The sequence below is a fragment of the Cytobacillus massiliigabonensis genome (assembly GCF_900199725.1).
GTDB classification, from domain to species: Bacteria; Bacillota; Bacilli; order Bacillales; family Cytobacillaceae; genus Cytobacillus; species Cytobacillus massiliigabonensis.
Genome location: NZ_LT904904.1, coordinates 467476 through 525146, shown reverse-complemented (window position 1 = coordinate 525146; position 57671 = coordinate 467476). Strand labels below are relative to the sequence as shown.

38 protein-coding genes and 4 pseudogenes are annotated in these 57671 nt (G+C 35.6%); 16 read left to right on the top strand and 26 right to left on the bottom strand.

Annotation, left to right across the window (positions count from 1 at the left end; translation table 11 throughout):
* Positions 1-1191: 1191 nt before the first annotated feature.
* From C1726_RS13765 to C1726_RS26595, 3 genes and pseudogenes are all read right to left on the bottom strand, one after another.
* Positions 1192-1479 carry a hypothetical protein gene (locus C1726_RS13765; RefSeq protein ID WP_102273679.1) on the bottom strand — a complete coding sequence of 96 codons (288 nt, stop codon included), beginning with the start codon at positions 1477-1479 and terminating at the stop codon, positions 1192-1194.
* Between the two features lie 46 nt (positions 1480-1525).
* Complete coding sequence (locus C1726_RS13760) at positions 1526-2137, bottom strand: hypothetical protein (RefSeq protein ID WP_102273678.1); 612 nt, start codon at positions 2135-2137, stop codon at positions 1526-1528.
* A 339-nt stretch (positions 2138-2476) separates the two neighbouring features.
* Positions 2477-3449 (bottom strand): annotated as a pseudogene (locus C1726_RS26595) (IS3 family transposase); the annotation flags it as partial.
* Positions 3450-3512: 63 nt separating this feature from the next.
* Between C1726_RS26595 and C1726_RS13750 the strand changes: the two are divergent.
* Positions 3513-4747 (top strand): annotated as a pseudogene (locus C1726_RS13750) (IS110 family RNA-guided transposase).
* Positions 4748-5182: 435 nt separating this feature from the next.
* Here C1726_RS13750 and C1726_RS13745 read toward each other — a convergent pair.
* The 11 genes and pseudogenes from C1726_RS13745 to C1726_RS13695 all read right to left on the bottom strand — a co-directional run bounded on the left by C1726_RS13745 (position 5183) and on the right by C1726_RS13695 (position 20112).
* Positions 5183-5539 (bottom strand): histidine kinase, encoded by a 357-nt coding sequence (locus C1726_RS13745; RefSeq protein WP_102273676.1) that lies wholly within the window; start codon positions 5537-5539, stop codon positions 5183-5185.
* An 11-nt stretch (positions 5540-5550) separates the two neighbouring features.
* Positions 5551-9486 (bottom strand): RHS repeat-associated core domain-containing protein, encoded by a 3936-nt coding sequence (locus C1726_RS13740; RefSeq protein WP_102273675.1) that lies wholly within the window; start codon positions 9484-9486, stop codon positions 5551-5553.
* A 60-nt stretch (positions 9487-9546) separates the two neighbouring features.
* Positions 9547-9744: pseudogene (locus C1726_RS26950) on the bottom strand (DUF6531 domain-containing protein); the annotation flags it as partial.
* Between the two features lie 114 nt (positions 9745-9858).
* Positions 9859-11601, bottom strand: a complete 1743-nt coding sequence (locus C1726_RS13735) for a hypothetical protein (protein ID WP_102273674.1) — start codon at positions 11599-11601, stop codon at positions 9859-9861.
* A 587-nt stretch (positions 11602-12188) separates the two neighbouring features.
* Positions 12189-12605, bottom strand: coding sequence for a hypothetical protein (locus C1726_RS13730; RefSeq protein ID WP_216629068.1), 417 nt, complete (start codon positions 12603-12605; stop codon positions 12189-12191).
* Positions 12606-14348: 1743 nt separating this feature from the next.
* Entirely contained in the window at positions 14349-14765 is a 417-nt protein-coding gene (locus C1726_RS13720) for a hypothetical protein (RefSeq protein ID WP_216629068.1), read from the bottom strand.
* Between the two features lie 1087 nt (positions 14766-15852).
* Entirely contained in the window at positions 15853-16254 is a 402-nt protein-coding gene (locus C1726_RS13715; protein ID WP_235822778.1) for a DUF3888 domain-containing protein, read from the bottom strand.
* A gap of 561 nt (positions 16255-16815) precedes the next feature.
* Positions 16816-17145: a hypothetical protein gene (locus C1726_RS13710; RefSeq protein WP_102273671.1), complete on the bottom strand. Its 330-nt coding sequence runs from the start codon at positions 17143-17145 to the stop codon at positions 16816-16818.
* Positions 17146-17212: 67 nt separating this feature from the next.
* Positions 17213-18127, bottom strand: a complete 915-nt coding sequence (locus C1726_RS13705; protein WP_102273670.1) for a tyrosine-type recombinase/integrase — start codon at positions 18125-18127, stop codon at positions 17213-17215.
* Positions 18128-18407: 280 nt separating this feature from the next.
* Positions 18408-18470 (bottom strand): annotated as a pseudogene (locus tag C1726_RS26945) (hypothetical protein); the annotation flags it as partial.
* Positions 18471-18714: 244 nt separating this feature from the next.
* Positions 18715-20112: an S-layer homology domain-containing protein gene (locus tag C1726_RS13695; protein ID WP_180968191.1), complete on the bottom strand. Its 1398-nt coding sequence runs from the start codon at positions 20110-20112 to the stop codon at positions 18715-18717.
* A 567-nt stretch (positions 20113-20679) separates the two neighbouring features.
* Between C1726_RS13695 and C1726_RS13690 the strand changes: the two genes are divergently transcribed.
* The 6 genes from C1726_RS13690 to istB all read left to right on the top strand — a co-directional run bounded on the left by C1726_RS13690 (position 20680) and on the right by istB (position 26916).
* A complete protein-coding gene (locus C1726_RS13690; RefSeq protein ID WP_102273668.1) occupies positions 20680-21345 on the top strand; it encodes an HNH endonuclease signature motif containing protein in 666 nt (221 codons plus the stop codon).
* 609 nt (positions 21346-21954) lie between these two features.
* The gene (locus tag C1726_RS13680; protein ID WP_102273666.1) at positions 21955-22503 is read left to right on the top strand and encodes a VanZ family protein; all 549 of its coding nucleotides are present in this window, start codon (positions 21955-21957) and stop codon (positions 22501-22503) included.
* Positions 22504-23059: 556 nt separating this feature from the next.
* Positions 23060-23650 carry a TetR/AcrR family transcriptional regulator gene (locus C1726_RS13675; RefSeq protein WP_102273665.1) on the top strand — a complete coding sequence of 197 codons (591 nt, stop codon included), beginning with the start codon at positions 23060-23062 and terminating at the stop codon, positions 23648-23650.
* Complete coding sequence (locus C1726_RS13670) at positions 23643-24737, top strand: DUF418 domain-containing protein (protein WP_102273664.1); 1095 nt, start codon at positions 23643-23645, stop codon at positions 24735-24737. Before C1726_RS13675 ends, C1726_RS13670 begins: the two co-directional genes overlap by 8 nt.
* A 144-nt stretch (positions 24738-24881) precedes the next feature.
* On the top strand, positions 24882-26171 hold the full coding sequence (istA, locus tag C1726_RS13665; RefSeq protein WP_102271267.1) for an IS21 family transposase: 1290 nt from the start codon (positions 24882-24884) through the stop codon (positions 26169-26171).
* Complete coding sequence (gene istB / locus C1726_RS13660; protein ID WP_102271268.1) at positions 26164-26916, top strand: IS21-like element helper ATPase IstB; 753 nt, start codon at positions 26164-26166, stop codon at positions 26914-26916. The genes istA and istB overlap by 8 nt, the downstream gene beginning before the upstream one ends.
* A 156-nt stretch (positions 26917-27072) precedes the next feature.
* On the opposite strand, the gene C1726_RS26180 is transcribed toward istB, so the two are convergent.
* Complete coding sequence (locus C1726_RS26180) at positions 27073-27381, bottom strand: hypothetical protein (RefSeq protein WP_180968190.1); 309 nt, start codon at positions 27379-27381, stop codon at positions 27073-27075.
* A 364-nt stretch (positions 27382-27745) separates the two neighbouring features.
* Between C1726_RS26180 and C1726_RS13650 the strand changes: the two genes are divergently transcribed.
* The gene (locus tag C1726_RS13650; RefSeq protein WP_102273663.1) at positions 27746-27949 is read left to right on the top strand and encodes a hypothetical protein; all 204 of its coding nucleotides are present in this window, start codon (positions 27746-27748) and stop codon (positions 27947-27949) included.
* Between the two features lie 449 nt (positions 27950-28398).
* On the opposite strand, the gene C1726_RS13645 is transcribed toward C1726_RS13650, so the two are convergent.
* A complete protein-coding gene (locus C1726_RS13645) occupies positions 28399-28830 on the bottom strand; it encodes a hypothetical protein (RefSeq protein WP_142385090.1) in 432 nt (143 codons plus the stop codon).
* 593 nt (positions 28831-29423) lie between these two features.
* Positions 29424-33092 carry an S-layer homology domain-containing protein gene (locus C1726_RS13640; protein WP_180968189.1) on the bottom strand — a complete coding sequence of 1223 codons (3669 nt, stop codon included), beginning with the start codon at positions 33090-33092 and terminating at the stop codon, positions 29424-29426.
* A 712-nt stretch (positions 33093-33804) separates the two neighbouring features.
* Here C1726_RS13640 and C1726_RS13635 point away from each other — a divergent pair.
* Positions 33805-34794 carry a C40 family peptidase gene (locus tag C1726_RS13635; RefSeq protein WP_102273660.1) on the top strand — a complete coding sequence of 330 codons (990 nt, stop codon included), beginning with the start codon at positions 33805-33807 and terminating at the stop codon, positions 34792-34794.
* Positions 34795-35282: 488 nt separating this feature from the next.
* On the opposite strand, the gene C1726_RS13630 is transcribed toward C1726_RS13635, so the two are convergent.
* A complete protein-coding gene (locus C1726_RS13630) occupies positions 35283-37757 on the bottom strand; it encodes an S-layer homology domain-containing protein (protein ID WP_180968188.1) in 2475 nt (824 codons plus the stop codon).
* Positions 37758-38162: 405 nt separating this feature from the next.
* On the bottom strand, positions 38163-41717 hold the full coding sequence (locus C1726_RS13625) for a S8 family serine peptidase (protein ID WP_102273658.1): 3555 nt from the start codon (positions 41715-41717) through the stop codon (positions 38163-38165).
* Between the two features lie 654 nt (positions 41718-42371).
* Here C1726_RS13625 and secA2 point away from each other — a divergent pair.
* Positions 42372-44753 carry an accessory Sec system translocase SecA2 gene (secA2, locus tag C1726_RS13620; protein WP_102273657.1) on the top strand — a complete coding sequence of 794 codons (2382 nt, stop codon included), beginning with the start codon at positions 42372-42374 and terminating at the stop codon, positions 44751-44753.
* The gene (locus C1726_RS13615; protein ID WP_102273656.1) at positions 44753-45652 is read left to right on the top strand and encodes an accessory Sec system S-layer assembly protein; all 900 of its coding nucleotides are present in this window, start codon (positions 44753-44755) and stop codon (positions 45650-45652) included. Before secA2 ends, C1726_RS13615 begins: the two co-directional genes overlap by 1 nt.
* 415 nt (positions 45653-46067) lie before the next feature.
* Here C1726_RS13615 and C1726_RS13610 read toward each other — a convergent pair whose 3' ends face one another.
* Together C1726_RS13610 and C1726_RS13605 are read right to left on the bottom strand one after the other, a co-directional pair.
* Complete coding sequence (locus tag C1726_RS13610; protein WP_102273655.1) at positions 46068-46787, bottom strand: WecB/TagA/CpsF family glycosyltransferase; 720 nt, start codon at positions 46785-46787, stop codon at positions 46068-46070.
* 13 nt (positions 46788-46800) lie between these two features.
* Positions 46801-48090 carry a nucleotide sugar dehydrogenase gene (locus C1726_RS13605; protein WP_102273654.1) on the bottom strand — a complete coding sequence of 430 codons (1290 nt, stop codon included), beginning with the start codon at positions 48088-48090 and terminating at the stop codon, positions 46801-46803.
* A 370-nt stretch (positions 48091-48460) separates the two neighbouring features.
* On the opposite strand from C1726_RS13605, the gene C1726_RS13600 reads away from it, so the two are divergent.
* Complete coding sequence (locus C1726_RS13600) at positions 48461-48691, top strand: hypothetical protein (RefSeq protein ID WP_102273653.1); 231 nt, start codon at positions 48461-48463, stop codon at positions 48689-48691.
* A 45-nt stretch (positions 48692-48736) separates the two neighbouring features.
* Here C1726_RS13600 and C1726_RS26175 read toward each other — a convergent pair whose 3' ends face one another.
* Positions 48737-49780 carry a hypothetical protein gene (locus C1726_RS26175; protein ID WP_180968187.1) on the bottom strand — a complete coding sequence of 348 codons (1044 nt, stop codon included), beginning with the start codon at positions 49778-49780 and terminating at the stop codon, positions 48737-48739.
* A gap of 560 nt (positions 49781-50340) precedes the next feature.
* Here C1726_RS26175 and C1726_RS13585 point away from each other — a divergent pair.
* Together C1726_RS13585 and C1726_RS13580 are read left to right on the top strand one after the other, a co-directional pair.
* Positions 50341-51957 carry an SWIM zinc finger family protein gene (locus C1726_RS13585; protein WP_102273650.1) on the top strand — a complete coding sequence of 539 codons (1617 nt, stop codon included), beginning with the start codon at positions 50341-50343 and terminating at the stop codon, positions 51955-51957.
* Entirely contained in the window at positions 51950-54769 is a 2820-nt protein-coding gene (locus C1726_RS13580; protein WP_102275806.1) for a DEAD/DEAH box helicase, read from the top strand. The genes C1726_RS13585 and C1726_RS13580 overlap by 8 nt, the downstream gene beginning before the upstream one ends.
* Positions 54770-55043: 274 nt before the next feature.
* On the opposite strand, the gene C1726_RS13575 is transcribed toward C1726_RS13580, so the two are convergent.
* Both C1726_RS13575 and ssb read right to left on the bottom strand, forming a co-directional pair.
* The gene (locus C1726_RS13575; protein WP_102273649.1) at positions 55044-55223 is read right to left on the bottom strand and encodes a hypothetical protein; all 180 of its coding nucleotides are present in this window, start codon (positions 55221-55223) and stop codon (positions 55044-55046) included.
* Between the two features lie 3 nt (positions 55224-55226).
* Positions 55227-55586 carry a single-stranded DNA-binding protein gene (gene ssb / locus C1726_RS13570; RefSeq protein WP_102273648.1) on the bottom strand — a complete coding sequence of 120 codons (360 nt, stop codon included), beginning with the start codon at positions 55584-55586 and terminating at the stop codon, positions 55227-55229.
* Between the two features lie 282 nt (positions 55587-55868).
* On the opposite strand from ssb, the gene C1726_RS13565 reads away from it, so the two are divergent.
* Positions 55869-56300 (top strand): YwpF family protein, encoded by a 432-nt coding sequence (locus C1726_RS13565; RefSeq protein WP_102273647.1) that lies wholly within the window; start codon positions 55869-55871, stop codon positions 56298-56300.
* A 131-nt stretch (positions 56301-56431) separates the two neighbouring features.
* Here C1726_RS13565 and C1726_RS26170 read toward each other — a convergent pair whose 3' ends face one another.
* Positions 56432-56605 (bottom strand): hypothetical protein, encoded by a 174-nt coding sequence (locus tag C1726_RS26170; protein ID WP_180968186.1) that lies wholly within the window; start codon positions 56603-56605, stop codon positions 56432-56434.
* Positions 56605-57006: a hypothetical protein gene (locus tag C1726_RS13560; RefSeq protein ID WP_235822777.1), complete on the bottom strand. Its 402-nt coding sequence runs from the start codon at positions 57004-57006 to the stop codon at positions 56605-56607. Before C1726_RS13560 ends, C1726_RS26170 begins: the two co-directional genes overlap by 1 nt.
* Positions 57007-57252: 246 nt before the next feature.
* On the opposite strand from C1726_RS13560, the gene C1726_RS26165 reads away from it, so the two are divergent.
* Positions 57253-57671: helix-turn-helix domain-containing protein (locus C1726_RS26165; RefSeq protein ID WP_180968133.1), on the top strand; the 419-nt coding region annotated here is incomplete at its 3' end.

The window sequence follows — 57671 nt, the reverse complement described above, 5'->3', positions numbered from 1 at the left end:
CGGCTGTAGAGCCCTCCTTATTTAATTGAACATAATATAATTACTCGCTTTATCCATACACGTATAAGGTTACAATTGGGGAAGTGAGGATTCTTAAAGAAGAAATTAAATTGATACTACTTCTAACGTTTTCGCATTATTTTTATCATTTTGTAATTATACCCTATACAATAATATTAAAAGAGAAAGACAATCAGGAGAACCGTATTTTGTTTTCTTATCTAACATAAATACTTAGTAAACTAGAAAGAGGCTAACTATTATCTCACGATATCGCTTTGAATAGTAGAAAAAAAAGATATTTTAATACTCTATATTATTTTAAATAACTAAAAGAATCACACGAACAGTCCCTATATTTCACTTTTCGGACCATTAACTTCCATTTTTTGATTTACATTCTTATTAACCATAAGTTTAAACAGTCCTTCCAAATAAGTTCAATTAGAATTAACTTACCACCGTTATTATTCTTTCTTGCGTGTATCTGACCGATATGATCATTTTCCAAAAATGAAAGGAAAAACGATATGCTAATCTCTGCTGATCATAAAGCACTGCGTGTGTTTGTAATCTACCCATCATTTAAACGTACCATGCAAGATAGAACCCTAGTCCTGGCTTAAATCCCTTTACTGCATTATCCTTATTTGCATATGAACGTAATGATACAATAACATGAAAAATATCCTTAAAGCTATAATTGCCTTTCCCTTAAAAACTCCTTCTCATTAATAATTGATTTGACATAAACAAAGATCAAGAAAAGTCTATTTTTCACACGAAGTAATATTACCATTTCTATCCTATTTGGAAAACAAAAAATAGTGCAAATTAGCACAATAAAAAAAGTGTTTGGTATCTACTCCAAGTGTTTGGTATCTACTCCTTTTTGTTATTTTAATGCCCTCTTACTGAATTTCTTCACAAAACGCTATAATAATGAAGTTGTTTTATATGGCAGAATGAAGAAAGACGACCACCTAATAGTGACCGCCTCTCTATGTTTCATCTATTTAATAGTATCGTTGTACTATACAGCAAACCAATGTCTATTTTATCAACTTGTTTCAGGAAAACTCCCTATTGTTGAACAATTATTCGATACCTCACTTGTGATACTGTTCACCGGAACGGTTAAACAACAAAAAATGCTATCGATATAATTGCCCTTATAAATTGCTAAATTGACTAACTACTAATCCAGTTATTATTAAAACGCTCTCTAAATTCATCAATTACCTCTTCAAACCTTATAAATCCATTTTCTTTCATATGTTTTGCAAATTTTGTGCTTTTTTCAGTACCAACTACAGCTGACCAAAAATAGGCAATCATTCCCACAGCATTTCTTTCTTTTAACCTCATGATTGTATAGCGAATACCTTTTTTTAAAATTTCTGATGCATTGTTGGATTGAAGTAATGGATCAAAAACCTTTCTATTTAAAAACTCTAGAATTTCTTCTTCTTTGGTCATTACTACACCACCTCTTAACAAACTATATTATCTTGAAAAGAAACAACTACATATTCTTTAATACATCCCAATTATTTAAATGGTTAGTTACATCTACGGTATTTTCTCTTACCTCTTTTGCTTTTCCATCCTTAACAATGAAGTAAAGGTGAAGAATATTATTACTACTACTTGGTCGGTGATCATCATAATACATGCCTATCTCTTCTTGATTATATAAGAAGTAATTCCAATCCCCTTTCGAATCAACAAATGAAAGTAAACAATAATCAATAGGAGTCGCAATCACATCATCTAAACGAACTACATGCCATCCATGTTGACCGTGCCGTGAACGATGTTCCTTACTATGGTAAAATTTAATAAATGTTGGTTTTTTAGAACCAGATTTGGGAGATATTATTTTTATTCCACTCCCCTCTTTCCGGGAAGCCTTTTCCACTATATACTCAGGAAATTTTTCTTTAATTATATTAATCGCCATATCTCGAGCTTCTGACCGGGTTACTTCATCTTGTTCACCAACTTCATCATCTTCATCAAAATCAACTTCAAAATCAGTTTCTAAAATTGATACTTTTTCATTTAACAATGACACTTGCTCTTCCATAAATTGAATGCGATTCATTAACTCTAAGATAATTTTATCATAGTTCAAATTAAACACCCCTTTTTCATCTTAATTTTATCATAAACAATTACCCGTATTTTGTAAATGATAAAATTTGATAAAATAGATAAATTTAAGATAAAAAGGATAAAACGGCGAGGATAAGAGATGTAATTTGGAATAATACCATAAAGGGTGTAATATGTCCCATATAACTACTTGTAAGTTTAAATGCATTATGTCACCTGATCCTCTAAAAATGAAGACCTTATTGCTCAGTAAGAGCTACTACGTAATATAAAGTTGCTCCACTCTCTGACCCTTTTCTTGAAGAAAGACACTTTGCTTATTTTGAAGTGACCCCGAAAAGTTAGACATACTATTAAATTAAGCTGCTATGGAGGATTGAATTCGATACTGTACCTGACTCAATCCTCTTAATTTTCCTTTGATACGTTTGTGATTGTAATACTCGATATACAAGTTCAAGCTCATGCTTAAAGTGAACCGTACTCTCAAATTCTTGTATATATAATAGATCAGATTTTAATAGACCAAAAGTGTTCTCAATTACTGCATTATCTAAACAGTTGCCTTTACGGGACATGCCTCGGCTAACACCCTGTTGTTTTAAGGCGTAAAAGTATTGTTTCATTTGATAATGCCAACCTTGATCCGAATGTAAGACAGGGGCATCTCCTGCGGATAAGCAGTTAAAAGCTTTATCTAACATTTTCGAAACCAGTTCATATGTAGGACGGCTTTGAATATTAAAGGTAATAATTTCACCGTTAAATAAATCTAGTATAGGGGAAAGATATAACTTCTCACCAAATAAATGAAATTCAGTTACGTCCGTTACCCACTTTTCATTTGGTTTTGTCGCTACAAAATCACGTTTAAGAATGTTTGGCGCAATTTTACCTACTTTGCCTTTATAAGAACGGTATTTTTTCATGCGTACAAGCGATTTTAAACCTAATTCCTTCATAAGGCCGTTGGACGGTTTTATGATTAATCAGGAATCCTTAATTACATAATTCTTACGTTATTCGCCGATAACCATATCTTCCCTTATGGTCATGATAGATAGTAGTAGTCATCGATTTCATTTCTGTATATTTATCAGGTCGGTCAAAGCGACTTGTCCAGTAATAATATGTACTACGCTTGATGGCGGCTAATTTTATTAACTCTTTTACGCTAAATTGATTTCTTTGTTAATAGACTACTTTTGCCTTGTCTTTCGTTGTAATGTTTCCTTTTCTTGAAATAAGGCATTCTCCATACGTAAACGTTCATTCTCTACTTGTAATGCCTCTAAGGAACCCTCTTCGAAGATTTGATTCTTAGCTTTTTTTGGGTTGTTTATCTTCAAAAGTATAACGTGTATAGCTCTTTTAAAAGATTCTGGTCCGTGGAAATGATATTAGTCGTTGGTCTGGATATTCTAAAGGAGAAAGTCAGGTCCAAACCTTTTTGGATAAAGTCAGCCCTATCGTAAGAGCTTTAGTATTAAACATACTCTAGATCGTTTAGGAGGTTTATTAGAATTTCTAAAAGAGATTGAGAGACTGGCTGATGGAAAGCAACCTACGGTTATTTTAGAATCTACAGTCCAGTACCCTATCCCTGTCATTCCATTTTGGGAGGAACAACAGTATGTCTATATTATTGTCAACTCACTTGTCTCTCATCGAGCTAGAAGTACAAATTTACGAAAGGTAAAGACAAGTGCCATCGATGCCTAACATCTATGTGAATTGTATTAAAAGGAAGAGTTAGAAACATACAAAAAAAGAGGAATTCAACTCTTAAATCTTCGTAATCTCACGAGACAACAAGAAACGATTTCAAGCACAGCTGCACAAACGAAATTACAGCTACAATCGATTTTAGATTAGATATTTCCTGAATATAGAGGCGTCTTTGGGAATCTATATTCAAAAATCTCTCTACAGATTCTATCACTCTTTCCGACTTCTGAAGTGTTCTAAGTGTCGGTGAATGTGATCTTACTAATAAAAATCGCAGAATTATGTACAACTCGTTCAGAAAAATGGGCAAAGGAAAAAGCTCATAAATTGAGAGAAGCTGCATTACGTAATCCGTTTCAAAACAACTTGTACCAGAGCCATATCTTTAACCTATAAATGTTTATCAACTTTGTTCTTCAATATCAAGAGTATCTATCAAAGTTAGCAGCTGAAATAGATGCCCTCGCGAAAGAAATTGAAGAATATGAGATTATCCAGTCTATCTTAGGTATTAGAGAAAAGATTTCGGCAACAATCATCTCAGAAATTGGAGAGATAGATCGGTTTAACCATTCTAAAAAGCTAGTGGTATTCGACGGGAGAGATCCTAGCATTTACTCTTCTGGTAGGTATACTGCTTCCATTTATCGCATAACCAAAAGAGGTTCTAGCAAACTAAAGCAAGCTTTGTTCCTGGCTGTACAATGCGGTGTAAGAGATGCACGTAAGAAAAAAACAAGTGATGATTATCGCTAGAAATAAATGATTAAGAGAATTCTACGATAAAAAACGAGAAGAAGGAAAACCTTTTAGAGTAGCCATAATTGCCTGTTCAAATAAGCTTTTACATTGGATTTATGCATTATTAAAAAGGAAAATGACCTTCCAAAATGCAGCTTAAAAATCAAATCTAAGTATATAAAAAAATACCTTCCAATTATATAAAGGAAGGCTTATTTCTTGTACCCTTTTTTTAGTATATCATGTCCGTTTTATATTTTTTATTGAAAAATCTTGACAAACTATTAGCTGGTTTTGTGGAATAAAGTGACTCATATCTAGTCAGCACTGTAACTGTTAATTTTCTGTTACAAAAAAATAAAGGCTCTGTGGTGATGAATATCTCCACAGAGCCTTTCCTAAATGCCTTTCGACATTATTCTTGTTATAACAGACACTAATATTAGTTAAGTGTTAAAGTTGGAGCAGCTGCACCATTAGCAGTTTTGTCTGTTAATGTGATTACACCAGTTCCATCTACTGCTGTTGCGAAACGAGTTTCTGTTCCAGCAGTGATTGCAGCAGTAATTGCAGTAGCTAAATTAGCTTGTGTAACTTAGTCTTCTACATCAAGTAGATAATCATAAAACTCTTCATGTAAAGCACCATTTGTTTTCAATGACTTATTGTTCTTATCAATTACTAAATCAACTGTATATTTGTCTGCTAAGTCATCTCCACCATCTACCATCACTAATATAGAGTGAATAGCACCTTTAATCAGCTCATTTAATACTCTCTCATATGCTTCTTTTTCTTCATCTTTTTTTAATAAATGTTGTAATTTTTGATACTCTTCTTCATAATCAGACCAAATTAAGTCAGCATTTTCATCTAAACTTTCTAATGAAGTCTTCACCCAATAATCCTTAATAGATTTTAATTGCCTAAACAATTGCTTTTTTTCTTCCACTACAACCCCTCCTAGTTATTGTGCCAATACTTTCCGAATTTACTCTCAATAGTATTTGCAAAATCTATTATATCCTGTGAAGTAGGTGTTCTCCCTAGCTTCTTATCCCATTTACTCCATTCATTTGTTATTTTTGAATGTATTTTTGGGTCTATACCTTTTAAATATTGTACTTCATGAATATTAATTCCTGCATTTTTCATTATTCTTTCGTATTTTTGTGGTAAAGTATGATGAACTTGCCAGCCTTTAGGTAAATCTGGAAATTGTTCTAAATACAACTTTCTGTAATTATTTTTAGTTGCATTGGTTATACCCTTAGCAACCTTTCCAGCTTTTCCAACAGCAACGCCAGGAATCATCCCCAGTGAAGAATAAAAACGCTGTTTATTGCTTAGTGAGCTATCTGTCAAAAGATCGTGACCCATAGAAGCTTCATAAGCACCCTTTATGAATCCAATACCTGGAATAAAGGTTAACCAGTTCGACCAATCTTCAAGATCATTATGGATATCCCATAAACTATCATCAAATTCAATAGGACTCATGCCACTCGGGTCATAAAGATTTATAGGATCGTTATAGGAGTAAATATAAGGATTGAGCGAAATAGGATTATCTCTTTCCCCTTTATATGGGTCTTTTGAAACAAAGCGTCCTGTTTCAGGATCATAGTGACGTACATTAAGGTAAAGTAGTCCAGTATCACGGTCTGTGATTGCACCAGTAAAACCAATCGGTTGCGATAGTTCCCCTTTTATAACCTTCATCTTCCCAAAAGGACTATATTCGTATTCTGCAGCAACCGCACCAGCTTCATCAATGACTTGGATAACACTGCCTTGCCCATCTTTTAATAAATAATAAGTTTTCTCACCTTGTTCCATGATTGTATTATTTATAAATTTGGAGGTTGTGTTCCCGTTTTCATCAATTACAGCTAGAAGTTGTGCATCATCACTTAGCTCATTATAAATATAAGTTTCAGTCTTTCCGTTAACTGTTTTTTGAACAAGACGCCCTAAACCATTATATTTATATGAAATATCGTGTTCAGGTGACGTATAACGAATAAGCTGACTTTCATTATTATATTGAAGGACATTGTCACCTTTTTTGACCACGTTACCATTTGAATCGTACTCCAGATTGATCTGTTCATTACCAGTGTTACTGTTAATTTTCAGTAGCTGACTGCCGTTATTATAATCATAGCTTAGAACACTGTTAACGGTTTTAAGTTCTTTTCGATTCCCTATTTCATCATATTGATACTCATTATTTGTTTTACCATTCTGAAACTTTATTAGCTGCTGTAACTCATCATATGAATAGAAAGTTTCTTTTTGTTCTTGGTCAACAGCTTTATTCCATTGGCCTAGATTATTATACTCATAGGCTCTAGAGAAAAGAGATTGGCTTGTTTTCTTATTTTCTATGGTTTTTATTTCAGACAGGTCATTGTAAGAATAGTTGGTTTCAACTCCATTTGGATAAATCTCTTTTTCAACTAATCCGTCTACACTTCGACTTAGTTTAACTTCTTTTCCATTCCAGTCTTTTATTGAAGTAACTAATCCTGACGCATCTCGTATATATTCCACTTTTGTTTGATCAGGGTATACTAGCTGTTTTACGTTCCCTTGCTCATCATATTCATAACCTACTGATATTTGATTAGGGTAAACAACTTTTGATATCTGATTTAATTTATTGTATTCATATACAGTTGTTCCAGATGCATCAGTCATTAACTTCAAATTGCCATTATCATCGTATTCATATTGAATTCTATCTTCAGATTCTGTTTTTGCTATTAACCTATTATTTTTATCATACTCATATTGTATTAGTAATTTTTCATTTCGCTTAACTGCTGTTTGATTACCAATAGCATCGTATTCATAGGTCGTTTTATTATTTAATGAATCAATTTCCTCAATTAATTGTCCTGCTTGATCATACACATATTGAGTTGTTTGGTTCTTAGCATTTGTTGTTTGAATTAGTTGGCCTAATAAATCATAAGAATAAATTGTCTTATTTCCTTGACCATCTACTACACCTACTAGTTGATTTATGTCATTATACTCATATTTAGTTATCTGACCATTAACATCAATAATATCAGTTAATTGACCAAGTATATCATATTGGTATTCTACTTTACGATTAAGCCTATTTGATTCAAGAATACGCTCGTTTCGTTCATTGTATTGAAAGGATAGTGTAGAATCTTCTTCAGTATTAACAGAAATTTTAGGAATAGGTGAGAATTCTTGTGACTCTTGGTCCGCTAATTTTACTGTTATTGCATCTGTTGTTTGTTCACCATTATTATCTGTTTTTACTTTTAATAATACAGCATTTCCTTCAAAATCTTCAGAAGATGTTAACTTTATTTTCTCTATTCCAGCTTCTAAAGAAACCCAATCACTGTTCGACTGATTTGTATTGTATATAGGCTGCCATGTTCCATCTTTATAGCCTAAAATCGTAACTAATCCTTTTGTGATTGTTGCATCAATATATAGGTCGCTAATTAATGTTTTCGATACTGTGGCTGATAGATTTTTTGCATCTGTTTCTGTTTCAAGATTTCCATTGGCATCATAAGTTTTCTTCTCTGCTCTATTTAGTGAATCTACCGATAACACCAATTGATTAAGCTCATTATATTGATTATAAATAGAATAACCATTTGGGTAAGTTGTTTTTACAAGATTTTGATTTCCATCGTAAGTATATACAGTTGTATGACCCTCTTCATCAGTTTTAGATTTGAGCTTATTATTCCAGTTATAGGTCATACTTGTTTGATTATTTTTTGCATCCGTTCTTGTAAGTATGTTTCCATTTCCATCGTAAGTATATTTTATTGAGGTTTCATCAGGTAATGATTCACTTACAAGGTTGTTTTCCTTATCGTATTCATATTTGGTAGTATTCCCTTTTGCATCTGTTACAGATAGTACTCTTCCTAATTGATCAAATGTTTTTTTAGTGGTCCGATTTAATGGATCCGTACTTTCTATTAGATTTCCAAAACTATCATAATTATAAATAGTTTTTTCTCCAAGCTCATTGGTTACTGATGTAACTTTTCCAGTCTCATTGTATTCATATATTTTAGTTATTGACTCTGTTGATTCGCTTTTCCTCTCGGTTTTTAATAGATTTCCTCGATTATCGTATGTGTAATAGGTTATTTGACCTTGAGGATTCTGTTCTTCGATAATCTGATTATTATCATTATACGTAAGGATGGTTTCAGCCTGTTGTTTACCAGGCATTATCTGTTTAGTAATATTTCCGTTTCTATCGTAAGAAAATAGTGTTGTATTGCCTTTATTATCAGATACCGATATTTTATTCATTTGATCATCATACTTGGATTCACTAACAAATCCTTTCGCATTGGTGACCTTTGTTACCCTGAAATACTCATTATATTCATATGTTGTTGTATTACCCTTCGGGTCTGTAACAGTATTTAATCTTTTCTCTGGGTTGTAAGTAAAAAGAGTAATATTTCCAGCACCATCAATTTGTTTAACAACACGGGACTTTTCATCATACGTATTATTAATAAATTGATTGCCGTTTTTATCCGTAACACTGGTTATTCCGTGTTCATCATAGGTATAAAGAGTACTGTTTCCATTTCTATCAACTGATTCTACTAACTGTTGCTTTTCATCATATTTAAATTGTACTATTTCTCCTGATGGATCTGTTACATGAGTAAGTTTTCCCTCATTATTATACTGTAGATGTATACTTCTCCCCGTGGTGTCATTAATATTAACAAGTTGATTATTATCATAAGTAAAGACTAACTCATTTTCATTTTTATCCTTCATGTTAATGAGCTTTCCATCACTACTATATGTTAGTATCATTTGGTTTTTAAATCTTAATTGGTATCCATCTTCTGTTTGAGCCAATTCTTCTGTAATACCAGGTACAGGTCGAAATTCTCCATTATAGTTTTTGAAAATAACTACTTTTCCATCTGGGTATTGTACACGGAGTGAGGAATCATCAGTTTTCTCTATAAAACTATTAAATGTGTGACTCCACCCTTTTCCTAGAGAAGTGGCTTCTTGACTAATTGAATTATAGTAACGACCAAACTCTAGTGGTATTCCAATACTAGGGATCGAAAAGTCAACTTTTTGATAAATGTAGTTCCCATTTGTAATGTTTACAGGATCAGATACATATTCTCCATTTGAAATATTTCCATAAGTTGAATCTACGATTTCTTTTTCTACAAAATCCTCGTGAATATTATCGTTAAAAGAATAATAATGACCCTATAGAGTTAGCCTCTGGGAGCTGCTATTAACTTTGATTGAAGAACCGAATGGAACATTTATATATCCTGATTTAGTTTTTTGCGTTCCTTCACTAACCACTTTACCGCTCTTTATAATTTCATAAGTAAAACTAGTGTCATTATCTTGAAAATTTAGCTTTTCGGTACCTACATTAGTGTTTTTAATAAGATAATTTTTATTTGGTGTGAGAACTCTTTGGTATAAAGAATTATGATTTACTTTTTCAAAACTAAATGAAGAATTTGCACCATAAACTAGCATTGTTTCTGGACTTAGGTTTGTTACTTCTGCAAATCCACCACTTGTTACATCTATATAACTAGATGTTGACTGTCTCTCAGCTGTTTCACCTGATTTATTTTTATAGTAAGTAGCTGAATGATGGGTTTGTGAACGTTTTTCTTTATATATATCATTTGTATGTTTACTACTTAAATTATTAAATCTATAGGTTTGCAAGGAGCCTACTTTTTCTTCAAATAGTGCCTTTTTTTCAGTATTTTCAGCTTCGAAAATACCATTATGCCCGTATAAAATGATATTGTGATCTGCTCTATTGCTAATGTGAGCATAACCACTACTTGGAATGTTTATACTGCTGAAAAGAGTACCTGAAACTTTATATTCTAACCGTGACACTGATCCGGAACTGTTATAACTAACATAATCATACCCATCATCTCTAGGTTTTAATGAATAGGAAGTTGTACTCTTTAACTTGATAATATTGTTTTCACCTGGTGATAATATCACCTTTGATAATGCAGGTAATGGATGATTTTCTATCTTAAGGGCTGAATATGGAGCATAAATAGTCAAAGGGCTTCCTGAACTATTAGTTAATATGGTATACCCACCATTTTTATTCACTAATGTAGAACTTCTTGAAGAATTTACCTCTATTTTATCTGGAGAACCATCTGAAAAATATGATGCGTATTCATATCCCTCGTTCTGAATATAAAGAGACCAGTATTCTGCATGAGCATTTGTCACTTTGACATTATCATTTGGTGCCATTTTTTTTATTTCCAGAGCTGGCGTATCACTTTTATTAACAGACACACTCTTTCTTTGAACGTTAATCTGTGCATTCTTTTGACCATAGTTAGTTATTACCATCATACGATTAGGTCTAAGAAATTCGGTTTTAGAAGAAGTATAGTAATTTCCACTTTTCACTTGACCATTTTCAAAATAAGCTATACCTGTATCACTACCAATAATATCTACATTTTTCGTCATTATACTATCTTGATTAACAATAGAATAACTCTCGTTTGGTGCAAGACTAATCTTATATACAATCTCTTGAGAATTTATAGAATAACTCCAGCTCTCTGGAATATTTATAGAAAGTAAGCCTTTATTTGCATGGAGTAATAGTTTTTTGTCTTCAGAGAGAACTAATAGTAAGCCAGATTCCAAATTATAATCTCCATCACTACTATTATTATGACTTGATTCAATTACAAAATCATAATTAATGTCACTGGCTCCAGCATTTGAGATAGACATGCCCATATCTTCTGTTCTTGAAGGAAGTATCTCAATTGTTTGTCCACTACTGACTAGAATACTTTTTGTTGGGGGATCATCACTAGTATCATTAGTCAATTGTTCATCCGCAGCAAATACAAGGGTATTTCCTTTCAAAAATAAGAAAAAGACGAGTACAGACAATAAACACAGTTTAATAGAATAGTATAAATAATTCACAAAAAACACCTCCTAATTTTTGACTACAATGTCATTTTAATGCAATTATTGTTAGTTTTACATAGCGTAACTTAAAACAGAACTTTAAACCCAGATGCAATATTTTGATAAATAAATGTAGAAAAATAGACATAGATGTAGATATATGGCACCTAGAAAATCATAAATTTACATCAATTCGCTAACCATAATTAGGTAAATGGGAATTAATACAAATATACATTCAGGTCTATTTATTTACAGTATCTACAATTCTTTTTGTGAATATTCAGGAAATTAGATCTATGCATTTTGCTTCGCAATTTATTTGTTTAAGTTCAAATTTAGTTTTTACAATGATCACTTTGTAAAAAGACAATAAAGTTATTTAATCAAAATAGTCAAATAAGAATAACCCCGTTCTAATTTAGGACGGGGTTAAAAATATAATTGTTTAATTTTTGAAGAAAGGTACTTCACTATACTAAAACATAATAATAAAGTCGTTTAAATATCAAAGGTTTATTCTACCATAGCGCCGGATTGTTGAATAACTGCTAGTTATACTGAACAAAGATGCAAACGAAAATAGGGATGATACTTTCAATCTAAAAATCATAATCGAAATACTGTTTAACAAAATCTGGCATAAGGTTACTATCATTTTCATCTCCAATATTATCTAAATCAAAATCATAAAAATATAAATATGCAATACTCTGTTTCTCATTAGATGTTCCAATCATACCAAATGATTTTAGAAACTCATTTCCTTCAACTACTTTAAAAGAGTAACTATTTATTGAAAATTTATATTCAGGGGTAATCAATTCATCTTTAGTAGTAGAAGTAATGTTTAAAAATGTATAGTTTTCTGCTATTTTTTCTTTTTCACCTTCATATGTTTTATCATCATATTTTACAATAAGTGCAATAGAGTTAGATTGAAACATTAAAACTGTTTTATTCGTATATCTATATTCGATATCCTCATATTCAGGTAAATAATCAAGAGTGGGCATCATTTCTTTTGCATGTAATCAATTTCAGTTCCAGTGTTAAGATAATTTTCTATATCCGAAGTTGTCTTGCTACAACCTGTCAAAGCAAATAAAAATGGAATTACTATCAAAATTTTTACAAATAACTTTTTCCCTTTCAGAATTCCCATTTTGCTCCACACTTTGGATTCTCTCCTACTTCAATATATAAATTACATCTTTAAATTAAACGGACTGTATCAATACAGCCCATCGCTGTTCGATTCTCGTGCCCTTTAATGGAATAACTACAATATGAATTCAAACTTGAAATCAATTAATACTTGTTTAACTAAGGCTACTTGTTCGTATAAGATTTATTTACTTTAATTTCATACAAAACATCTTTTATTGGGAGTTAAAAATCCTTAGAAGCTTATAAATAATCTATCTCAGTTTTTAAGTCTTCATTAGATATTTCAATGTCCTTAGAAATAGTTATTTTTAGTACTGGTTTTGGTTCAATAGAAGGATAATGCACTTGAACTCTAGTATAATTTTATCTTTTATGTAACTAAAAACAGCGCACTCACTCAGTGACATAGTACGCTCTTTCTCTAACTCTTGTTAATTTTTTTGAAAACTTGTTCTAAAGCGTTTCTATAGATGGATATTAACTGTAAATTAGTAAAAAGATGTTTCCGTCACAGTTTTCCTATTAGGAATGTGGTAAAATCGATCTGAAAATAATACGATAATAGGATTGATTATAAAATGCATTACCCTACCATAAAGTGTTTGAAAGATCAACGTGTTCATGCTGTAAAAAATAGATATTTATGTGCCTGTGGTACAGCAATNGTAATAGTTTTTTGTCTTCAGAGAGAACTAATAGTAAGCCAGATTCCAAATTATAATCTCCATCACTACTATTATTATGACTTGATTCAATTACAAAATCATAATTAATGTCACTGGCTCCAGCATTTGAGATAGACATGCCCATATCTTCTGTTCTTGAAGGAAGTATCTCAATTGTTTGTCCACTACTGACTAGAATACTTTTTGTTGGGGGATCATCACTAGTATCATTAGTCAATTGTTCATCCGCAGCAAATACAAGGGTATTTCCTTTCAAAAATAAGAAAAAGACGAGTACAGACAATAAACACAGTTTAATAGAATAGTATAAATAATTCACAAAAAACACCTCCTAATTTTTGACTACAATGTCATTTTAATGCAATTATTGTTAGTTTTACATAGCGTAACTTAAAACAGAACTTTAAACCCAGATGCAATATTTTGATAAATAAATGTAGAAAAATAGACATAGATGTAGATATATGGCACCTAGAAAATCATAAATTTACATCAATTCGCTAACCATAATTAGGTAAATGGGAATTAATACAAATATACATTCAGGTCTATTTATTTACAGTATCTACAATTCTTTTTGTGAATATTCAGGAAATTAGATCTATGCATTTTGCTTCGCAATTTATTTGTTTAAGTTCAAATTTAGTTTTTACAATGATCACTTTGTAAAAAGACAATAAAGTTATTTAATCAAAATAGTCAAATAAGAATAACCCCGTTCTAATTTAGGACGGGGTTAAAAATATAATTGTTTAATTTTTGAAGAAAGGTACTTCACTATACTAAAACATAATAATAAAGTCGTTTAAATATCAAAGGTTTATTCTACCATAGCGCCGGATTGTTGAATAACTGCTAGTTATACTGAACAAAGATGCAAACGAAAATAGGGATGATACTTTCAATCTAAAAATCATAATCGAAATACTGTTTAACAAAATCTGGCATAAGGTTACTATCATTTTCATCTCCAATATTATCTAAATCAAAATCATAAAAATATAAATATGCAATACTCTGTTTCTCATTAGATGTTCCAATCATACCAAATGATTTTAGAAACTCATTTCCTTCAACTACTTTAAAAGAGTAACTATTTATTGAAAATTTATATTCAGGGGTAATCAATTCATCTTTAGTAGTAGAAGTAATGTTTAAAAATGTATAGTTTTCTGCTATTTTTTCTTTTTCACCTTCATATGTTTTATCATCATATTTTACAATAAGTGCAATAGAGTTAGATTGAAACATTAAAACTGTTTTATTCGTATATCTATATTCGATATCCTCATATTCAGGTAAATAATCAAGAGTGGGCATCATTTCTTTTGCATGTAATCAATTTCAGTTCCAGTGTTAAGATAATTTTCTATATCCGAAGTTGTCTTGCTACAACCTGTCAAAGCAAATAAAAATGGAATTACTATCAAAATTTTTACAAATAACTTTTTCCCTTTCAGAATTCCCATTTTGCTCCACACTTTGGATTCTCTCCTACTTCAATATATAAATTACATCTTTAAATTAAACGGACTGTATCAATACAGCCCATCGCTGTTCGATTCTCGTGCCCTTTAATGGAATAACTACAATATGAATTCAAACTTGAAATCAATTAATACTTGTTTAACTAAGGCTACTTGTTCGTATAAGATTTATTTACTTTAATTTCATACAAAACATCTTTTATTGGGAGTTAAAAATCCTTAGAAGCTTATAAATAATCTATCTCAGTTTTTAAGTCTTCATTAGATATTTCAATGTCCTTAGAAATAGTTATTTTTAGTACTGGTTTTGGTTCAATAGAAGGATAATGCACTTGAACTCTAGTATAATTTTATCTTTTATGTAACTAAAAACAGCGCACTCACTCAGTGACATAGTACGCTCTTTCTCTAACTCTTGTTAATTTTTTTGAAAACTTGTTCTAAAGCGTTTCTATAGATGGATATTAACTGTAAATTAGTAAAAAGATGTTTCCGTCACAGTTTTCCTATTAGGAATGTGGTAAAATCGATCTGAAAATAATACGATAATAGGATTGATTATAAAATGCATTACCCTACCATAAAGTGTTTGAAAGATCAACGTGTTCATGCTGTAAAAAATAGATATTTATGTGCCTGTGGTACAGCAATAAATTGGGCCTCTCGTAAAGAAAAAAGGATTCTAAAACAAATTGTCTTTAGGAAAATAAATGAAATTAATTGTTTTGAATGCAAAGAGAGAATCAAAAAGTTATAGATAGAATACTTTCAATATTTTCGTATTAATCATGATTCTGTACCAGTATTCCTAGAAGCAAAAAGGAAAAGCTGAACCTCCTTTAGGGGGCATCAGATTGTGAAATACGGAAAGGTTTTTTAAAAAAATAGAAGGAAACATCAATTTTTAATAGAATGTAAGCATTTTAATTAGAGGAGGATGATCTTGTTGGAGAGAAGAGTTTTACTGGTATCTTCATTACCAGAATATGAAGAACAGATTGGCCGATTGCTATGGTATTTAGATAACTCATATGAGCGCGATAGTAAGGATATACTTTAAGCGTTATCTCATATAATCCACCAATTCCATATACCTGTTTTATTTTAAGGATTTCTGTGTCATATGAAGCCCAAGTAAGATCATTTGGTGCATTTTTGTCGTCTTTGTAGATTTCAACAATTGCTTTATCAACTGGTTCTCTTAGGCTACTTATAAGTGCCATTTTAAACGTTTCAGATAATTCCGTATCGGCTGCATTAATTGTTTCTGTTTTTGCATTTACTGTTCTATTAAATATTACTAAGAGCATTCCAACTATAAACAAAACTGCAAATTTTTTAATAATTATTACCTCTTTTTAGTTTCACAAAAACTAAAATATTTTATTCAAGAATATGACTCTTTACATAAAGAAAGAGCCAAATTCATTGTTGCAGAATTGCGCCCTTTAATAGAATAACTGAATAGGATCTATTGTAGCTTTGGAATAAAGTTTGATTAAAAGCAACAATCAAATCCACATTTTACGATAATTGAAAAGAACCCTTTTTGAAAAAAGATTAATCAAAACGGGTTCTTCCTTTGTGAAATACTGTGAAACTTTTTAAAAAAAGTTTGATCATTTTCTACTGTTGTTTTGCAGCAATCGCGTCCGACTGTGGAATATTAAAAATGCGAAAGTGTAGCCCACAATGACTGCTCAGTAATTTTACTAAAGCTTCCATTCAATAACATTAATCTAGTAAAATTAAACTACTAGCTGATCATTTAACATATTAACTTATATTTTAAAGGTCAAAAGACATTTGTTCATTAAATAAAATTTAAGCTAGACACTGACTCTAATTTCAATTCGTAAAATATTAATTTATTTTTGCAGAATGTATTATTTCTTTATTCCCATATCTCCTTGACCAGAGTAATATGTATTCCATATTCGCCCATCTACACTGTTATTATAATTTGTTCGAAATCTTTCATCTTCAACCATCTTCATTCTACGTTCTTTCTCTATTAACATTTGGAGATATTTAATTTCATCATTTTCAATATTATCCCTAAGTGAGGTTAATAATGATTCAATATGATGAATTTCCCTTTTTACATTAGGTGATTGTATGTCCAGATTTATATAACCAAGGGTTTCAATCATACAATCAATGTTTAATTTAATACCTTCAAAATCTTCTTGAATATTCTTAGTTGTTGAGTTCAAAATATTTCACCTCATTTACATTCCTAAGTATCTTTTTATTTCTTATAATTAATTAAATCTAAAAATTTTAAAACTTCGGCAATGCATCAACAGCATCGGTCAAATCACTATATGAATCTTTCAAATATATACTCGTTGTTGCTATATTACTATGCCCGGCGAGCCGTCTTACTTTTTCAATATCATTTTTTGTTGCCTTCAACATCCATTTACAAAACGTATGTCTGAACATATGAGGAGTTAGCTTTTTCTTAGGTAAGCTGTATCCCTCAATCATTGTCTGGATCCCTCTAACAGTAAATTTCACAGACCGTTGACTATAAAAGACATAGGGGAAATCTTCCACATATGCTTTCTGTTTTGCCATTTCAACCCGAAATACTAACCATTCCTGAATTTCCGCAAGCAGCATATTAGAAATTGGAATTGACCTTACCTTCATCCCTTTCCCTACGATACGAATACGTTTCAGCTCTAAATCAATATCCGTTAATTTTAAATTAGAAAGCTCATCCACTCTAAGGCCAGCATAGGTAAGTAAGTAAATAATCGCTCGGTCTCTTCGGTACTTTTCGTCAGGATTGACTCCCCTACTTTTGACGGGTTTCTTCCTTATAATATAGAGCAGATTTTCAAACTCTTCTTCTGTCAGCCACATGATTTTCTCATTATCCTCATCAGCTGTTTTTAAATCTTGAATATCGTTCATTGGATTATGCTGAAGCTTGTTATTTTTGGCTGCCCAGGTATAAAAGCTGCGCAATGAATTTAGGCGCCGATTGATCGTTGATATTGCCACTGGTTTTATGTCTATTGGATGCAGCATGTCATGGATCCATTTGCGAACATCTGCAGCCGTCACAAAATCATCGGGTCTGATATGTAATTGATCAAAAAATGCGTTCAGATCATTCGTGTAGGAAATAATAGTATTTTGTGATTTTCCTTTTTCTAAAAGATGAGAAATGTAGGCCGGTAACAATTCATACACGCTCCTTAACTTATATGCTGAGTTTATCTAATTAAAAAGCAGTTTAATAGATAAGCATTTTCTATATTATATGATGAGTATAACACTAGTAAAAGGAAATGAACGTGTATAATGTATATTATATGTCTAGTATAACAATAAATAAAAAAGGATTGAATAAAGGAGAAGCCATGAATGACTTTAAGACCACTAAAACTTTCCTAATGTTGTTAAAAACGGGGAAATCGTCTTGAAAATGGGCTTAGCGTTGTAAATCCGCATTTTCCTGACGCTACCCCCTACCCCATAAAATAATATTATTGGAATCCGCAAGTTCAATTGCAGATTTTGTGAATTTACTATTAGTTACTACTACTCCTTTTGTTAGTTTATAATGCTTAAGTCAGTCCGCAAACTTTACATATGGCTAATGTGTAATGCGGGCATGTGCCGCCACAATCTCCATCTTCACAACCTTCATAAAAATCATATTTAACTAATGCCATAAGATGACCTCTTTCCTTGATGAACTAAATTTAATATTTAATGTATGCACAAAGAAAAGGGTCTTACTGGTAATAGTAAGACCCTCTAAGATGTTATTTTCTTTTAGTATTTTTCTTTTGTTTTTCATAATTGTAAGGTAAAGCCATGCTCTTATCAAATGGAACTTCTGTTGCTTTGAATGTTGTTTCAATTGGATTGCTTGGATTGTTTAATGAAGCAACTCTTTCAGAATTGGTCATTACTGTATACTTATCTTTTTGTTTTGTACCATCTGCGAATGTAGCATCAGTATAGTACCAAGCTCCACCAAGTTTAACAGCATTCCAAGCATGAGCATCCCCTGTTACTAAGCGAGACTCTAAGCCAAAGCGAGTTAATAGTTCAGCCATTAAATCAGTATAGCCAGTACAAACAGTGTTTTGACCCCAAAGCAAGTATGGATGTCCTTCTTCAATAAAATCTCCGTATTCAAATTGATTAGTAACAAAATCAATTAGAGCACTAACTACATCATAATCGGTATTTAGAGTGTAGTTATCTACAATGTATTTTTCTGCTTTATCCATTTTCTTACTGTATTCTAAATCATCTTCCTGTTCACGTGTATTAGCTACTGATAGATAATTTTTGTATTTACCATTTTCCTTTTCCACATAAAGAGACACTTGTCTTCCAAAGAAAGAATAACCTGGAAGGTCTTGACTTATATCCTCAGTTACGAGATAGTCTAGGAATTCATCATCGAAATTCTTAGAAGTATAGAACACTATTTCTTCAGGTTGGTATAAAGGACTATTATACAAATCTTTAGCCATTTTCTTTATCTCTTCGAAAGTCTTGACTTCACCAGTTTCTACCTCTTCGTTTTGCATGTTACTGATACGTAAGATAAAAGTAGATAACTGATTTAAAGTAACTTTATTATTTGGCTTGAAGTTACCTTTACCGTCTCCAACTGTGATACCATTACTAGCTAAAATGTTAATTTGTTTGTAAGCCCAGTGCTTAGAATTAACATCTTTAAAAGTCATCTTCTTATCAGTTTTTAAATCAAACATAATAACAAGAATCTTAGCCATTTGAGCACGAGTTAATTCTTCCTTAGGAGCAACGTTTCCTTTAGCATCTCCGCCGTATAAACCTACTTCGTAAGCCCAGACAATTTCCTTATAATTAGGAGTCTTCTTGTTTAGGTCTTTAAAGTTATTTTTGTAAGTACGCACTTTTTTCAAATCAGTGTATTGAGCTAGAGAATGTAAAACTACACTAGCTTCGGCGCGTGTAACTTTTGCACTGCCATTTAATTTAGTTCCTGTTTTGTAATCAAAAACATCTAATGCATTTAAATATTTTACAGCTTCAGCGTGTGTTTTATCACTGTCTAAATCAGTAAAGTTCTTTGCCGCAAATGTAGAACCACCTGAAAAACCTAACCCACTTGCAAGTACAACACTTGCTATTAAACCTTTAATCATTTTGCCTTTATTCATTCCAAATCCCCTCTTCCCCATGAATCTAAAACTACTAATTGGTACTAATTACATCTAGATATACCCTATATAGTTATATATTACCATATACTAAAATACCTTAGAGGCTTTTTCTAATTCAGAAATCTTTATAACACCAAATTTGACTTTGATTAACGAAGCTTTATCAAGAAAACATTACAGAACTACTTACCGTGAGTTTTTCTAAACTTCAAGTATAGTTATATATGAATACAAATAGCGCCTTAACCTTTTAAGTCTAATTGATTTGATAGATTTAGGAGCTTTTTCTTCCTTATCTTCTATGTGCTTTTTATTGTTTAATAGGTATTTAAAACAATTAATCAAAATATCAATTTGTGTGTGTTTTTCAAGTTTATATGTATAAATATATATGAGTCTATTTTTTGAAAGGGAGTCATAATGATTCAACTTCAATCATAACGATATATACGAGTCGCTATTTAATACAGAGTAAAAATAATATAAACCAATAAAAAATTAGATAAAGTTAAAAAAATGGGAGCAACGGATGCTTCCATTTTTTTATTTAAGGGAGAGGTTTACATGTATAAAGAAATTGATATTGATCTTATGTTTAAGCATATTGGCTTTGAGTACGAAAACAATCATATGCAATTTGATTTTTTGGACAATGAAAACTTGGATCTTTATGATGAAGAATTACGTGATTTAGCAGAAAGTTATTTGGATGCCGAATCTAATTGGGATCAGGATGAGGAAGAAGAGCTTAGAGGACATTATGGAGCTAAGAAAGAGGAACCTTTCTTTGATGATTATAAAGGATCTTCACTTGAAACTATGGAAACGATTGAAGTAGAAAATCAAAATCCTAAGCTACGACAGTACCAAGGGTTTGACCGAAATAGAGATGTCAGCATTCAATTAAAAGAACGTTATCAGCACACCTGCCAAATTTGTAATGGAAACAGACTAGAGACTGCCCCAGATGAATTTTATACAGAGACACATCATCTACATTCAATTGGCGAATTGGGCCCGGATATCCCAGAAAACATGGTCGTTACATGTCAAGATTGCCATAAATTATTAGATAAGGGAAGCATGTATATTGAACCAGAAACATATAGAATCCAACACTTTGATACCTTGAGCGTCTATCATGGTATGAAGATTAAGCTTAAACATGACATAGGCGCGGATTCCTTACTTTTTCAAAAAAGGAAGTTTATAGGCTTTAAGGATTTGTAGTAACAAAATTGCTGGCCTGATCAACGAAATGGTCAGTCACTTATTATTTTTAAAAAATTATAAAGTTACAAAAATGTTATAACGAGTAAGGATATGGAAGGATAGGAAAAGTATAGATTGTTACATAGGTTAAAATAACCGTTTTTTGACATTTTAAAAGTAATAGATTTAATTTATTCCATAATATGGTATTATTAATCTGTAAAATATTCCAGATGAAAGGGTGTTTTGTAAATAAAGTCAAAAAAATGTCCTTTTTTCTCACAAAATGGGGTCTGGTTCTATTTGGGCTGATGTAAAAGGGCAAACTCCATCTCCTGCCAAAATCAATGTTGCTGCTTGGCGAGATACTCTTGGACCTGATACTTTAGCTGGTGAGACGGGTGTGCAACCCTCTAGTACACTAGAGTCTAAGACTTCTTTTGAATTACCACTAGGAGTTGAGCCTGCTGATGAATATTATTTGAGATTTGATAAACATGGTTCACATGATGATGGCTGGGATCTAAGAGGTAGTGGTAAATTTGAAAACGACTATTAAGTTATCAATAACAAGAGCAGTTTTATTTTTGCTCTTGTTATTATTCTTTACAGAAAGGAATAAGACTTATGCTTATAGACTTTGATTTAATATCTTATCTTATAGGTTTTTTGATTTTATCTGGTTTAGTCTTTTTCTTGAAAAAAACATATAAAAAAGGCAATATTTATATTTTGTTTTATACAATTTTCTTTTTCTATATTTTAAATGTAATCAAATATACAATTTTCCCAATCGAAATAGGTACTCTATTTGTAGAGGAATTAAAAGAGCAGCTTTCAACTTTTTCTAGAACAAACTTTATTCCTTTTAAGTTTCAAAACTATGAACAAACTTTTTTAAATATCCTCTTAACAATCCCTTTTGGCTTTGGCTTACCATATTTGAAGAGGGTTAATATTAAGAGTGTTTTTTTAATAGGTTTGTTATTTTCTCTTTTAATTGAAATTACTCAATTTATTATCTCCTTGGTAATTGGATATCCTTATAGAGTTACTGATATTAATGATATTATGGCAAACTCTGTAGGCGTTTTAATAGGATATTTACTGTATAAACTTTTTTCTAAATTAGCATTAGTGTCTTGCACAATAAAAAAAAAGCTAATTCTAAGCTAAATCCTTTATTAAATTATATATATCAAGTAGCTAAGTAAAATTAATCTGTTTGTATAAATTTTATTGCTATCTTTGTTTAAAAATTCAACCTGTGATATATAAAAATAGCAAGAGATTCATTATGTCCTCTTATTCAATAAAATCAAGCCAATGATTCCCTAACATAGGAAATATCGGCTTTCTTTATATCGAATAAAGTCATACCTTTTATAAAGAAGACCTAATGTAGTTTTATAAAATAGATTGATTAATTGGAACAAAATTCGATCATTTAAAATAAAGATTGATAATTTTTACTAAAGTTTGATTAAAAATCCTGTGTTAATTTTTCTACGCAGGATTTTTTCTTATTCCACAATAGGGTCAAATTGTGGAGTAACTCATTTTAAAATTCAATAGATATTTATGAGTAAGATTGTGAATAATGTACAATTATCAAAGTAGATTTATAGAATAAGGAATCGTAAATAACTTATTGCAAACAAATTCTTCCAATTATTTATTTTACGTGTTATCATTTATTTACCGACCGGTAAGTAAGTGATGAGGTGATGATATGAGGAATAGGGAAGAAACATATGGTCTTATTATAGACTCAGCTTATAAAATGTTTGCGGAAAATGGATTTGATAAAACGAGTTTATCCATGATTGCTAAAGAAGTAGGCATTTCAAAGCCTGCGATTTATTATTATTTTGACTCGAAAGAAAAACTAATTGATGTTCTATTTAGGGAAATTTGTAAGGAAATTGTAAACCAATATACATTTCCGGTTGATGATTTGACAGCTACTAACTTTGAACACTATCTGCTGACCATTGGTTTTGAAATGATTGAGGAACAGGAAAGAGATGTTTATTTTAATAAAATATTTAATGAGTACATCCTTTTAGCAACAAGGAAAGATAAATACATGAATGAATTAAATAAAATACAGATGGGTTATTTTGAAAACTTTAGTAAGGTCATGAATCATGGCGTTAAGATTGGTGTCGTTGACGGGGAAAGGGTAGAATCTAAATCTAATATGCTTGTAATGGTTATAGATAATATCGGTAATTTTATACTGACAGGGCTAGAATTAGATTACAAGACGATATGGGAAGAAGCCGTGAAAAGTGTGCTTAGAGGTGTAAAAAATGACTAAACATCAAATCACAAATTGGCGGATAGAGGGATTGGATTTTGCTAGAGCCTTAGCATTATTTGGAATGTTCGTCGTGAACTATAAAGTAATCGTGGGGGCTGAGGGGAATGGATCAGAGTGGTTATTTTGGTTTACAGAACTTTTTCAAGGAAGAGCATCCGCAGTTTTTGTTTTGCTGGCTGGAATTGGAATATCCTTAATGACTAAGAAAGCTAGAAATGGAGATTCAAATATAATAAGGATAAGCAAGAAAGATATTTGGAAAAGATCTGCTTTTCTATTTTTATTAGGTATGGTTTTATATGTTGTAGGTTGGACTGGAGATATTCTACATTACTACGGTGTATTTATGTTTATCGCTTCATTTTTAATTGTTACTTCTAGCAAAATGATTATTATTATTTGCTCCCTTTTTGGCCTAATTGCACAAATTATGCAGGTTACAAGTAACTATTTAAAGGGATGGAATCACGATAGTCCATTTATAGAATACACAGACTTTTGGACTGTCGAAGGGTTTTTGAGAAATTTATTGTTTAATGGATATCATCCTATATTTCCTTGGATCTGTTACTTTTTATTAGGTATGATAATAGGTAGACTCGAATTGACAAATAAGAATTTAATAAAAAAGATGGGGAACATATCCTTTTTACTTTTACTATTTTTTGAAATTACATCCAGAGTTCTTCTCCAATCCTCGCTAAAAATACTAGATATAGAAAGTGCAAATTATCTATTTCAAACAGGTCCCATTCCTCCTAATTTATTCTACTTAACTTCCAATGCTTCTTCAGCTGTACTTATCGTAGTCATTTCCATTTATGTTACAAGGAAATTCTCGGGGAATTGGCTGGTGAAGGTCTTAATTAACACGGGTCAACTATCATTAACTCATTATGTAAGTCACGTATTTGTTGGTATAGGGATATTAGTTTTATTAGGTAGATTGGTAAATCAGACACTTGAATTATCACTGATATTTTCCATCTTGTTTTTTGTAGGGAGTATGTTGTTCACAATAATATGGAGAAAGAAATTTAAAAGGGGTCCAATTGAATGGATGATGAGAAAGCTTGTAAACTAAAATGAACTTGTATTTTGGACTTTTACAATCAGTCAATAGTAAGGTGCTAATGGTACAAATGCTAATTTAAATATGTACAAAAATGATTAAATAAAGGTGTACAGTTTTGACTCGGTTTTTCATACTAATCTTGAGGTGATTAGTATGTACATAGCGTTGAATATCCAGACAGATTTTGAGATTAATAGTCTTACAGACTTACCGAAACTAAAAATACTGATGGAGAATTTAAATATGCGAATTAATAAGAGTCAATTAGCTAGGGAATTAAATGTGGACCGGAGGACCATTGAAAAGTACCTTAATGGGTTTACTCCAAAGAAAACCAAGAATAAAACTTCGAAATTTGATAAGTTCTACGGAGTTATTTCACTCCTCTTATCAAAAGAATCAAAACAAGTATTTTATTACAAAAGAGTGCTATGGCAATACCTAAAAGATAATCATGGATTAGATTGTGCAGCTTCATCATTTCGTAGATACATCCAAAGTAAGCCGGAGTTCCAATCTTATTTTAGTGAAGGAAAGAGAACGAATCCAACACCGTCTAGTATTCGATATGAAACACCGCCTGGGGAACAGGCACAGCTGGATTGGAAGGAAAACCTTCGGTATGAAACGAAAGATGGAGAAATTGTTTATATCAACGTAGCTGTCTTATTACTTTCTTTTTCAAGATTTCGTACTTTTTATATGAGTATATCGAAGTCACAAAGTGTACTATTTTCATTTTTGACAGAAGCCTTTGAAGCTATCGGGGGCGTTCCAAAGAAAATCATGACTGATAATATGGCAACTATAATGGATGATGCGAGGACGAAACATTTCAAAGGGAAAGTGAATAAACGTTTCGCTCAATTTGCAGAAGACTTCGGATTCAAAGTACATCCTTGTATCGCAGGAAGGCCAAGAACAAAAGGGAAAATAGAATCACCCATGAAATATCTTGACGAAATCTATGCCTATCAAGGGAAACTTAGTTTAGAAGAACTTCACAAGTATGTACAGCAACTCGGAGAAAGAATCAATAATAGTTATCATCAGGGGACTGGAAAAATACCGATTTTAGCCTTAAAACGAGAAAAGAATCTCTTACTGCCCCTACCACGGCAACAAATAAGAGATTCTTACAGAATCAACCATACACTAGTAAAAGTAAATTCATCCAACATGGTATCCTATAAATCCAATCAATACTCAGTTCCAGCTGAGTATCGAGGAAAGACAGTTGGTTTACAAGCATATGATGATCAATTATTCATTTATTATAACACGGAGTTAATTGTCCAACACAAAATAAGTCATCAAAAAATCAATTACAAGGAAGAACACTACAAAGATGAGCTCAGTAGAGCTCTTCCCTACTATCCTGATATTGATGAATTGGCAAAGAAAAATCTAGAGGCAATTGGAGATGTGTATAAAAATGAATAATTCTTACCAACAGTTAGTGCAAAATCTTGAATATTTGAAACTCAAGCAAATGATCCAGCATTTAAGTGAAACCATCGACTATAGTGTAGGCAATCAGGTATCCTTCGTGGAGACACTCGTAAAACTTACAAACTATGAGATCGATGTTCGTGAGAAGAACATGATGCATTCCATGGTAAAGGTGGGGGCATTTCCCCACCTTAAGGAAATAAATGAATTTGATTTTGATTTTCAACCATCCATTAATAAACAACAAATACTTGATTTTCTTACTTTGCGTTTCATAGAAGAGAAGGAAAACATTATCTTTTTAGGACCTAGTGGTGTAGGAAAAACTCATTTAGCAACGTCAATTGGAATAGCCGCTGCCAAAAAACGAACAAGTACCTATTTTATTAAATGTCATGATTTACTACAACAATTAAAAAGAGCTAAAATTGAAAATCGATTAGAAGCAAGGTTGAAACATTATACCAAGTATAAGCTGCTTATTATCGATGAAATCGGATATTTGCCTATTGATGCTGAAGATGCAAAATTATTCTTTCAACTAATCGATTTCAGGTACGAAAAAAGAAGTACTATCCTAACCACCAATATCAATTTCAAGTCTTGGGACGAAATATTTCAGGATTCCAAACTAGCTAATGCGATCTTAGATCGTGTTTTACACCATGCAACGGTAGTTAGTATTGTTGGAGAATCTTATCGAATAAAGAATCATCTTGCGAAAGAGCCCGAGTAATTTTGTACATATTTAAACGATCAATTATGTACATGTTTAGGTTGACATTTATAAATGGGACAAAATCCATATACTAAGAGGACAAAGTACCTAGAAAACTTTGTGAAGAAATATACCTAAGCCCTTGATGGCTATAGTGCAACAATCGGGCAATTATTAAGCAATACCATTAGGAAAAAAATCAAACTTTTTTATAAAATCGAAGCTTTGATCCACTGATAAAGAATCCACTTTGATCAATCTTTTTTTCAAAATGGATTCTTTTAAATTATCGAAAAATGCCGGTTTGTGAGATTTTTTTGATCGAACTTTATTCCAAAGCAACAACCGCAAGTTCCTTTCATCATACGCTCGACTCTTTCCCCCTTCCCCTCTCCCAACCCCCGTCAACGCTGAAGGATTAGGATGGGGGACTTTTATGCATAGTGAAGAACAAACCAAACAAGTAAAACACTGCTCCATCAATGTTTACGCCACCTGTATAAAAAGCTGTATAAAGAATGTTCAACCAAAAAACACGAAACGTTGATGTCACAACATTCGTAGCTTTTTGGTGTGTTTCCAAACTTGCATTTGGGAACGTTGTTTTGTATAAATTTGTATATAGTAATATTAGATATTTTGTTTATCAGATAGAGGTTTTTAAATATTCTTCAAAATCCAGAGATTCTTCTGAACTTGATTTTTCTATCAAACAAGTAAGAGTATTTCAGAAGATGTACAGTCATCTTTTAATTTAGACCTAACTGATTATGATTTGGTTAAATTCCCAGAGTTAATAGAAAATGAGGAATATTATAATCTTGCTGATATACTTATGGAGGTAATGATGGAGCAAGGTGAAGGCGATATTAAACCATCCCTATATATTAATCAGGAAGAGGCACTAATTTTAGAGAAAAAAGTTGATGGAGAAAACCTTTATCACGAACTAACATTTGATAAAGAGACTAATACATGGGTTAAAGAATTAGAAAAAGAAAAAATGGGGAACTTATTGATTCATCCAAATGAAAATGAAAGTAAAAATTAATTAAATTTTAAGTCTATTCATAACATGTTTTCTTATCAAGTTATGAATAGACTTTTCATGTATTAAAGGTTAAATAATATTGAACACATCACTTGATTGCTTTCGATACATTAGGTCATATTGTATATCAGCCTTTGTCTTTTTCTCTTTGTTTTAAACATATCTTTCAGATCTTGTTGATAAGAGACCAGGCTAAAATCTAAGGATTTATGATATTTAATATAATCCTGCAGCATTTTTTCAGAAATAAATTCGTTAATATTAATACTTGTTTGATCTATTACAAATGAACAAATTCTGCTTAAAGATTTCTGGATATGAGTAATCTCTATATCTGTTTAAAAATATCTCATTATTCTTTCCTTAAACATTCTATCTGCTTAACATTTTCGCTTGTCTGATAGATCTATTAGCTAGCAATAATATACTTCCTTAAATCCTACATTTATTTAATTTTCTGCTATTCGATTATCCGAAGCGTCGAGTCCTGAATAAAAATTCTCCAAGATATAACCCTTTGAAATATTATTAAATACAGAATGCCAAAACCAATATTCTTCAATTTCATCAGAAATATTTGCCATTAACTGTGGTAAGTTTAGAAAATCATTACTTATTTCATTTCTATATTTTTCTGAAGTAAATTGATTTTTCCCAGTATCCAGGATGTATCTATGTAATATCATCTTGTATCCATTTCTTCTTTGGTTAGCAGAAAGGTTCTTCAGCTCTTCGATTAAATCATTAAGTGTTACCATGTACATGTCCCTATTTTGCTCCTGGCCCCCTTCTAAACAAACAAGTTCTGGATAATAAAAAAATGAAATTTCAACGTTAATTAAATTCTTTATCTCCTCTAGCTCTTTTTCTATTTTAGCCATTCGATTTTCTATCATTTTGTATTTATTAGAAAAATAGTCGATACTCATTATTTGCTGCAGCAACAAATAATTAGATTCTAATTTGCTTATTTGCTCTTCAATTGTTCCTTCTCTTTGTAATTTCTTGGGTTACTCCACAATCTGCCCGATTGTTGAAGAAACATGACTGACTTTTCCCCTGTACTAAATACCCTCTATCATTACTATAAGAAGGTAGCTAAATTAATCATAACATTTTTTAAAATCCCCTTCCTTGAAAGGCTTATTTGTTATGCCTTTCTTTCTTTTTTATTTCAGTTTTCGTCCTTATATAATTTATTTTATTCGTATAAATCTGTTCAATTTTGTCAGAATAGAATAAGTGTATTCGTAGAAATTACCATAAAAATCGATGTGGATTGAGTATTTGAAGGGATAACATATTAATTCATCATCATTAAAATATTAAAAATTTTGCATTCTATTTGATTCAGTTTCTAGCAAAAAGAAAAACCCTGCAGAGAGCTTACTCTCTACAAGGCTTTCTTTAGAAACCCAGCACATACGTGCTTTAAAGGTCTAGGGTCTATCCCCAAATCCCTGTGTATCAATAATTAATTCCAAGATAAAGTTGGAGCTGCAGCATCATTAATAACTTTATCAGTTAATGTAATTAATCCAGTACCACTTGCTGCAGCAGTTGCAAAGCGAGCATCAGTAGCTTGAATTTTTGCTGCTAAATTAGTAGCCGTTGCAAGAGGTGTAGATCCAACTACGAAGTCAGTACCTGCAACATAAACCTTACCATTTAATGTAATTTTGTCACCAACTACTAAATTAGAATTAATAGTGAATGTGTAAACACCAGCTTGTGCAGGAGATACACCATCTACTCCACCAGCAAGAGTGATTGTTACAGGAGTTGCAACATCTGCAAATGTCAAAGCATCACCTGTTAGGCTGATTTCAGAGAAATCGATGCCACCATGATCTGGAGTAAGACCTTGAATAGCAGCATTAATAGTTGTCAAATCATTAACAGTAGCAGGATTAGTATATAATTCTACCGTAATTGTTTTTGTAATTGTATCATAACTAGCAGTTGGATCAGTTGCAGCAAGAGCACCATTTTGCTTAACTACTACTTTAACACCATTATACTCTGCTTGATTAGTTTCAGTAGTAGCAACTACTAGGTTTACTGTCTTAGTACCAACTGTTACAGATCCTTTAGCATCTACTTGAGTAACTGCAGTTTGGTTCTTAGTTAATTCAGTAAGAGTAGAAATCTTGCTTGCTCCAGGTTGAGTAATAGCAATAGTTGAAATAACTGCATTAGAAGTACCATCTGTAAATATAACTTTATCAGCAGCTACTCCTACTGTATCAGTAGTATCAACATCAGTAGTAGTACCATTAACATTTAACACTACTGTATTTCCAGTAGCTGATGCTACAGAATTTACAGTACCAGTTGTGATTGAGAAATCAGCTAAGTCAATAGATGAAGTATTTAAATTCTTATCAAATGTTAATGTTAATTTTTTGCCATCAGCAGAAAGTATAGCAGTTGTGATTGTTCCAGTTCCAGCTACTGGAGCACCACTAATTGACTCAATTTCAAGAGTATAAGTACCATCTGCATTCTTAACAGCTGTTACTTCAACTTTTTTCTTAGCAACTAAAGCATCAGATACTAACTCTTCAAACTTAGATTCATTAATTACAACACCTTGTTCATTCTTGAATGAAGAAGTTGAGTAAGTAATTGCATCGTATCCAGCAAATGTCAATTGATTTTTAGTTACATCAATAGATGTTACTGGACCAGTATATACAGCTGGTAATTCAGTACCTTTTGTAAATGCAATTGAAGCTGATTTGTTTGGTAAGCTTACTTGAGACGCAGAAGCATTAACAGTTACATTAGATGCAACGTTTTCTGATTTCACTTCAAGTACTGCTTTACCAGCAGAAGCATTAACTTTTACAGTTTCAGTTGTACCTTTTTTAACTAGTTTAGATCCAAATGTTCCGTTAACTGTTACATCAGCAAAATGAGCTGTTACTTCGTAAGATACTTCATAAGAGCCAGTACCTGCATAGTAATCAAATCCATTTTGGTCAACTGAGTTGTAGTGGAAGAATGCTGATTGTGTAGTTGGTAATGTAGTTACCTCTTTACCAGCTGCATTTTTAATCTTAAGGTCAGCATTGTTAATTACTGCATCTACAAAGTAAGTTGACTCAGCAACAGTTTGTAAATCAGCTTTGTCTAATCCAGCTTCTTTGCCAGTTTCAAGGTAAACAGTTGGAGCAGCATAAGCATCACGCTCACCTACTAGAGTAAATTTAGCTTCACCCTTAGTACCAGTAACCTTGATAGCTTGAACTGTGCCTTTTTTGATTTCAACACGTGCATTGTTAGCATCTAGAATATATGCTTTTTTATCAGTGCTGTAGTTACCTTGTTCAAAAGTAACATATGCAATAGTTCCAGCTGGAGCAACTTTACCATCTTTATCAGTAACAGTTACTGTGTATTCACGTCCACCTTCACCAGTACCTTTGTTATTAGCATTTCCATTGTTAATTGCAGCAGCATTTTGAACACCTTCAGCTTTAACAGCTAATCCAAGTGTATGGCTTAATGCAAATTTAACAGTTGGTGCAGCAGCTTTTAATTCAGTTGCTTCATGCTTACCACGGTTAGCACTGTTAGTATAAGTATCTACAAATACGATAGGTGTTACTGAAGCACTTGAACCTGTTAAAGTAAATGTTGCTTCACCTTTTGCATCAACTTTTACACGTACTTCATTAATTCCACCAGTTGTTACTTGAGATGGATATTTAGCGTTTGTAGATACTCCTGTATCAATAACTTCTACATCACGTACAAGTTTATCTGGAGCAACATCTAAGTTTTCAGCAAATGCTACGTTTACATAGTTGTAATCAACAGTTTTGCCATCTGCAAGATATTGAGTTGCATAGCTGTCTGTTTTAACTTTGTAAACTTTCTTAGCTCCGTTAGCTAGTTCATTACCAGTAGTAACTTCAGTAATAGTTAAGCCTTCTGCCCAGTAAACTTTACCAGAAGCATATACTGAAGATTTTTCAGTAGCGTAAGCAGTTACGTTATCGTTGTTCTTGTAGTAACGAGTGTAAGTGTAAGAAGCTTCACCTTTATCATTTGTATAAGCAACAACTTCAATTTTGTTATTTAAGTTAGAGTTGTCATTTACAATGTTGAATGTAACAGGAATACCAGCTTTAGATTGACCATCTGGAACTGTTACTTCAGCTTTTACAGTTACTTCTTTACCAATTGTTCCTTGAAGAGATGGAGTTGTAACTTTAATAGCTGTTGGAACTACAGCAGAGATTCCTTTGAAAGTTCCAAGTTTGTCAGAACCTAATTTTACTGTGTAAACTTCATCAGCTGTTTGAGCAGCAGTAGTTAATACAACAGTTTTGCTGTCAGTTTGCTTAAGAACAGCGTTTTTCACTTCAAGAGCTTTCGCATCTTTACCTTCGATAGTGAAAGTACCAAGATCTTCTACTTTAACCGCTTCTTTGAAAGAAACTTCAACAGTAGTATTGTTAATCGCCTTTACACCTTCAACAGCAGGGTTCTCAGCTAGTTTACCAGCTTGAACTAATGCACGGTGTAAGAAAGTAGCGAAGTGTGCACGGCTAACTTTAGCTTTAGGGCTGAATTCGCCTTTTTCGTTACCAGTTGTGATTCCGTGTTGAGCAAGTATTTTTACGTTTTCACGGTGTGAAACGTATACTTTGTCAAGGTCAACAAGGTTAACAGTTTTTCCGTTATCCTTTAAGCCGAACGCTTTAACAAGAGCAGTTGCCATTTGTTCACGAGTTAACTCGTCTCCAGCTCCGAAATTTCCGTTAGTGTATCCACCGAAGATTCCAGCTTTTTCTACTGCTGCTGCGTATTGAGCAAAGTAAGAAGTAGATTTAAGATCCTTGAACACGTTTAGGTTTTCAGGAATTTCAAGACCAAGAGCATTTGTGAAAAGAGCTGCTGCTTGACCACGGTTTAGAAGTTGGTTTGGTTTAAATGAACCATCTTGGTAACCGTTAATGATTCCTTGTTCTACTAATGCAGTAATTTCTGCATGTGCCCAGTGACTTTTTGGTACATCTGGGAAGCTAGCAGCTGCTGCTGCTCCTACTGGTGCTGCAAGTGCTGAAGCAACAAGTGCTGTCGTTACAGAACCAGCGATAAATTTACGATAAGACTTTGGTTGGTAAGCCATCTTAATTATTTCCTCCTTTAGTATGTTCATAGGTATATAGTAACTATGTCTAAGAGTTTCATAGGATCCTTAATCTATGTATAAAATCCAACTCTCAAACCTAGCTAGTAACAAATACAAGTTTTATTATAATTTTGGGGTGACTAAAAGTCAACAAGTAAAGGGTTAATTTATCCCAATTCTTCCTATTTTTTTGCATCAAGGGATAATTTAGCCACATTTTACACCTTTATCTCCTATTATTCTACCTTATTTTCCATAATGTGCAACTATTTTCTTAAGAATTATGTAAATATTTAAAAAACTATTATTCAATAATCCTATTTTGAAAACATAAATATGCACGCTTATACAATGAAAAGGAAATTTATATAATAGGAAGAAATAGATGTTTCTTGGCTATTCTTCGTATAAACTTCGCCCTTCTTCTAATAGAATCGACAGAATTAGCTAGTTTGCCCGATCCCCATCATTCAATTTTAACCCACAAAGTCTAATATATGCAGAATACTACCAAAGTATTCCTCATTCGACAATTTGTTACTAAACTGTAATACTACAAGACCTTTCCCTATGTTAGACTGTTTTCATAATCAAAAAGTTTCATACTTTCGAAAATTTTAGTTCGACAAATTTTTCACTTGTTTAAAAGGTAGAAAAACATGTCGGATAGTCTTATCAAACACTCAATAAAAAGGAAGGAGATGAACCAATGAGAAAAGCCCTCACTGCGCTTTTCGTATTCTTCCTTTGCTTAGTCACTACATCAACTTTTGCCTCAGCAGCCAGCGAAGGAAATTATGACCGCCTGATGGCACAAGCAAAAAAGTATATTGGATTGCCTTATAAGTATGGAGGAACAACTGCAAGCGGATTTGATTGTTCTGGTTACACGCAGTATGTGATGAAAGCGCTTGGCCTCAATCTTCCTCGGACAACCTCTGGTCAGTATGGTGCTGGAGAATCAATTAGCAAGGATAACTTGCGTATTGGAGATTTAGTTTTTTTCGTAACATACAAAAAAGGACCTTCACATGTAGGTATTTACATAGGAGATAATCAATTCATCCACTCTTCCACATCAAAGGGGATTATCACTACAGACTTAGATGATCCGCATTATTTCGGACCGCGATACATAGGTGCAAGACGTGTACTTACATATGATTTGCCTGTAGGCAAATTCCATGATGTCCCGAAGGATTTCTGGGCTTTTGATTCCATTAAAGACGTAAGTGAGGATCATTTGTTCCTTGGCTATGAAAATAGTTATTTCAAGCCTGATGAAGAGATGACCCGTGCCCTTGTTGCCTCTGTTATGGCACAAACATTAGATTTAAATATGTCAGACCGCAACGAAGTATTTTCAGATGTGAAGAAGGAATTCTGGGCAAGCGGTGCCATTCACGCTGTAAACAAAAAAGATCTTTTTAAGGTTAAAGGAAAAGAATTCCAGCCAAACAATACCATTACACGCGGGGAAGTAGCAGTTGTTCTTTATGAAGCCTTTAATCTCAAGGCAGGAGGAAAAGAAACCGCCTTTACGGATGTGGATAAAGGAAACCCTGCATACGCAGCCATTCAAGCACTAGCTGCAAACGATATTGCAGCAGGATTTGAAGATGGAACCTTCCGCCCTGATGAAAAAGTAAACCGAGCACAATTTGTCGTCATGCTTGACCGAGCGAAAGATAGTAAATAACAAAGGCCGTGAATTCATTCGGATTCACGGCTTTTTATGTACTCTAAAAATTTTACTCTTCTTTAAGCTCCCTACTAATTTAATAGGGAGCTTGCGTAATTTGAGTTCATTTTGTTACTTTTCTATTTTTTAAACCAGCTGCATACAAGCTCAGTTGATTGGAGCGGAAGGTACGAGTTCCTTGAAAATGCTGCCGCATTTCCTTCGTGCGGTGACTTTTCAATGATGCTTATTCAAGTCCTGCGGGAGGAGCGGACAGGTGAGACCCCACAGGAGCGACAGCGACGAGTAGGCTCACCGCCCACCCCGCGGAAAGCGATTACCTGAAGCGCAAATCAACCTCTACCATCTAAATATATATTAGCTAGTAACTATTTTTACAAAAAAGCCAAAAGTTTTATCACATACAAAACGTATGTTCACTTTAAGCCCCAAATGAAAAACTGGGCATTTACCCAGTTTTCCTCATTTAATCCTTTATTCAATTATTATCGATCAAGAATCCGCTTCAAGAACAAAGCAAATTGCGATCTAGTTACCGAATCACTCGGTCCGTAAGCATCACGGACAGTGATTTCATTATAAGCTAACGTATTAATATCTGCATAATTCCAGAAGCTTTCATCAATATCTGTGAATTTTGCTTTTGTTGTTGGCTTGGCAAGCTTAGCCTCGTATGCTCTTACAAGCAAGGATGCCATTTGTGCACGGGATACATGCTCATTCGGGCGAAGTTCTCCGCCTTGTCCGATTAATCCATTTGCTTCTGCGATGACCATTGCCTGGTAGCCTAAGTCACCTGGCTTCATATCCTTCGCGTTCGACTTGTAGCCGTCCGGTAAGGTTAACCCAAGCTCCTTCACGAGCATGGCAGCCGCATGTCTGCGCAGAATCGGCTCGTTCGGATGGAAATTTCCATCTGGATAGCCATTTAAGATATTTCTAACCTGAAGGTAAGCGACCGCTTCACGAACTTCCTCACGGTTAATATCCTTGAAGACCGTCACTGTTCCTTTATGAATGAGAGAAGAAGCGATATAACCGCTAACCTTTGCTCCCTTCACTTCATAATAAACAAAGTGATTATTGGCATTTGCTGATTCATAAGGTCCTGACACAATCGTTAATGGTGTAAAATGCGGAAGCGATGCGATGCGATTGCCGTCTACTTTGTCACGGACATTTGAAGTCGACTGCATATCATTCCACGTATAGACTGCATCTCCTTTTTGATACAGATGGCTTGTCTTTGTGTCCATCCCTTTCCACTCATATTGAAGCTGATCCTTAGGGAAGCTCATAATTTCTGGGCGTGCTGGATCTGCATAATTCACTTTAAAGGATGGAATCGCTGTTAAGCTGACTAAGCTATTATCCTCGATGATTTTAAAGATTTTCTCCTGATATGGAGTTGCACCAAGGTCATTATTCGGATCATTCCGTTTAGACAATCCATTATAAGCCATAATCGCAAAATACCAATGCTCGATTATTTCTGGATTATGGTCATTGATGCGCGGGATAAAAGTCCATTTCCATTTCTCTTGTAAAATTTGTGCACCTACTTCGATATTATAAGCAGTATCTGAAATGAGCTTTTCCTTCGTAATCCCTTTAGCAGCCATTTCTTCATCTGTTAGCGTAACCTGCATGATGCCCATCCCGCCATCATCAGTAATGAGAGGCGTGCCATCCTTCTTAAATTGGTTCATCCCTGATTCATTATAGGCAATAGCCTTTAGCACTTCCGCAGGAATTTTGTATTTTTTCGCTGCTGCAGATAGCAGCTCCTTTTTCTTTATCATCGAAAGCTCTTCATTGGCTGACTGCTTTGACTCTAAAGCAGTCTCTTCTTCCATCTCAACTGCCGCCGTTTGGCTTGCAGCTACATCTTTATATGAAACGGATAAAGTCTTTGACCCTTTATTAAAGCCATCATCCTCATGCTGAAGCAGACGGAAATGTGCTCCTTCAATCTTTATTGAGAATATCCATGATACTGTAGTAGGAAATTGATTGAAAGAATACCAGTTTTTCAGCTTCGTTCCGCCCAGTGTTCCTAATTGAACCGGCTGATAGAATTCATTCATTGGCTGACCTGTTAGATAGGCATGGTTAGCCGTTTTGCTATCTGTTTCCATCAGAAGATCCCATGCGTTAGAGTATGTCTGTTTGAAATCTGTTAATTTTAAGGCTAATGGATTTTCTCGCTCAAACCCATTTGGCAGCATCTCTCCCCAATAGTCCTGAATGGATGGGAGATCAAATGGAGTCGGAAGACTTCCATTATATTGGGCCATCTTCTTAACTGCTTCTTCACTGCCTAATAACTGAACATAATCTTCTGCTAACACTTCTGGTAAATACCCTTCATACGCACCTTTTCCATTCATATGTACTTGTGGGTATTTAGAAAGCTCTCTTGCTTTTCCATATTTCGAGGTAATCCATTCATCTGGCGGCAGGTCTTCTCCCTCAATTAATAAATAGAATGTCATATGGTGCCCATATTCATGAGAGAGCGTTCTTGCTAAACTGCTCACACTTGTCTGATCATCTCCTCCATACAAATGGATGATTCGATCAGGGTATAGCTGCCCCTCTCCGCCTGCAAACTTGTATTTCGCAAAGTATTGCCCCTGCACCTGCTTTCCTGCAGGATAATCAGGATAGATCATAATTTTGCCAAGTTTCTGTAATTCTTCCCCATGCTTGTTCTTCAGCAGCTCCTCTTCTAGTGCTGCTAGTTTAGCAGAGTCTTTCCATGGTTTGCTGTAGCTGATAAATTCAACTCCGCTCTTTCCTTTAAAGGTTGCAACCGGCTTGAGCTGGGTTTCTTCCCCATCTACTTGATAGCGAACATTCATCCCACTGGATTCATCGACGACATCTGCCTGTACCTCTGAACGCACATGTAAAGAAACTGCCAATACAAGGATAAATAACAGGATTCCTTTTCTCATTCTCACCCTTCTCTCTTTAACATTATCACTCTTGTATCTTATCATTTTTTTCTATTGGAGTCTTACTCTATCGTAAAGGAGTATTTTCCTATTTATAACAGATTCAATTGATGATCATTCAATTAAAAGTACTATTTTCTAAAAGATTATTGTTTCAGAACCAACTATATGAGGTAGAGGTTGATTTCCGCTCCAGGTTGCTCGCTTTCCGCGGGGTGGGCGGTGAGCCTCCTCGGCACATACGTGCCTGCGGGGTCTCACCTGTCCACTCCTCCCGCAGGAGTCTCGCTACCTTCCGCTCCAATCAACTATACTTTTTTTGCCAACGTATTTATCAAACATATGTGAATTAGCAATTGAAAAAACTCGATTTCACAAGAAAATCGAGTTTCTTCATTATATATATTACTTTTGTTTAACTGTTAGCTTATATGCTTCATCACTGCTGCGGGAATCAGCATCTTTTACTTGAATATAGTAATCTCCCTTTTCAAGGTTCAATGTTGAAAGTTCCTTGTCACCTAATCCGTAATAATTAAGTTCCTTCACAAGTGCACCTTTGCTTGTGTAAATAGAGACTACTCCGTCAAGATCAAATGGCACATCTAAGCTAAATTCGTATGAACCAGCTTTAGGCGCTGTGAATTTATAATAGTCTTCATCTCCGCCAAGAACGCCAATGTTCAGGTAACCTGAAGCCGAAGACGCTTTTCCGTCTTTCTTAAGAGCAAGCGGCTTGCTTGGGATATTGTTCTTCACCACTGAAGCTGCATCCTCATCCTTCACATGCTTCATCGCATTTACTTCTAAATCATATGTCGTAAAGTTGATTGGGTTTCCGATGAAATCCTGCACTTCAATGAAGTAGCCAATTTGTTCTTTCGCTTTAAATGTCGCTTTAACTGGTTTGTTAATCGCGTTTACGGAATCCAATAGTTCTTCATAACGCAAGTAAGCAATTGCTTTGTTCTGTTCAGCCAGATCAAGCTTTCCATTTCCATTCGAGTCCTCATGAACAATGAGTACAGGGAAGATTTCCTGCGTTACTTCTTTTGGAAGACGAAGCTTATCATTGAAGCTGACTGGATTTGGTGATGCCTTCACATGAATATAACGATCCTTATCATTGTTTTTGAAGTAGAAAACTTGTCTTTCATTCAATAGAGCAAAGTTTCCAGTCACCTTTTGATCTATGGTTAATTCTGCTGCTTTTTCATAATTATTATTGCCTTCAAAGTCTGCAGCAGGGATATCTGCTACCTTGGCAACTTTTATATCATACTGTTCAGCACTAGCCGTATAGCCATTATCAAGCTTTACAAAATATTGTTTTCCAGCCTTCAATGTCGCAAACATTTCAGGATCTGTTCCTTCGCCATACATAGAGTAATTCGCTCCGCCCCATGCGATTGGCTCAAGATTATTAAACTTTTCACTGTATTCAAACAGCTCAAAGTTTGGTCGAAGCGTGTCTGTTTTATTCGTTGTAATTTTGTAAAGAGCCGCTTCCTCTGCTGTAATGGAGAACCAATCCTCATCCGCTTCAAATTGGAAATACCCATTAGCTGTTTTGTTTAATTCAAGCGGTCTAGCAGCCTCAACAATTTGTGTGGTGATTTCTTCAGGGAAGTAGCGATAGCCTGTGAATTCCTCATCAGATTCGTCACCTGGTTCTTCAATTGGCTCTTCTGGCTCCTCAATCGGCTCACCAGGCTCTTCAGGTTCTTCATCAATTACATCTTCAAGAAGCTGGCGTTTCTTTGCTTTGTATTCCTCTATTGTGATTTCCTCTTCTACAAGCAATTCTTCATCAGTCAGTTCTTCTGGATACAAATCTTCATCTTCAGGCAGTACCACTTCATTCATCGTAAAGCTGTATGGTACTAATGAATTCGTATTAGCCCTTTCAAAATCAATTCCTTCCATGAAGAACATGAATGGATCGAAATAGCCATTGCTTCCAGTTGATGACACCTCAATGACATATTCCATGTCAGGAATCGCTTCAAAAGTTAACGCTTCTCCTTGGCTTGCCCCATTCCGATCTGCACTTGCGATCGGCGATGGTATATACATCATCGCTTCCTCAGCCGATAAATCCTCTGGAACCTCCATCAATAAATCATCCTTGAAGTACACACTGAGGGAAGGATCTACACCAGGAACAGCTGAAAGCTTTAAGTCAAACGTTGTTGGTTCTGCAACACTAAATGAATAGTAATCTTTAGCTTCGCCTTCTGGTGAATAGAAATAGCCTTCTTGCTTAAATGGCAATTCCTTAATTGTAATTGGAGCCTCTTTGGTAGACTCGTTCTTTTTCACTTCTTTTTGGATTAGAGTTAGTTCATATTGTGAACGTCCCGCTTCATTATAGGCACCATTATAATCTGTAACAGCTACAACTAATGTTCCAGATTCCTTCGGCGTATAGACATATCCTTCTGTTCCACCGGCTTTCGCATCATTGATCTCAACTGGCGGCAATTCGCTGCGGTCCTTTCCTTCTGGATAGAAGTGCAATGCCGCTTTATAATCAAATTCTTTTGCTCCTTTCAAAATCAATTGAACAGGAACACCTTTAGTCAAATTGATCTTGTAAAGCTTTTCCTCTACCGGCTTTGTCAGCTTTCCTTTTAATGACAGCTTGCCTTCTTCAAGAACGGCCTCTTCTGCTGCTTGAAGGCGTTCTTTCTCTGTCAGCTTTTCTTGCTTTGGCAGCTTGCTAATATCATAGGATAACGCAGCAACCGGATTGACTAATCCATGAGCATATTTTAGATCATAGCCTTTTTCACCTAAATCAGAGGCTGTACGTTCTAATAGAGTACGAACTTGATAAGGTTTCAGATCAGGATATTTCGCTAAAATGAGGGATGCAACACCTGCAACGACAGGAGAAGCCATTGATGTTCCGCTCATTTCTGTAAAGCTTGATTGATTCGTTGAAATATAGTGAGTCGTACTATAGACGTTCTCACCAGGTGCAACAATATTCACTGACGGACCAAAATTCGAGAAGCCTGCCAGCTCCTTCTTATCATTTGTCGCCCCAACAGAAATGACGCCGTCGTAAGATGCTGGTACAGAATACATATCTGTTTCTTCATTTCCAGCAGCAGCAACAATCGTTACCCCTTTATCGATCGCCTTTTTAACGGCTGCTTCCATAATTTTCGATTCGCCATAGCCGCCAAGGCTCATGTTAATTACTTTCGCTCCATGATCAACAGCATACAAGATTGCTTCTGCAATCACGTAGTCAGATCCAGAGTTAAAGCCATCAAATACATTGATCGGAAGAATCTTCGCATTTGGATTGATGCCATAGCCTCCAAGGCCGTTATCCTGATCCCCGGCAATAATTCCTGATACATGTGTACCATGCGATTCCTTTGTACCTGGCTTTGCTGGGTTAGCCACATTATAAGCTGGCAGCATTCTTGACTTTAGCTCTGGGTGATCAGAATCCACCCATGTATCAATTACAGCTACGACTACTTCTTTATTTCCGGCAAGCTTAAGTGCCTTATCGATGTTCATCTGCTTTAAATGATACATCTCATTCGTTTTCGGATCTGCAGCCGTTTTAAATGGTTTGATAATGACGCTTGGAGCGACACTTACAACTTGTCCATTTGCTTTGTAAGCCTGAAGGGCCTTTGATAGCTTGGAGCCCTTATTTAATTTCACTACATCATATCCTAGATTTGGATAGGATTTAACGAGCGATGTGCCTGCACGGCGGTGATCCGCTGCAGTCAATTTCTTTGAATAGTTAATAACAAGTGTATCCTTGCTGTAGTATTCTTTATTTACTTCAAATTTTGATAAATCTACAGCTGATTTGCTGTTCTTGTTGTAAGTCGTTTTGTAGCTTGCATCTGCACCTGCAGCAAAGCTAGGAACAATTAATGCTGAAGCAACACCTAATGTAAGTGCTTGTTTTTTCCACTTCTTCAACTGACTTCCCCCTTACCAATTATGTAATGATGAAACTTGCATCTACTTCCATATCTACTAATAGACGTTTTAGTTAGAAAAAAGTTTCATATTTTTCCCAATAAAAATGAAAATTTTGGGTAGAATACCAAATTAAACTATAAATACATTTCTACCATAACGCATGAGGCGGGATATTGAAAAGGGATTTTCTACTGTTTTTTTCAACATTTTATTACAAAATTAAGAATTCATTCCTTATCAGTCCATTCATATTCTTCATCATTGTATTCTAGATAAAAAATAGCCGGGCTGATCTATTGAACAAACATTTATATATGAAGAAATAATAAGCACAGTGAAATGAAACAGACTGACATTTACATACTTGGCTATAAACAAATACTCATCATTGTATTCTAGGTGAGAAAATCGTCGGGCTGATTCATTGAACAAGCCTTTATGTACGAAGGAATAACCAGCGCAGTGAAATGAAGCAGACCGACATTTACATATTTAGCTGTAAGCAGTTGCTCATATTTGTATTTTTTTGTCTAAAGGTGAAAGTTTAAGTAATGAATGTTATAATGTTAAAGGCTATTTACTAAACTTAAATGTAATGTTTCACTACTATGAATAGATGTTAACATCCGCAGGTAATAAGGGGAGAATGGAATGCTAACCTACTTTAAAAAAGTAATCGGCGACGAGCAGCAGCGGCGCTTGAAAAAATATGTGAAAATGGTAGAAAAAATTAACGCATTAGAAGCTGAATTCGAGAAGCTTACGGATGATGAACTCCGGGAAAAATCAGCAGCATTTAGAGATCAGATCGAAGGCGGCGCTTCTGTTCTTGATGTAAGAATTGAAGCCTTTGCTACTGTCCGTGAAGCTTCTAAGCGTGTATTAAATATGCGGCACTTTGATGTTCAGCTAATTGGCGGACTTGTGCTGAGCGATGGAAATATTTCAGAAATGCCGACCGGGGAAGGTAAAACACTTGTCGCTTCCCTTCCAAGCTACTTATACGGATTAACCGGAAAAGGGGTTCATGTCATTACCGTTAATGACTATCTTGCGAAGCGTGATAGAGAGCAAATTGGACAAATCCATGAATTCCTAGGACTAAAGGTTGGACTTAATATTTCTGGATTATCTGAAGCGGAGAAACAGGAAGCTTACTTAGCTGATATTACTTATGGGGTCGGAACAGAATTTGGCTTTGATCACCTCCGCGATAAAATGGTGTACAACCCAAGTCAGCGTGTGCAGCGCCCGTATCATTTCGCGATTATTGACGAAGTCGATAGTGTTCTAATCGATGAAGCGAAGACACCGCTCATTATTGCTGGAAAGACCAACGTCAGCAAAGAGTTTCACTTCTTATGTTCACGAATCGTTAAGACCTTTGTTGAGGATGTCGATTACAACTTTGACCGTGAAACGAAAACAACGAACTTAACGGAGGACGGAATTACGAAGGTTGAACGCGGCTTTGGCATTGATAATATGTATGATCTGGAGCATCAGACTTTGTATCATTATATTATTCAAGCACTGCGGGCTAGAGTCATGTTCCAGCGTGATGTCGATTATATTGTCAAAGATAATAAGATTATGCTTGTTGATATGTTTACCGGCCGGATCATGGAAGGAAGAACATTAAGCAATGGGCTTCACCAGGCGATTGAAGCAAAGGAAGGCGTCGAAGTAACAGAAGAAAATAAGACGCAGGCATCGATTACCATTCAGAACTACTTCAGACTTTATCCAAAGATGTCCGGAATGACTGGTACGGCAAAGACAGAGGAAAGCGAATTCCGTGAATTATATGGCATGGATGTGATTCAAATTCCGACGAATCGCCCGATTGCCCGAAAAGATCTTCAAGACAGAGTATATCTGACAACAGAGCAAAAGTATGCAGCCGTTACAGAGGAAGTAAAAAAGGTTCATGCTACTGGACAGCCGATTCTTATCGGAACAACGTCCATCATCCAATCTGAGGAAGTGGCAAAGTATTTGGAAAAGGCTGGTCTCACATTTGAGATCCTCAATGCCAAAACAGTAGAACAAGAAATTCGTCTGATCACACAAGCTGGGCAAAAGGGACAAATCACAATTGCTACGAATATGGCTGGACGTGGTACGGATATTAAGCTTGGCGATGGCGTCGAAGAACTTGGCGGACTATATGTACTTGGAACGGAACGGCATGAAAGCCGCCGGATTGATAACCAGTTAAAAGGCCGTTCTGGACGTCAAGGGGACCCAGGAAGATCACAATTCTTCATTTCGATACAGGATGAGATGATTACCCGCTTTGCTTCTGAAGATTTAGAGAAAATGGAAGGGAAGTTTGAAGCGGACGAGCATGGAGAAATAACCGGGAAAAAGATTCATGCCTTCATTGACCGGGTACAGCGTGTATGTGAGCATAGCAATTATTCCATCCGTGAGTATAACCTGAAATTAGATAATATCATTAATGAACAGCGTTCGGTTATTTACCAGCTTCGTGATAAAGTCCTGCTGACAGATGATGTGATTTCCATTGTTGAACCAATGATTATGGACTATACGAAACATATTGTGAAGAGCTACTGTGTAGAAGATGTCGTGCCTGAGGAATGGGATATTTCAGCTCTTGCCGAAGAAATCAATCGGATTCTTCCAAGCCAGCTAGTTGTTTTCGAGGAGCCTGCTGTCTCTGAATATGAAACAGTAGAAACGGCCATTTTCCCTGTTATCAAGGAATATGTGGACCAGGTAAATGAACTAAAGGAAAATGAAGAGCTCCAGTTCACTTTAAAGACGCTCGTTCTCGGTGTAATCGACAATTCCTGGATTCTCCATCTAGAGGCGATGGAACGCTTAAAGGAAGGAATCGGTCTTCGTAGCTACAGTCAGGAAGATCCAATGCGCCAATATGCAAGAGAAGGCTTGGAATTATTTGAAATGATGTACAAAAAGCTTGAGAGAAATGCCTGCTACCACTTAGGTTCCATGGTGGCTGCAGATAACTTAAGAAAAGAAAATGAAGGAGGCAATAAGTGATGTTCCCTTTCTGGAGAAGAAATAAAAATAAAAAAATCGTCACGAAAGAAAGTGTTGTATCATCAAAGGATCTGACGGGAAAGGCAGACGCTGCATCAGCTGAGACCGAAGTTTCTCCCGTGATTTCCTTTCATCCTGATTGGAATCAGATCACAGATGAAGATCGCTATGTGTTTCAATTTTTAAATAATGAATTGCCGCCTTTAAAGCCTTCACAATTATCGCTATCAGGCATTGATCACCAAATTGAGCCGAACAACGGCAGCCTGATTGTCAGCGCCTTTTTGCGAAATAGCTTGAATCAGCCATTCACATTGAAGGAAACAGCGTTAATTTTATTAAATGAAAAAGGAGAAAAGGTTGCTCGAAAGACCTTTGACCTTTCTGAGCTTGGACAGCTTGAACCGAGAACAAGCCGTCCTTGGCATTTTGTCTTTGAACATAACGTGATCAATGATGATTTCATGCCACTAGGTGAAAAGGAATGGAAAATCGCCTTCGAAATTAAGCCGAAGCATAAGCTTGATTTGCATAAAAGCTGGGAGGAAAAGCTCCCGAAGGAAGAAAAAGAAAAATTAGCTGCATTAGTTGAGGAGAAAATTCCTGCACCGAAGGAAGGCGAAATGAACTTCATGGGACTGCAGGCAAATTTCAATGAAGAAAATCTTCACGTCACATTATTAATCCGCAATGGATCTGACAAGAATGTAGCGATCCAGCAGCTTCCATTAGTAGTAGAGGATGCTGCTGGAGAAGTTGTAGCAACTGGCGGCTTCAAGCTTGAGGATTTTGAAGTAAAGGCTCATACAACCAAGCCTTGGACCTTTATCTTCCCTAAGAGCTTAGTCCAAAAGGAAAATCCAGACCTCAGCAAATGGAAAGCTTACGCGAAACAATAATTACAAAAGCGGAAGCGCAGGTTCTTTCGATAAAAGAAACATGGTTAGCGCGAGCGAATCGATGTTGACGCAATCGTTGCTGAGGAGACCTGAAGTTTAATAGATGATAGGATCTGCAGCTAGATTCGGATAGCCTATCCAAAGAGAAAAAAAGCCTTGAAAGATACAATGTTCTTTCAAGGCTTTTTCTCGTCTGCTTATTAAAAATCAGGAGAAGAAAAACACCTATCACAAATTGTGACAGGTGCTCTCCTGAAGGCTACCAACCGAGGAAAAAATAGCTAATATCAAAGAAGAAGGAAATAATTCTCTCTATTTCCATTTTAACACCTTAAGAACAATGATACAATTTGTTTTTTGCCATTTTTACAAAATTGTATCATTCTACTAGCATTTGACTAAATCATTTCACTCTCTATTCCCTTGACTTGCTAGTTAATACAGAAAATAGAAATTTTGGAAGCAGGAGCTGACGTTTCCAGCGCCACGGTTCCTTCACTAAACGATAGAACCACTCCAGCCCCATTTTTTGAAACATCTCAGGCGCTCGTTTAATGCGTCCAGAAATAACATCAAACGACCCGCCCACTCCTTGATACACACTTGGGGCTAATTCATTCATATGCTCAATTATCCAATTTTCCTGCCTTGGGCTTCCTAGAGCAACAAATAGAATATCAGGATTCGCTTGATTAATCCGTTCAGCAATTTTTGTCTGATCCTTTTCATAGCCATCCATCACACCAGCAATCTGGATGCCTGGGAACATTTCCATCAGCTTATTCTTTGCTTCTTCAGCAATCCCCGGCTTTGCGCCATAAAGGAAAATCCTCTTGTCATTTTCCTTCGCAAGCTGGCAAAGCTTAAGCATCATGTCAATTCCAGTTACCCGCTCGCGGATTTTCCCGCCCTTAATTTTCGATGCGATAACAATTCCAATGCCATCTGGAATTTGATAGGTTGCTTTATTTAAAAGCTCCTTTAAGGAAGGTTCCTCTTGTGCCTTAATAACCTTTTCCGGATTAATTGCAACAATAAAGGATTTCCTGTCCTCATTTATATCTTCTAATAATTTTGCGGATAGCTGTTCATACGAATCACCGCAAACATCCACACCTAAAAAATGTTCTTTCATCACTGTCACCGGCTTATTGAATTCCAGACTGATGCTTTGAATCGCCTAGCGCATACAGTTCAAATCCTGCTGCTTCCCACTTGCTGCGATTCAAGCAATTTTTTGTATCAAAAACGATTCGCGTGCGCATTTTACCCGCCAGCTGAGCAGGGTCCATTTCTTTAAACTCTGCATGGTCCGTCAGAATAAGAATCATATCTGCATGGTCCACCGCTTCTAAAATGTCCTGTGTTTGGCGCGGATGCTTGTTTTCTTTAATATGCGGATCATAGGCAGTGTAATCAGTTGATTGACTTTCCAAGTGTCTAAGGACATCCATCGATGGGCTTTCGCGCATATCATCAATATTCGCTTTAAACGCAAGACCAAGAACGGCAACGCGCCCCTTTTGAATTCCCTGCTTGTTTAATAATTCCTGCACACGATTGGCTGTATGCTCAGGCATTCCGTCATTCGTGCTTCTTGCAAGATGAATCATTTTCGCAAGATCAGGCTGCAGCTCCACTAGGAACCAAGGGTCAACAGCGATACAATGTCCGCCTACACCCGGTCCAGGCAAATGAATGTTGACGCGAGGGTGATAGTTCGCAAGCTTGATTGCTTCCCATACATTTACATTAATCTTTTCGCTGATTTTTGCCAGTTCATTTGCAAAGGCAATGTTAATATCGCGATACGTATTTTCAATGACCTTTACCATTTCAGCTGTTGTTGCGTCAGTAATGTGAATCGTTCCCTTTACAAACGTACGGTACAGCTCTTCAGTTAAGCGGCTTGATTCTTCGTTAATGCCCCCAACAATGCGGTCATTATTGACAAGCTCTTCAAACACCTTCCCTGGAATCACACGTTCTGGTGAATGAGAGATATAAAGCTCTTCTCCAAACACAAGACCTGTTTCCTCTAATACAGGCATCATCACATCTTCAACCGTCCGCGGAGGAACAGTAGATTCCAGAATGACTAAGTTCCCTTTTCGTACATATGGAACAATCGATTTTGTTGCTGTACGAACATATTCAAGATTTGCTGTTTTATCTGCATTGATTGGCGACGGAACCGCAATAATAAAAATATCTGCTTCTTCCGGTGTAGTTGAAACTGTTAGGTTACCGCTGTCAATCACAGCATTTAAACGCTCCTGCAGCCCATTTTCTTCAATATGAAGCTGTTTATTTCGAATCATGGTGACTGCCTTTTCATTGACATCCATGCCATGTACTTGTAAGCCATGACTTGCAAACATAACCGCAGTCGGCAGCCCAATGTATCCAAGCCCAATCACACATAACTTTTTTGACATAGTGAAAACTCCTTTTCTTAGAAACGTGCAAGGGTAGCTCCTGTCTGAATGATTCCCCGCACTAAATTATTTTCAAGCTTTCTTTGCTATATATGGATATGAATTTTTTTTATAAAAAACCTATCCTTTATTATACCCAAAAAGGATTCAGATGAATAGCGTTAACCTATATTCTGCGAAAAAGAGGTCATATTTAACTTTTTCGCCATATTATAGAATAATAGACAATTTAATAGTAAAATAGACATATTACGACCGTTTGAAAGGATTGTTTGAAAGATGAGGCAGATGAAATAAATCGGGGTTCCTGCCATTTGCTGCAGTTTTTTATTTGCGGGATATCTAATTAGGAGCAAAAGTACAAAAAATTATGCAGAAAAAGTCATTAGTAGGTACTGGCTATCTCTTTAATGAGACGGGATTAGCGGACAAATGGTTTTCTTCAAATGAGTCAAAGACAGTAACCGACGGTGCAGATTCAGGCGAAGATAGTGGAACGTTAGGGAATAATGTGCCACAAAATGAAAAAGGTCAAAATCGTGTGAATGAAGGTGGAACAGAAAAGTCCACTGGTGCTTTTGAAGTGCTTGAGATCAAGTAAGATAAACCTGCCGCAGCCAAATGGTCCGGCAGGTTTTTTTGATTCTTATGGAGCTGGCTGTTCTTTTGGAGCTTCTTCTGGCTTTTCATTATCACTTTTTTCTTGCTCTTTGGCTGGTTCTTCTTTTGGCTCTTCTTTTGGTTCATCATTTTTTGGAGTTTCTTTTGGTGTTTCCTTTGGAGCTTCTTTCCCCTCTTCTTCTTTCGGCTTTTCATTATTTTCTTTTTCTTTATCTGCTTTTTCTTTTTCAGCTTTTTCTTTTTCAGCTTTTTCTTTTGCTTCCTTTTCTGCTTTTTCTTTTGCCTTCTTCTCTTTTTCTAGAGCTTTTTGGGCTTCCATTTCTTCTATTTGTGCTCGGATAGCTGCCAATTCACTCTGAAGCTGGCTAATGCTAGACACTAGACTAGATATTTCTGCATCCAGTTCGGATATTCTGCTGCTTATTTGAGAAAGCTGTGCTGTGTAGTCGATCACTTGGCTTGATATTGTTCCTAGCGTTTCTTCAGCAGTGGCTATTTTATCATCAAATTGCACTAATAATTCATCAATACTACGAATAGGATCGTCAAAGTCTTTATCCTCATAGTTACAATCTTCAAGTGCTACTACTTTATAGGCTTCGAGCTCACTTTTCAGATTTTCTATTTCTATGACTCTCGTTTTCGCATGTTCTACAGCCGACTGAATAGCCGCTTCAGCCTGACTTAATTGAGCAATGGCACTAGTTAATTCCCCATTTAGTGTGTGTAATCTTGACTGTTCACTTTCAGCAGCGGAAATTTGACTTTCCAGCGCATTAATTTGTGATGAAATTTGTGCACTTGCTCCTTCTAGCCCATCATATGAGGCAAAACCAGAGTCCGCTGAAACGAAATATGAACTCATGACGGAGGCAGCTCCAGATGTATCGACTGGCTGGATTTGATCCGCTTGCTGCAAAGCTTGATTCAACTCATCCTGAATTTCACCAAATATCTTTTCTGCATCTTCCTGAAATTTTGCTATTGTCTTAGGGAAAATAATGCATGCCTCGATAGCTAACTCCTGGTCATCAATATTATTAAAGCTGGCATATGTAGGCGAAAACAAATGGGCACCGATGACAAAGGAAGTGGAAGCTGCTAATCCTGATGCAAATATTTTTAGAACCCGCCCCCTTTTATTCCGCTTTAACTTTTTTAGCCTTACTTTTCTTGGTTCCAGATTTGAACACTCCCTTCATTTTGTTTTTTTGTTCTTATTTATGAATTTTTTCACTATTGTTTGTTCGTTATAAAGAATATATTCTCATTATAGGTCTTTTTACTCCAAAATAAAAATCCTGATAATGCTTGTTTTATAAACAAAAAGGACAATAATCTTGATTTTCCTCTCTTTTCCTTACTATTTCATTTATTAAGGGAGATTTTAGGCTAGGAAACCTATTTAGCCGTCTGCTTGCTTCTCGGGGACAAGCACTCGCCCCACCATTACCCAATAAACAATTTTCCTTCCCTCATTCTATTTAAATTGGAAAACTAGATCGGTCATGCACACCCGTGCCAACCCTCCTAATAAATGTTATAATTAAGGAATATGCTTTTGTGCCTGATGTCAGTCTTGATTTTCAAAACTCGGCTGGCAAAGGCAATCGGTGAGGAGGTTTATCTATGACTGCAATACCTGAGCGCTACCATGAACCTTTGCAGTTTGCGGCGAATGAATTGATGGAGATTTTGCATGCAGAAAATCCTGATCATGAGCGCCTGATTCAAAAAGGGCTGATGCTGTTTCGGCAGGGGCTTGTTTATCAGCTGCGGTTTGATGGAGATGAAATAAATGCGACGGTGCAGGATGTAACGCCAGCGAAGGTTCAGTTAAACCTTAATTTTATCCAGTTAAGCACGTGTTCTTGCCCAGCCGATGAATTGTGCCGCCATCAGCTGGCTGTCTTTTTCCAGCTTCTTTCTCACGCGAGAAGTGTCAGCACTTGGGTCGAGGAATGGCGGAAGCCGCTGCGGGAAAAAAAGATCGCGAAACAGCTGGGCATTCAGAAGGCTAAGGATTTATTGCAGTCAACTGGACGGCAGAAGCCTGATTATGATAGATGGATTGCTGCCTTCGATGAAAGCTTTCACACGATTTTGGAAGGGAACGGCGAGCCAAAGCCCTACGTGATCACCGAACTTTACAAGGTGTATACACGAAGAATGAAGGCTAATGCACCCTATGAGCAGGAATGGAAGCTACTCTATTTCCTTGTCGGGCATGTTTTTTCTTTTAAAAAGCTAATGGGAGTAAGCGTGAAATATGGGCATTCCGCCGAAATGATTCATCGCTATTATAAACAGCTTTTCTACGAAATAGCGGATGAGGTAGCCGAGGTCATAAACTCCCTATCTGTACATTCCTTGCCGTTCGCTTTTGATGAATTTATTGAAAAGCTGAAGGAGGATTCCTCCGGGCTCATTACGGCTGATTTCCCGCTTGAATTTGAACGGATTCATTTGTATCGCATTTTATGGACGAAGTTTTTCAAGAAAAAGGAATGGTACCTAGAGGAAATGAGGAAATTAACGGCAGTTGAGGAAAAAAGCCGCTCCCTTCTAATCGGGTTAAATCACCTTCATTTCCTTCAAAAAGAGGATGAAATTATACTGGAATACTTGACTCGTACAGATAAATCGATCACGCCTTTTATCACGTATTGGATTGAACTCCTTACTGCACAAAAGGACTGGAAACGTGCCGCACCTTTTATCGAGGTGTATATTAAAAAGTTAAAAGACTATCTGTCCGTAATCAACGACTATTATGAAAAATTGAGTTATTCGCGATATAGCATCAAAACGATCAAACCATATTGCACCGAAGCAAACCGGCAGGATCTCTATGAAAAGGCCTTGATCGAAATGCTGCCATACAGCTATAACGACTATGAATATCTCCTTTTTGACAATGAGGCATTTGATCGCTGGACCGATTTACAAGCCTATATGGGTCTTGATATTGATAGACTGGCAAGCGATCGGCTCAAGGCACTTGAAAAACAAAGTCCCGCTCTGCTGCTGCCGCTCTATCATCAATCTGTCCAAGATCATATTGCACAAAAAGGCAGAGATAATTACCGCCAAGCTGTCCGAAAGATGAAAAAACTCCGCACCTTGTACAAGAAGTTAAAGCGGCAGGATGATTGGGCGTACTACTTGGAAGCACTGCTTGACAAAACGAAACGACTCCGCGCCTTTCAAGAAGAATGTAAAAGGGGTAAGCTGATTGATGCTTAAGACTAGACATATAACCATTATCGTACGGAATATCAATACAGATCTCTATTATCTCTCTGCCCAAAACGAAGAGGGACAGTTCCTTGCACCCGATGCTTGGATTCGGATTCTCTTTCATCATCATGAAGAAAGCTTCTATGGAACGCTATTCGATGAGAAGGAAATTGTTGACGGCAAAGAGCTTCCCATTAACGGCTGGCAGCTCGTCACCTTGTTTGCCCGAGAGCAGTTCAATCAATTGATTGAGTGGGACTGGGATGAAATGGCGCAAATTTGCTTAGCCGCCGCACTGCCGATGTATGAAGCCATTACCGAAAAAGAATGGATTCCCGATTTTGCTTCTTGGGAAAATGACGAGTTTCGCTGGGCATTGCCTGATCGGGTCATGAATGAATTTACCACGCACTTCTGGGAGCAAATCATTGAGGAAACGCCAGTTAAAGACTTTATCCAAAAATGGTATCACCATTCATTGGATGCCTATTTGGAGCGAAACAGCGAAACGAAGGCTGTATTAGGTGAAAAACTGAAGGCACTTCGCAATGATCAGCTCTCCCCTCGTGAGCTTGCTGCCTATTTTGATGAGGAAAGCTGGCAGGAATGGATTGGCGTAAAGGAAAATGATGTGCCTTTTACCATCGGGCTCAAATTGGAAGAGCCTGCAGAAATCTATGACCAATGGGATCTCAGCATTTTTCTTCGCGGGAAAAATCAGCCTGATTTGCTTGTTGATCGAAATGATTATGCTAACTACCCGCGAGGCTGGAAGAAACATGAAGAGGCGATTGAAAAAGAACTGCAGCGATGGATCAGCGTATATCCTTGGCTTGCCGGTGAAAAGGGGCTTGCAAGCAGGCTAACGGAAGAGGAAGCATGGACTTTTTTAACGGAGGCAAGTGAAACTCTGCTCTCCCTTGGCGTTGAAATCCTTTTGCCAGCTTGGTGGCAAGCGATGAAAAATGCCAGCCTGAAAGTAAAAGCACGGGTGAAAGGGCAGTCGAACCATCGCCCTTCCTTCGTTGGTCTTCAAGCGATGCTTGATTATGATTGGCGCATTTCTATGAACGGTGTAGATCTGACAGAGGATGAATTCAACAGCATGGTTGAGGAAAAGCGCCGGCTTGTCTATATTCGCGGACGCTGGATTAAGCTTGACCCTGCCTTTGTCCGGCAAATTCAGGATTTAATGAAAAAGGCGGAAAAAGAAGGGCTGCATGTACGTGATTTAATCGAACAGGAGCTTCTTCAAGATGAAGCAGCTGAAACGGATGATCTCGAAAACCCGCAAGCCTTTGCGAAAATCCAAATCGAACTGAATCGCCAATGGAAGCAAATGGTGAAGCAGCTTCGTGATATAAAGGACATTCCGCTTGTGGATGTACCCGCTCATTTCCAAGGGGATCTTCGTCCTTATCAGAAGCTTGGCATGAGCTGGCTCTTCTTTTTGCGTAAGTATGGGTTTGGCGCCTGTTTAGCAGATGATATGGGGCTCGGGAAAACGATTCAGCTGATCAGTTATCTTTTAAAGGTAAAAGAAACAGAAAAAGAGAGCGGTCCTGCACTGATTATTTGCCCGACCTCGGTATTAGGAAACTGGCAAAAGGAGATTGAGCGGTTTGCTCCTGATCTTAACGTTTACCTGCATTATGGCGGGAATCGAATAAAAGAAGAGGCATTTTCAGAAAAAGCAATGGCTGCAGATGTCGTTCTCACTTCTTATGGGCTGACCCATCTTGATGTGGAGGATTTCGAACGCATCGAATGGAGTTCGATTAGCATCGATGAGGCGCAGAACATCAAAAATGCCCAGACAAAGCAATCCAGGGCTGTTCGCAAGCTAAAAGGAAAACACCATATTGCCCTAACCGGTACACCGATGGAAAATCGCCTGTCTGAGCTATGGTCGATTTTCGACTTTACCAATCATGGCTATCTTGGCAGCCTTGGTCAATTCCAAAAGCGCTTCGTTCTGCCCATTGAAAAGGACGATGATGTGGAAAAGGTTCAGCAGCTTCAGGCTTTCATTCGTCCCTTCCTCCTTCGCCGGACGAAAAAGGATGAGGAGGTTGCCCTCAATCTGCCAGATAAGCTTGAGCAGAAGGAATATTGTCCGTTAACACCTGAGCAGGCGTCATTGTACGAGCAGCTAGTAAAGGATACCTTTGCACAAATTGAGCAGCTATCCGCTTTTGAGCGACGTGGATTGATTTTGCAAATGCTTAGCCGCTTGAAGCAGCTTTGCAATCACCCGGCACTCTACTTGAAAGAAGAGAAGCCAGCGAATATGCTTTCACGCTCAGCAAAGCTTGAGAAGCTGAGTGAGCTGCTTGATTCTGTCCTTGACCAAGGAGAGAGCTGTCTTATTTTCACGCAGTATATTGAAATGGGCAACATGATCCGCAGCATGGTGAAGAAGAAATTCGGGGTAGATGTCCCATTTTTGAATGGCAGTGTGCCGAAAAATGAGCGGGATCGGATGATTGCCCAGTTCCAGGAACGTCAATTTCCTGTCTTTCTTTTATCATTGAAGGCTGGCGGAACCGGTTTAAATTTAACTGCAGCCAACCATGTGATCCACTATGATCGCTGGTGGAATCCTGCCGTTGAAAATCAGGCGACCGACCGTGCCTACCGCATCGGGCAGAAGCGCTTCGTTCACGTGCATAAGATGATCTGCACAGGCACGCTCGAAGAAAAAATTGATGCGATGCTTGAGAAAAAACAATCCTTGAACGACCAAATCATCCAAAGTGAAAGCTGGATTACCGAGCTTTCAACGGATGAACTGCGAGATCTTGTCTATTTATCATAATGATCAGCCACTAAACATTGTTTTAGTGGCTTTTCTTTTAATCTGCAGCCTCCCGCTCTCGTTTATCTTCGAAAAATTGATTTTATCTACGAAATTTCTTATTTTATCAGCGAATTTTTAAATTTATCTACGAAATCGGCAATATATCGATTATTCGACAAAAACCTACTAAAAAATCCGGCACCTTATTTGTACCGGAGAAAAATGAGGGAACTCGAGGAGTTGAATTGAATTTTTATATAGAAGAAGGTGGGAGCGGGGATTTTCGAGAAGTTTAGTTTGTCAATGCAGCATGAACCTCCTTTATTGGCTCTGATTTGTAATCTTGCAAAACCGATTCGCGGACAATTTCTTCTAGCTGGACAACCCTTCTTGTTAAATCATTGACTCTTTCATTGGATTTTCCAAGCATTTTAATGAGTGCTTCTACTAAGCATTCCATTTCTCTTTCCAAAGACTACACCTCCCTCCCCGCTGATGCAAACGTTTCATCCGGCTTTTTTTGATCGAGGAACTTGACACTATCTGCCCATACTTCAGTTACGTAGACTCTTTTTCCTGCTTGATTATCGTAATGCCTTGTCTGAATTCTGCCGGTTATTCCGATTAGGGAGCCTTTTCGGCAGTATCTTGAAGTATTCTCTGCTGTTTTTTTCCAAATTGTGCATTGAACGAAGTCTGCATCAATTTCCCCTTGCTGATTTCGATAATGTCGATTAACTGCAAGTGTTACATTTGTAACGGGGGTTCCTTCCGCTGTTCTTTTCAGTTCAGGATCCTTAGTTAGCCTGCCTACAAGCGTTACTTGATTAATCATCTGCCCATTCTCCTTTCTATAGAGTACAGCCCTATCTTAACCGCTGAAGTACAAATGCGTAAAAGACTGAAAATACATTTTTGAAAGGGACAATAACAAAGAAACAACCATTTTTAGGTAAAAATACCTATTTAATGACATTTAATGTTGTCTATAACTTTATTTCGAGTCTTTCTGCATATATTTTTCGACATGGGTGCGGTTTCCGTTTCTATCTTCCGCTATGTTATAATCTGGATAAGAGTTCGTTCGTAAAAATGAATCTGAAACAGGAGGAAGAGGATGAAAACATTTAAGCTGATCTCGCTGCAGATCGTTGAGGATGACCAATTGGTAGATATCGAGCTTGATGATGGGTTAATCATTAGTCAAGAAAATGATCAAAGCACATGGCTGATTGAAGCCTATATCAACATTTCATATGATGACTATTTTCAGAAGCTCGCCAAAAAGGATGAAGATTTAATTGTTCAAGTCGTGATTACGAAGAAAGAAAACAGCCCAGCTGCCTTTCAGACAAAAATTGTTACCATCAAACACATTGAAGATCATATAAGCATTCTTCTAAAAGGACAGTTAAAGAAAACAAATTTTGATTATGCAGAAAGTGTTCTGAAGAAATTAATTGCCCAAGGTCTTTCTGGAGAAGAACTTTTAAATGAATTTAATCAGATGATGCACAGCAAGCCGAAGCTGACGGCTGCTAAAGAATGACTTATTGCAAGGGAGGAGACCCGAAGTTTGATCGGCGTTTGCGCTAGACAAATCTCTGACTCAAAACGCTGTCTTCTTCTTTTAAAATAAAAACTCCTGCCACTGCCGCAGGAGTTTTTTATCTATATTAATTAATGTACAAGAGTGTCAGCAAAAGGCTCTTTGCCTTCTGTTAATTTTATATTTAATTGCTGAATAATATATTCAACATCTTGCTTGCGGTAGTCTAGGATTGGGAGATCTTGTTGATAAGCTTGATAATATAAAAGGGCTGCTTGTATAAGTTCATTTTTCGTTGCAGGCATTAGCTGTTCTGCTTTTTTTTTAACTTTTCCTTTAACTTCTCAATTACGTATTTTGCTTCCATTTTACAAGAGTAGCCAACTTCCTCGTGAAGCTCTTTTTGGAGGTTATTTATTTCCTCGATCTGTGCGGGTGACGGTTCTTCAGATAAGATTTTATCTAAAGTGCCATTGATTTTATCTGCAAGCTCTTCATGAAAAGTCGGGTTTATTTTCATGTCATCGCTAATTTGACTGTACCATGACGAGTGATTATTAATATAATCGCGCCACTCAGCCACAAAATGATTCATATTAAATTTATTTTCATTCCAATCAATTTTACTCATATATTGTTCAAATGATGTAGTTATGGAACGAGAAATACTGATTTTTACACCTTGTGAAAGATTTTTAAACATCATTCTAGTAAAAGTACCCCCCAATTTTTAACAAGTTAATCCTTATTAAGCTATATCTAAGTAATTATAACATAAATACATTACCATAATTCCAATAAAAAATAAAATATTTGGCTATATTATTGAAAGAGTACCAAATTTTATAGGTATAGTTGCTATTATGTATAAATAAGTTATTTTTATTCCTATATTGAAAAAACTTCACCTTTGTCATTTTATTATAAAAAAAGGGACAGGTGCAGTTTTTTTATGGCCAAATATTCATTTGAGTTAAAACTTGAGGCGGTATTAGACTATTTAAATGGAAAAGAGTCTATTCGAGCAGTTGCTAGGCGTTTCAATGTAAGTAAAACCCCCTTAGAAACTTGGATAGCTCAATATAGAGAAAATGGTGAAAATGGATTAATTTCATCCTATACAAACTATGATATTCATTTTAAAATGGACGTACTAAATTATATGAGCGAACTTGGAGCGTCTTTTAAACAAGCAGCGGCTGTGTATAACATTTCTTCTCCTTCTACAATTCTTCAATGGCAAAGGCAGGTTGAAGAATCAGGTGTGGACGCTCTATTTCCAAAGAAAAAGGGGCGTCCATCCATGAAAAAGGAAACAAAAAAATCATTACCTGTAGAGGGTTCAATGGAGGCATTACAAGCTGAAAATGA

Excerpts from the sequence above, each read along its gene's own strand:
- C1726_RS13640 (WP_180968189.1), bottom strand. The coding sequence starts at position 33,092 with ATGGCTTACCAACCAAAGTCTTATCGTAAATTTATCGCTGGTTCTGTA.
- C1726_RS13680 (WP_102273666.1), top strand. The coding sequence starts at position 21,955 with ATGCTTATAGACTTTGATTTAATATCTTATCTTATAGGTTTTTTGATT.
- C1726_RS13580 (WP_102275806.1), top strand. The coding sequence starts at position 51,950 with ATGCTTAAGACTAGACATATAACCATTATCGTACGGAATATCAATACA.
- C1726_RS26170 (WP_180968186.1), bottom strand. The coding sequence starts at position 56,605 with ATGCCTGCAACGAAAAATGAACTTATACAAGCAGCCCTTTTATATTAT.
- C1726_RS13565 (WP_102273647.1), top strand. The coding sequence starts at position 55,869 with ATGAAAACATTTAAGCTGATCTCGCTGCAGATCGTTGAGGATGACCAA.
- C1726_RS13650 (WP_102273663.1), top strand. The coding sequence starts at position 27,746 with ATGGAGCAAGGTGAAGGCGATATTAAACCATCCCTATATATTAATCAG.
- C1726_RS13630 (WP_180968188.1), bottom strand. The coding sequence starts at position 37,757 with ATGAGAAAAGGAATCCTGTTATTTATCCTTGTATTGGCAGTTTCTTTA.
- C1726_RS13695 (WP_180968191.1), bottom strand. The coding sequence starts at position 20,112 with ATGAATAAAGGCAAAATGATTAAAGGTTTAATAGCAAGTGTTGTACTT.
- ssb (WP_102273648.1), bottom strand. The coding sequence starts at position 55,586 with ATGATTAATCAAGTAACGCTTGTAGGCAGGCTAACTAAGGATCCTGAA.
- C1726_RS13645 (WP_142385090.1), bottom strand. The coding sequence starts at position 28,830 with ATGGCTAAAATAGAAAAAGAGCTAGAGGAGATAAAGAATTTAATTAAC.
- C1726_RS13675 (WP_102273665.1), top strand. The coding sequence starts at position 23,060 with ATGAGGAATAGGGAAGAAACATATGGTCTTATTATAGACTCAGCTTAT.
- C1726_RS13610 (WP_102273655.1), bottom strand. The coding sequence starts at position 46,787 with ATGAAAGAACATTTTTTAGGTGTGGATGTTTGCGGTGATTCGTATGAA.
- C1726_RS13765 (WP_102273679.1), bottom strand. The coding sequence starts at position 1,479 with ATGACCAAAGAAGAAGAAATTCTAGAGTTTTTAAATAGAAAGGTTTTT.
- C1726_RS13690 (WP_102273668.1), top strand. The coding sequence starts at position 20,680 with ATGTATAAAGAAATTGATATTGATCTTATGTTTAAGCATATTGGCTTT.
- C1726_RS13615 (WP_102273656.1), top strand. The coding sequence starts at position 44,753 with ATGTTCCCTTTCTGGAGAAGAAATAAAAATAAAAAAATCGTCACGAAA.
- C1726_RS13560 (WP_235822777.1), bottom strand. The coding sequence starts at position 57,006 with ATGATGTTTAAAAATCTTTCACAAGGTGTAAAAATCAGTATTTCTCGT.
- C1726_RS13730 (WP_216629068.1), bottom strand. The coding sequence starts at position 12,605 with ATGATGCCCACTCTTGATTATTTACCTGAATATGAGGATATCGAATAT.
- C1726_RS13635 (WP_102273660.1), top strand. The coding sequence starts at position 33,805 with ATGAGAAAAGCCCTCACTGCGCTTTTCGTATTCTTCCTTTGCTTAGTC.
- C1726_RS13585 (WP_102273650.1), top strand. The coding sequence starts at position 50,341 with ATGACTGCAATACCTGAGCGCTACCATGAACCTTTGCAGTTTGCGGCG.
- istA (WP_102271267.1), top strand. The coding sequence starts at position 24,882 with ATGTACATAGCGTTGAATATCCAGACAGATTTTGAGATTAATAGTCTT.
- C1726_RS13670 (WP_102273664.1), top strand. The coding sequence starts at position 23,643 with ATGACTAAACATCAAATCACAAATTGGCGGATAGAGGGATTGGATTTT.
- C1726_RS13600 (WP_102273653.1), top strand. The coding sequence starts at position 48,461 with ATGCAGAAAAAGTCATTAGTAGGTACTGGCTATCTCTTTAATGAGACG.
- istB (WP_102271268.1), top strand. The coding sequence starts at position 26,164 with ATGAATAATTCTTACCAACAGTTAGTGCAAAATCTTGAATATTTGAAA.
- C1726_RS13720 (WP_216629068.1), bottom strand. The coding sequence starts at position 14,765 with ATGATGCCCACTCTTGATTATTTACCTGAATATGAGGATATCGAATAT.
- C1726_RS13605 (WP_102273654.1), bottom strand. The coding sequence starts at position 48,090 with ATGTCAAAAAAGTTATGTGTGATTGGGCTTGGATACATTGGGCTGCCG.
- secA2 (WP_102273657.1), top strand. The coding sequence starts at position 42,372 with ATGCTAACCTACTTTAAAAAAGTAATCGGCGACGAGCAGCAGCGGCGC.